The sequence below is a fragment of the Agromyces sp. Y575 genome (assembly GCF_059445445.1).
This window is the reverse complement of sequence record NZ_JCAIUI010000002.1, coordinates 1,131,614-1,186,374: the sequence shown is the minus strand read 5'-3', so window position 1 is coordinate 1,186,374 and position 54,761 is coordinate 1,131,614. Positions and strand designations below refer to the sequence as shown.

Here is a 54,761-nt window from a genome sequence, read left to right as displayed (position 1 = left end):
GCGGCCGTCTCCGACTGCCTGAACTTCGGCTCCCCCGAGAACCCCGAGGTCATGTGGCAGTTCTCCGAGACGGTCGAGGGCCTTTCAGACGGATGCCTCGAGCTCGGCATTCCCGTCACGGGCGGCAACGTCAGCTTCTACAACCAGACCGGCGATGTGCCGATCCACCCGACGCCCGTGATCGCCGTGCTCGGCGTGATCGACGACGTCGCGCGCCGCATCCCGTCGGGCTGGCAGGATGACGGGCACAACATCTACCTGTTGGGCGACACCGCGCTCGAGCTCGACGGCTCCGCGTGGGCCGGCGTCGTGCACGGCCACCTCGGCGGACGCCCGCCGGCCGTCGATCTCGCCGGTGAGAAGCGCCTCGCCGAGCTGCTCAACGCGGCTGCGATCGAGGGGCTCATCGATTCGGCCCACGACCTCTCCGATGGCGGCCTCGCGGTCGCCCTCGCCGAAGCGGTCGGTCGTTTCGGCCTCGGCGCCCGCGTGGTGCTCGACGAGGTCGCCGGCGACGCCGGCATCGACCTCGCGACCGCACTCTTCTCCGAGTCCTCCGGCCGGGTCATCGTGACGGTGCCCCGCGAAGACGACGTCAAGTTCCGTGGGCTCTGCGAGGGCCGCGACTACCCGGTGCGGCGCATCGGCGTGACGGATGCGACATCCGCCGCCCTCGAAGTGCAGGGTCTCTTCACCCTCTCCATCGACGAGCTGCGCGGTGTGAACCGCGCCCCGCTCGCCGAGGCGTTCGGGCCCATCGTCGGGTACTGACGCACGCCGGTCGAGTTGTTGGTCGTGTAGCGAAGCGTATCGAGACCCGATGACCGAGTCCGACGGAACCGTGTACACCGAGGCGTATGCCGCGTCGCACGGCAGATTCGCGGTCATCCCGGCCGCCTACGTCGTGCTGCGAAGGGGCGACGAAGTGCTGCTGCAACTGCGCCACGGCACGGGGTACTTCGACGAGCACTGGGCGTGCGGCGCGGCCGGTCATGTCGAGGCCGGAGAGTCGCTTCTCGCGGCCGCGGTTCGCGAGACCCGCGAAGAGCTCGGCGTCGATCTCGACGAGTCGGCGCTCACGGTGCTGACCGTCATGCACCGCACCGAGGGCACGCCGCATCGGGCGATCGACGAACGCATCGACGTGTTCTTCGCCGCCACCGAATGGCGTGGAGAGCCTCGCCCGATGGAAGACAAGGCGGCCGAGCTCGCCTGGTTCCCGCTCGACGGCCTGCCCGACCCGGTCGTGCCGCACGAGCTCGCCGTACTCGACGCGATGCGGCGTGGCACGCTCGCCCCGGTCACACCCTACGGGTTCTGACCGTGGCCTCCGAGTCGTGGCAGGCCACCCTCATCTGGGTGCCGACCGCGGTGTTCGCACTCGCGATCGTCATCGGCGTCGTCGTGCGTTGCATCCGCGCGCCAGCGACGGCCATCGCCACAGCCATGGCAGCGAGACCGGCGCCGGTGGCCGCGGAGTAGGTGGCCGCGGCCGCTGACTCCGCGCGCCCGCTCAGAAGACGAGGAGACCCGCGAGGAAGCTGAGCCCCATCGTCGCCACGCCGATGCCGATCGTGCGGCGCAGCGCCCGGGGCACGGAGGTACGCGCAGAGAGCGCGATGAGCACGCTCGTCACGGCGAGCGAGATGAGGGTCGCGACGGCGACCGCCCACTCCTCCCAGGCGGCCGGATAGGAGAGCAGCATGATCAGCGGAAGCAGCGAACCGGTGGCGAGTGCCGCCGCGTTCGCGAACGCGCCGAGCAACGGGCCCGAAGCCGGCATCGGTTCGTCGATGCCGTGCTCGGCCTCGAGCTGGGCACCGACGGCGTCATGCGCGTGCATCCGCTGGGCGACTTCGCGCGCCAGGTCGCGCGGCACACCGCGATCGACGAAGTGCGCGGCGAGGTCCTCGAGATCGTCGCTCGCGTCCTCGCTGATGTCGCGCTCCGTCTCGATGATCAGCGCCCGCTCGGTGTCGCGCTCGGCCGCGAGTTCCGCGTACTTCGCCCCGAAGCCCGCGACGGAGCCCGCCACGAGGGCCGAGAGCGAGGCGACGAGGAGCGTCGTGCTCGATGCGCCGGCGCCGGCGAAACCGAGCAGCACACCGGCGGTGGTGATGATGCCGTCGTTGGCGGCAACGGCGAAGTCGCGGGCCGCGTCGGTGCGGTACCACCTCATGCGCCCTCCCCATGCCGATGCACCCATTCTGGCGGTGAACGCCCGAATGCACCGGGCGTGAAGGTAGCCTGTCGGTGACGAGCACCTGCTGCGCTCGATTGCGACGAACGGATGAGACATTGGACGGATTCTTCGCCTGGAACCTCGTCGCACTCGTGCTGGCCGTCGGGTACCTCGCCGTCATCCTCTGGGTCGTGTCGCGCATCTTCCGCAGCGACGAGCTGAACGAGCTCGAACGGTGGGTCTGGGCGATCGCGGTGATCTGCTTCCCGCTCGTCGGCTCGATCGTGTGGTTCGCCGCCGGGCCCCATCCGTTCGGCATTCGCCTCACCCGCGACCTCCGCTAGCGCCGCGCGTCCGCGGCTCGCGCTGGGGTCCGCGGCGAGAACGGGTCTTCGTTCCGGTGCTCGTTCCGGTGCTCGATCGGACTTCCGTCCAGACGGCGGCCCAGTGCTGCCACGTGAGTCTCGTCGGCAGCACGTGGTCGGGGATCGCGAGTGTGCGCAGCAGCATCCGCGCTCGATCGGTGCTCAGCGGTCGCGACGTTCGCGTCAGAATCTGCGCGAGCCCCCGCCCGCGCCCGCGGTAGACCTCGGCGACGAATGCCTGGTACGCCGGGCGATCAACCATGTCGACGAGCGGCCGCCGACGCCGCTCCATGGTGAAGACCCCGCCGTCGACCGACGGCGACGGTCGGAACGCGCGCGCAGGCACGCGCCCGTGGAGCGTGAACTCGAACCACGGGTCCCATTGGGCCGTCAGGAGACTCGAGCTACCGACCCCGCAGCGTCGCCTCGCGACCTCCCATTGGGTGAGGAGAACCGCGTCGGTCCAGTGCGCGCGGGCGAGGAGCGATCGCATGATGGCCGTCGTGAGATGGAACGGCACGTTGCCGACGACCACGTGCGGCTCGACGGGGTACCGCCACGTGAGCGCGTCGGCCTGCACGACGGTCGCTGCACTGCCGAGATCACGACGCAGCGCGGCCGCTCGCCGAGGGTCGATCTCGAGCGCGGTGAGCGGCCTCCCGAGGTCGACGAGCGGGCGCGTGAGTGCACCGCTCCCGGCACCGAGCTCGACGATCGGGCCCGGTGTCCGGGCGGTCAACGTGACGATTCGTTCGACGACCCTCTGATCGACGAGGAAGTTCTGCCCGAGCTCGTGGCGGCCGCCGACGTCGGACGCAAATGGGTGGGCAGAGGTGGAAGAAGAAGTGTGTGTGCGCAATGAAAGCTCCGCTGGCGAGGATCGTCAGCCGGGCACGCCGAAGACGCACCGCGGCCAGGGTTATGGCCGAGGCGGAGGGACGCGAAAAGTGTTCGGTCGCCCCGCCTCAGGCGGTGCGGGGCCGAATGATCATTGCCGAGAAATTACAGGACACGATCGTCGACACTAGCAAATGCGCAAATCGCGCGCAGCCCGGAAGCAGCTCAGGCGCCCGACGGCGGGTTCACGAGCAGCTCGATGCGGTCGGCGAGATACCGGTCGAGGGCGGTGAGCGCGTCGGGCCCGGCCGGATTCCAGCGTACGAACACCGCATCGCCGACGACCACGAGGGGTCCGGATGCCCCGGCGCCAGCCAGTTCGACGAGGCTGACCGGTGCCGCGTCGAAGTTCACGGTCTCGCCCTCGCTGAAGCCACCCTTGATCGCGGCAGCCCGAAAGGCGCGCTGCTCGGCGATCGCCGCCGCCGGTGTGCTGCGACGGGCAGGAAGTTCGGCCCGCACCACCCTGCCCGTCGCGAGGAGGCCGCCGTCGGCAGCGAGGAGCAGCGCACCGAGCCGCCACACCCGGCCGAGCGAGCTCATCCTCGCAGCGCGCGGGATTCCCACGACTCGCCGTTCCGGCACGTACTCGGCGAGCGCTTCGTCGCGAGCTGCGCCGACACGGAGGGCGGCAACTGCCTGCGCGACCGCTTCCGTAACGCCCTGCGCGACGGTGAGCCCGCCGGCATCACCCATGCCGGCCGGCGCGTCGCCCGCGGCATCCGTCATCGCGACCGGCCGATGAGCTCGAGCAGGGCTCGGCCGTAGGCCTCCGAGACATCCGGATGCTCGAAGCGCCGCTGTTCGCCGGCGAGATCGACCTCGACCTCGAACGCGTCGTCGAGTCGCCGGAGCGCACGGAATGTCGATCGCAGCAGCTCCCGGAGCTGGTCTTCTCGGGGCAGCCACACGGCGTCGCCGATCGAGACCGAGTCGAGCGCCCACTCGGTGGTGCCGTTGAACCCGAGCATGGTGCCGGTCGGGAACCGGTGCGCCTCGATCGTCATCTCACTGACCGTGAACACGTCGGCCTCGACCTCGGTCTCGACCGAGTCGGGCAGGTCGAGCTGAAAGCGGTCACCAGATTCCGGATGCCACGTGAGCCCGGCCTCCCGTAACGCGAGCGCGAGCTCGCGGCTGATCACGGGATGCCTGCCGCGCCCGGAATGCTCGGCTCGTCTGCTTCGCTGACCGCGCCCGATTCGTACACCACGCTCACCGAACCCGCGGCACCCCCCGAACTCGCGGCACCCCCCGAACTCGCGGCACCCACCGAACCCACGGCCCCCGCGCCGCCCACCGAACCGGGCTCACTGTAGTTCGCATCCACGAGAATCGGCATGTGATCGGACGAGCCTCGCGCGAGCGTCTCGATGCCGACGATGTCGAGCCCGACCGAGGTCGCGAGGTCGAAGTGCCCGCGGAAGAACTTGTACCGCGTGTACGTGCGCTTGTCGCTGAGGGTCAGGTCGTACCCCGAGTCGCGCACCTTCTCGCCGAGGTTCTCCTTGAAGATCGGGTAGTTGTAGTCGCCCACCATGAGCGTCGGCAGACCGGGCCCGAGAAACTGCAGCTCGCCGAGCGCCGACTTGATCTGGTGCCGTCGCAACGAGTTGAGCGCGGTCAGCGGCGCCGCGTGGAACGACGCGACGATCACCTCGCGCTGCGCCTCCAGATCGAAGAGACGCACTCCGATGAGTCGCTCGTGAGCGGGTGCCAGCAACCGGTCGTGGAGCGACTTCTTGAGCACGAACGTCTGCACGCGCACCGCCCGGAACCGGTCGGCGCGATAGTACAGTGCGAGGCCGAGGCGATTGCTCTGCGTCGCGTCGACCAGTTCGAGGGAGTCGATCTGCTGGGGCAGGTCGTGCGTGTCGCATTCCTGCAGGCACAGGATGTCGGGCGAGTACCGTTCGACGATGCCGACGAGTTCGCCGCTCGCCCGGTGCTTCCGAAGGTTGTAACTGATCACGCGCATGATCGAATCAGCCTACGACTCCATGCTCCGGACTCGCCCGGAATCGCGACGGACCGAAACCACGGGTGCAGCTCACACGGGCCGGCGGCCCGGCGCCACCCCGACCCGCACATGCAGGCCGGTCGCGGCTTCGTCGATGGCGAGGTCGAGTTCGGTGAGCGGATGCGTCGCGCCCACGAGTTCGTCGAGGGGCAACTCCCGCCACGACCGCTCGAGGAACTCGACGGCGCGCACGAGCTGCGGGGCCGCGTAGTTGTGCACCCCGGTGATCGTCACGAGCCGGCGCACGAGCGACTCGGAATCGAGACTCACCTCCGACCCGGGCGAGACGCTGCCGACGAGCACGGCGACGCCGCCGACCCCGATGGTCTCGACGACGGTGCGCACCGCGGCGGCGGATCCGGAGGCCTCGATCGCCACGAGCACTTCGGGCATCCCGCGCGCCGCGAAGCGGTCCAACGCGGAGTGCAGCCGTTCGGGCGAAGCGCCGCGCGCTGCCGGGTCGACGGCGACGGCGCCGAGGCTGCGGGCGAACGCACGCCGCGCGGCATCCGGATCGGAGACGATGACCTCGGCATCCGCTTCGATCGCCATCGCTGCGACCGTGAGGCCGATCATTCCCGCCCCGGTCACGAGCATGAGTGCGCCGTTGAGATCGACCCGAGCGGATGCCGCGTCGAGCGCCGCCACGGCCGTCGCCGTCGCGCACGAAGCGGGCGCCGCCACCGAGGCGGGCAGCGTCTCGCTCACCCGCACCGTCGCCGTGCCGGCGCGCAGCTGCACGTGCGTGGCGAATCCGCCGGAGAGCTCCCATCCGCGGTGCACGCGTTCGTGCCCGTACTTGGCGAGCGAGCGGCACTTCTGCGTGAGGCCGCGGCGGCACCGATCGCAGTCCCCGCAGCTGACGGTGACCGACCAGACGACACGGTCGCCGAGTTCGAGCGGCACCCCGTCGGCGCTGATCGCGCCCTCGCCGACGGCGACGACGCGACCGACCTGCTCGTGCCCGAGCACGAGAGGGGCAGGCGCGGCGCGATGACCCCGCACCGTGTGCACGTCGGAGCCGCAGATCGTCGCGAGCTCGACCTCGACGAGGGCTTCGCCCTCAGCGAGCCGCACGCCGGGTGCGGCGAGCGCATCGTGCGGTCGCCCCGGCTCGTTCCAGACCATTGCGACCGGGGAGGGTTTCACGATCACGTCGAGTTCGCCGACCCGCACGACGGTGTGCATCGACACTCGCCTACTCCCCGCGCAGGCCGAGCAGCGCGGGCAGTTCGGCGATGCTGTCGATGATGGCGTCGGCACCGGCCGCGGCGAGCGCGTCGCGGTCGTGTGCGCCGGTCAGCACGCCGACGACGAGGCCCGCGCCGGCGTTCACGCCCGACTCGATGTCGCTCACGGTGTCGCCGACGACGACGATCGAGTCGACGGCCGACGCCCCGGTGCGCAGCAGCGCCGTGAGCGGCAGGTCGGGGTACGGCCGGCCGCGGCCCGCATCGGACGGTGACAGCACGAGGTCGGCGAGGCTGTGCCAGCCGAGCGAGTCGATGATCGCGTCACGGGTGGCGGCAGCGAAGCCGGTCGTGAGCGCAACGGATGCCCCAGCCTCGCGCAACTCCCTGATGACGTCGGCGGCGCCCTCGATCTCGGCGACTCCCTCGCTCGCGACGAGCTCGGCGTACGCACCCTCGAACGCCGTATTCGCCCGTTGCGCGGCATCTTCGTCGCCGTCGGTGAGCACGCGGAAGACCTCGATCTTCGACTGCCCCATGGTGTCGCGCACGTACTCGAGCGCCGTGTCGAACTCGTCGTCGGGCACGATGCCGGTGCGCTCGGCGGCGAGCACGAAGGCCCGCTCGACGATGCCGTCGTCGACGACGGTCGTGCCGGCCATGTCGAGCACGATGAGCTCGATGGCGTCGTCGTCGAACTCGTCGTCGAGGTCGTCGGCATCGAGGTCGTGCTCGAGCTCGCGCTCCAGGTCATCGGCTTCGAGATCGGCCGCCGCCTCGCCGAGTTCGGCCAGTTCGTCGAGCTCGGCGAGTTCGTCGTCGGACAGGCCGACGGGCGGGTTCGTGGTCATGATGCGCCTTTCTGCAGGGTGGTCGTGGCGGGTGCCGCGGTCGATGCCCGCTCACCCGTTGCCGGCGATTCGCCGGAGAATCTCTCGACGACGTGATCGGCGAGGCCGAGCCCCGTCGTCATGCCGATGCCGGTCGTCGCGGCGGCGAGGTGCACGCCGGGTTCGACCTCCTCGATGAGGAAGCCGTCGGGCCCGCTTGCGTAGACGCCCTGCCAGCGCTCGACGACACGCAGCGAGTCGATGCCGAAGAGTTCCCGGGTCACCTCGATGAGCGACTCGAACGCGAACTCGCTCTGGAACGGCGACGCGGTCGCGCCGCGAGCGTGCGTGTCGCCCACGATGAGGGTGCCGTCGGGCAGTTGCGTGTACATCTGGTTGAGGTCGAGCGCGGCCAGTGCGGGTTGTTCGGCGTGCAGTCTCTCGCGCAGTGCGGATGCCGCTGGCCCGGCCGAGAACGCGCCGTACCGAACGAGCGACCACCCGGTCAGGAGCGGTGCGGCCAGTGGCATCCGCAGCGGCGCCGAGACGCGCAGCATGTCGAGTGCGCAGCGCACGATGCCGTGCCGTTCGGCGACCTCGGGGTAGAGCAGGTCGATGTCGTGGTTGACCGCGACGATGACGCGGTCGGCGTCGATGCGGCCCCGACTCGTGTCGACCCGGCCGGGCCGCACACCACCGACCGCGGTGCGGCGACGGAACTCCACTCCCTCGCGTTCGAGGTGTGCGGAGAGCGCGGCGACGGCCTGACGCGGGTTCGCCTGCAGGTCGAGCGGGAGGAACGCGCCGCCGACGGCTGTGCCCGGGGCCAGCGGCATCCGCGCATCGGTGTCGGCTGCCGAGAGGAGTTCGACCTCGCCGGCGCCGCGCACGCCGGCGAACTCGCGCAGCACCGCGAGCTCGTCGTCACGACGCGCGGCGACGAACGTGCCCGACTCGCGCAGCCACACCCCCGCATCCCGCGAGAGGCCGAGCCACAGTTCGCGTGACGCGAGCGCGAACTCACGGGCGAGGCCGACCTGCGGTGTGAAGCACAAGTGACCGAAATTGCGCACGGATGCCCCGGATGCCTCGCTGCCCCGCTCGATCACGACGACCCGCTGCCCGCGCCGGTGCGCGGCGAGCGCTGCACCGAGGCCGATGATGCCCGAGCCGACGACGGCGACGTCGAAGCCTGCACTGTTCATCGGGCTCGTGTTCATCGGGCTCGTGTTCATCGGAACACCCGCCGCATCCACATGGCGATGCCCTCCACGATGAGCACCGTCACGAGGATCATCAGCACGATCGCCGTGACGACCGCGTAGTTCGAACCCTGGCCGGCGTTCAGCAGGTAGTAGCCGACGCCGCCACCACCCACGATGCCGAGGATCGTGGCCGCCCGGATGTTCGTGTCGAGCAGATAAAAGCTGTGCCCGATGAGCGCCCGGGTGCCCTGCGGCACGGTCGCCGACGCGTAGACCTGACCGCGGCTCGCACCGGTCGCTCGCAACGCACGCTCGGGGCCTGGCTTGACCTCTTCGAAGGAGTCGGCGATGAGCTTGCCGAGCAGTCCGATGCCACCGAAGGCGAGCGCGAGCGTGCCGGCTTGCGTACCGAGTCCGGTGATGACGATGAGCACGATCGCGAGAATCACCTCGGGGATGCCGCGGATCACCACGAGCAGCAACCGCATCGAGCCGCGCACGGTACCGTTCGGCGCGACGTTCCGCGCTGCGAGCGAGCCGATGAAGACCGACAGGACGAACGAGAGCAGGGTCGCGGCGAGCGCGATGCCGATCGTCTGCGCCATCGCGCCGAACATCGTGGCCGCGTCGTAGTTGCCGAAACTCGGCGGCCAGAACGCCGCGGCGATCGCCGGCACCTTCGCCCAGAACGTGATGAGGTCACCCCACTGGACGTTGCAGACGAGCACACTGCCCAGGACGACCGCGAGCGTGACCCAGCCCCAGGCGGTGTTGCGGATGCGCACAGCATCCCACGGGCGGCGAAGGGCGGCCGCAATCGTTGGTCGAGTAGCCGACGAAGGAGGCGTATCGAGACCTGCCGAGGCGGTCTCGATACGCTCGCTGGCGCTCGCTCCTCGACCAGCAGTTGCACGACCGGCGACTGCTCGACCAACCCCGCGCACGACCCGATCGCCGATGCCGCGCCCCGTCGGCACGCCGCCGAGCATCGCCTGGCGCACGACGCTCGAGACGATCTCCATCACGACGCACAGCGCGAACATGACGAGCGCGATGCCGAGGCCCTCTGAGTAGTTCAGCGACTTGAACGCGAACGACATCTCCATGCCGAGGCCGACGACGCCGACGTAGCCGAGCACGACCGAGCCGCGCAGGTTGATGTCATTGCGGTGCAGCACCGTCGCGACCCACGACGGCAGCACTTGCGGCAGGATTCCGCTCGTGAACTCCTGCAGTTTCGAGCCGCCCGCAGCACGGATCGCCAGGCGCGGCCCCTCGTCGATCTGCTCGATGGCGTCGGCGAAGAGCTTGGAGATCATGCCGATCGAGTGGATGCCGATCGCCAGGATGCCGGGCAGCGACCCGAGCGAGAACATGAGCACGAACACCATCGCGAGCACGACGTCGGGCACTGCCCGCGTGAAGACGCCGAGGAAGCGGCCGAAGGCCTGCCAGCCCCGACCCGGTGTCGTGTTCGAGGCCGCGAGGTAGGCGACGGGCACCGAGATGACGGCGGCGAACAGCGTGCCGCAGAGTACGAGCCCGACGGTGAGTGCGGTCAGGTAGAGGAGTTCCCCCGGCTCGGGGAACGTGAGGATGCCGACGCGGACGAAGAACCGCTCGGCGTTGCCCCAGCTCTCGACCATGCTCGGGATCGAGATGCCCGAGTCGGCGAGCGCGACGACGGATGCCACGACGATCGCGCCGAGCGTGAGCGTCGCCGCGATCCGCTCCGGCGAGACCCGGCGGCGCGGGGCCCGCTCGGTGATCGAGGTCTGCGTCGCCGCGGCGTGCGGCGGAGGTGGCGACTGCGGCGCTGCGAGCGTCGTCACGATCGCAGCGCGCCCTCGGCCAGGGCTGCGTCTTCGGCGACGGCGTCGGCGTCGGCCGCGGCATCCGCAAGCTCGGTCTCGATGGCCTCGAGCTCGGTCGTCGACGTCGCGACGCGACCGTAGATCTCCATGACCTCGGCCTTCGAGAGCCCCTCGGCGGGGGTGTCGAGCACGACCTCGCCGTGCCGGAGGCCCACGATGCGGTCGCCCCACGAGAGCGCGAGGTCGACCTGGTGCAGGCTGCAGACGACCGTCAGGCCCGCGTCCATCGCGATCTCGCGAATGAGAGACATGACCTGCCCGCTCGACTCTGGGTCGAGTGAGGCGACGGGCTCATCGGCGAGCAGGATCTCGGGGCCTTGCATGAGGGCGCGCGCGATCGCGACGCGCTGCTGCTGACCACCAGAGAGGGTATCGGCGCGCTGGTACGCGCGGTCGAGCAGGCCGACGCGGTCGAGATGACCGAGCGCCGCGAGCTTCAGGCGCCGCGGGTAGCTCCAGAGCCCGAGACGCGGCCCGCGCAGCTCGGCGAGCGCACCCGTGAGCACGTTCTCGAGCACCGTGAGCGAGGGCACGAGCTCGAACTGCTGGAAGACGAAGCCGATACGACTGCGCAGGGCCCGGAGGCGCCGCCCCGAGAGGCGCGGCACCTCCTGGCTGAGCACTCGCACGGAACCTGCGGTCGGCGTCTCGAGACCGTCGAGGTGCCGCAGCAACGTCGACTTGCCCGAACCGGACAGCCCGAGGAGCACCACGATCTCGCCTCTCGCGACCGTGAGCGACGCCCCCTGCAGCGCCACGGTGCGGCCGAACTCCTTCGTGAGTGCGGTCACGTCGATGACGACTCGATCCTCGTTGCCGACTGGCATGCTCATGCGGTGCTCCGTGTTCCGGTTCCGTGCAGTTCTTCGACCGTGGGTCAGGTGCCGGGCGTCAGCCCTGGCACTGCTCCGCGTTCGTCTGCTCGCAGATGTCGCGGATCGTGTCGTAGTACGCGTCGTCGACCGGCGACGTCGCGAAGAAGACGCTCCGGAACGCGTCGGTGTCGGCGCTCTCGATGCCCGCGGCGATGATGTCGTCGATCGTGACCTCGCTGAGGATCTCGGTGAGCTGGGTCTTCAGCTCTTCGGGAAGCGTGTTCGAGATGACGATCGGCGCACCGGGCACCATGGTCTCGGCGATGACCTCGACCTTGTCGCTCTTCTCGACTTCGCTGTCCTCCGCGAAGCCCGCCTCGCACTCGACACCCTCACCGGTCTTGGTGACCGAGACGTCGTGCTTGCCCGCGAACACGGGCGTGACGTCGGTCTCGGGGTCGATGCCCTCGTTCAACAGGTTGTAGCTCGGGAAGAGGTAGCCCGACGTCGACGACGGGTCGACGAAGCAGACCTTCTTGCCCTTGAAGCCGGCGAGGTCGGTGATGTCGCTGCCCACGGGCACGATCGCCTGCGAGAAGTATCCGGGCTCCTGGCCCTCATCCGTGATGATCGAGGAGATCGGGGTGAGGGTGGCGCCGTTGTTCGTCGCGGTCACGTAGGTGAAGCCCGAGAAGGAGGCGACGTCGATCTTGCCGGCGACCGCAGCCTCGATGAGCGCCGCGTAGTCGGTGGATTCGTGGTACTCGACCGTCTTGCCGGTCTCCTGCGCGATGTAGTCCATGAGCGGCTGGTAGTTCGTCTCGGTGTCGACCGAGTCGGGCACGACGCCGAACACGAGGGTGTTCTCGTCGACCGCGAAGCTCACGTCGCCCGAGGCATCCGCTGCGGTGTCATCGGCCGCGGAGGGCGAAGAACAGGCGGCGAGGCCGGCAGCGAGGAGGGCCGCCGCCGCGATCGCGGGCCAGGCCTTGGTGTTGAGTCTCATCGGAAACCTTTCGTGACCGCTGCGCCCGAGGCGGGCGCATGCTGTGTTCCGTTGGCCCACGGTAGGCAGCGGCCGCCAACGCCGGGAGACGACGTGGTTACCGGAAGGTGAACCCCGCGCGGCGCGTGAGCACCACTTCGAATGGATGCAATATCTGTTATTGCATGCAATAATTCTCGGCATGACGGTCTACAGCGAACTGCGGGAGCTCGTGCTCGCCGGCGCACTCGACAGCACGACGAGGTTCAGCGAGTCATCGCTGGCCGAACGGCTCGACGTGAGCAGAACCCCCGTGCGCGAGGCGTTGCAGCGGCTCGAAGCTGACGGACTCGTCGTCGCGCAGGGCCGCGGTGTTCGGGTGCACTTGCGCGACGCCGCGGAGCTCGCCGAGTTGTACGAGGCCCGTGCCCTGCTCGACGGCCACGCGGCATCCGCTCTCGCGACCCTCGTGCGCCGCGGCGAACTTGCGCCCGCCCGTCTCGCCGAACTCGAAGCCATCGCCGATGACACGGACGCGCTCACGCGCAGCGGCGACCTGCCTGCAGCGACCGAGCGCAATCGCCGCTTCCACCAGCACATCGCCGAGCTCGCCGGCAACACTGTCATCGTCGCGACGCTCGACCGCTACTGGGACCAGATCGTCGTCTCGACGCGCCACCGGCTTGGCGAACGCGAGCGTGTTGTGTCCGTTCACGACGAGCACCGCGGCATCCTCACGCTCATCGTCGCCGGCGATGCCGACGGCGCGCGGGCGGCCGCCGCAGCCCACGCCCTCACCACCAGCCGCATCGCCACCGAACGGAGCCCGGAATGACCACGACCCACCGCTACGAGATCGGCCTGCGCTGGACCGGCAACCTCGGCACCGGCACTTCGGCGCATCGCGCGTACGGTCGCAACCACGACGTCACAGCCGACGGCCTTCCGCCGATCGCAGGCTCCTCCGACCCGTCGTTCCGCGGCGACCCGGAACGCTGGAACCCCGAGCAGCTGCTCGTCGCCTCGCTCGCACAGTGCCACATGCTCTGGTATCTCGCCCTCGCCGCAGGCGCCGGCGTCGTCGTCAGTGACTACACGGATGCCCCGACCGGCACGATGCTCGAAGAACCGGGCGGCAGCGGACAGTTCAGTGAAGTCACCCTGCGTCCGCGGGTCACGATCGCTGCGGGCAGCGACCTGCAGCTCGCGAACGAACTGCACGAGCGCATCGGCGACTACTGCTTCATCGCGCGCTCGGTGAACTTCCCGGTGCTGCACGAAGCGACGACGCTGACCGCCTGAGTTGCGGCGTCAGCGACATCCCCGAGTTGGGTGAAATCAGCCTGACATCGTCGAAGATCAGCGCCGGATGCGCCCAGGGCCCATCGCCGCGCCGAGCCCCACCACGATGATGCCGGCGAAGAGAAACCCGTAGCGCCCGGCGATCACGCCGAACGCGGCGAGCAGGATGCCGACGACCACCGCGCTGCGCGAGAGCACTCTCCGCACCCGCGGCCGGGCGAAGAGGCCGGGCCGCGGCTTGTCGGGGCTCATCCCCCGACGGTGAACGTCATACGCGTGGCGTGTTCGGCGACGACCCAGAAGCGCGCGCCGATCGTGGCATCCGTCGACGTGCGGGTCGGCACCTGCAGGGTCGGCGGGCCCTTCGTCGCGAAGCGCGGACCCCAGAACTGGCCGCCCTCGACGTCAGGGGCGGTGAGGGCATGCAGCGTCGGCTCGGCACCGCGGTGCTTGCCCTGCGCCCACGGCACCGGCAGCGCGTCGGCGAACCGGTCGTCGGCCGTCGTCTCGTTGACCCCGGGCACGATCGGGGTGCGCACGCTGATCGAGTAACCGGGGTACGCGACGAGGCTCGACGCCGGCGCCGCTCGAGTGGGCACCGTCGCTGCCCTGAGCCGCCGGTCGAGCTCGAAGGCGAGCACCTGCATCGCGATCTTCGACTGCGCATACGCACGCCAGGGGTCGTAACCGCGGGTCAGCTGCAGGTCGTCGACCCGGAACGTCGAGACCCGGCTCCTCAGCGAACCGACCGCGACAATGCGCGCACCCTGGGCGAGGCGCGGCAACAGCCGGGCCAGCAGGGCGAAATGGCCGAGCACGTTCGTCGCGAGCACGAGCTCGTTGCCGTCGGGCGACTCGAGGCGCGCGCCGGGCGCGCGCACCATGCCCGCGTTGGTGACGACGCCGTCGAACGGCGGGTGCTGCACCAGCTGTGCTGCACCGTCGCCCACCGAATCGAGGGAGGCCATGTCGATGACGAGCGGTTCGACGGATGCCTCGGGGCGCGCGCCGTGGATCGCGGCCATGGCCGCCCCGAGCCGCTCGGGGTCGTGCCCGACGAGCACGACATGAGCGCCAGCACCCGCGAGCCGAGCCGCCGTGAAGAACCCGAGGTCTGCCGATGCACCGGTCACGAGGTACCGTTTGCCGGCCTGTGACGGGAGCCGAGTCGGGTACCAGCTCACAGTTCCTCAGCCGTGCCGGCCGCGCCCGCACCGTTCGCCAGCTCCTCATGATGCTGGATCACCTCGGCGACGACGAAGTTGAACCACTTTTCAGCGAACGCGGGGTCGAGGTGCGCGTCGATCGCGAGGCCGCGGAGCCGTGCGATCTGGCGCCGTTCCCGGTCGGGGTCGCTCGGCGGCAGCCCGTGCGTCGCCTTCAGACGGCCGACCTGCTGCGTGAACTTGAACCGTTCGGCGAGCAGGTGGATGAGGGCGGCGTCGATGTTGTCGATGCTCGAACGGATGCCGAGGAGCTCGCTCATCGCGGCATCACGTTCGTCGATGGACCCGTCAGTCATGCTTCGAGCGTAGCGGCGGTCGCGCTCCCGGGCATCCCGGTCTCGGCGGCTCGCGTCGCGCGCTCGTCACCCCGCGACGGCCGCCCTCTCGAGCATCGGCTTCGTCGCGAGCAGGCCCAGCCACACGACGCCGATGCCGGCGGCGAGCACGCCGGCGATGACCGCGAGCGACAACGGGGCGAGGATGATCGTGAGGCTCGTGAGCGGCAGCATCACGACGGCCGCGGTCACCGCGGAGCCGATCGCCGTGATTCGCAGCGGCGACATGACGGCGCGGCGGCGGGCCGCGTCCATCGTCTGCGTCGGCATGCCGAGCATCCCGAGCGAGCGGTACAGCTCGCCGCGATCGAGGATGCCGGCGGCCTGGTTCACGCCGACCGAGCACGCGACCATGAGGAACGAGCCGATGACGACGATGAAGATGCCCGTGCGGAGGTCGTCGATCAGGTGCATGAGCTCCACGTCACCGGTGTCGGCGCCCGCGCTGAACGAACTCAGCAGCGCGGTCCCGGTACCGGCGAACACGGCCATGAAACTCGTCATCGCGACCCCCGAGACCTGCCGCCACGCGGCCTTCGGCGATTCGAGCACGGTACGAGCCGCGAGCAGTCGTGCCGGGGCCTTCGCGCGTCGCATCTGGGACTGTGCGACGAGGCGGATCACCCAAGGTCCGATGAGGTTCAGCACCGCGACCGTGCCACCGAACGCGGCGCCGAGCATCGCGAGGATGAGCAACGCCGAGCCGGCCACCTGCAGCGCGGCCATCATGAGGAAGGCGATCGCGATGACCGCGACCCCGATCACGATGCGCAGCCAGTGCAGCTTCGGGGCGTCCTGCTTCGTGCGCACGCCGAGCGGTGAGATGACGACCTGGCGGAGGCCGAGCAAGGCGCTCACGATGGCGAGCAGGGCCACCCCGAGCACGACCCCTGCGATCATCAAGGGGGCAAGCAGCACGCCGTCGACCCCGAGCGCCTCACCGCGGAACGGGATGAGTGCGATCAACGGCACGAGCGCGAAGTAGAGCACTACGCCGGCGAGGGCGCCGGCGACGGCGAGCACGACCGACTCGATCACGGCGAGCGCCGACACCGTCGCGGGAGTCGCGCCGAGGAGCCGCAGCGTCGCGAGCCGGTCGTCCCGTCGGCGCGCCGAGAGCCGCGCGGCCGCCCCGCCGAGCGAGGCGAGCGGAACGACGAGCAGCACGAGGGCGACGACGGCGAGGGCCTGGTAGGTGACGTTCTCACCGGTGTCGGTCCAGAACGACTGGGCGCCGCCGAGCACGGTGAGCAGCAGTGCCGTCACGATCGCGAACGCGGTGATGGGCAGGAGGCTGGCGGCCGCACCGGCAGTGCCGGGCCGGGCGAGCAGCCACGCGACGCGGGCGATCATGCCGTCACCCCCGGCACCCGCTCGCCGACGATGCGACCGTCGCGCATGTCCACGATGCGGGCGTTCATGCGGGAACCCGCTCGCCAACGATGCGACCGTCGCGCATGTCCACGATGCGCGAGCAGCGGCCCGCGACATCCGCGTCGTGCGTGACGAGCACGAGGGTGCGGCCCTGGCCCGTGGTCGAGTCGAGCAGCGCCTGCATGACCTCGGCCGAGGTGGTCGAGTCGAGTGCGCCGGTCGGTTCGTCGGCGAAGACGACGGATGCCCCGGTGACCTGCGCCCGCGCGATGGCGACGCGCTGCGCCTGGCCGCCCGAGAGCTGGCCGATGCGGCGATCCTCCATGCCGGCGAGTCCGAGCGCCGCGAGCCACCCGCGGCCGTACTCCTCGGCGCGAGCGCGCGGCATGCCGTTCAGCATGAGTGCGAGCGCGACGTTCTCGACCGCCGTGAGCTCCGGGATGAGGAGCCCCTGCTGGAAGACGAACCCGTACGCCTCCCGGCGCAGTCGGGAACGCTCGCGCTCGCTGAGCGCCGTCACATCGACGCGCCCGGCGCCGGACTGGAAGCCGACCGTGCCGGCGTCGGGGCGGGTGATGCCCGCGAGGCAGTGCAGCAGCGTGGTCTTGCCCGACCCGGAGGCCCCCATGATGGCGAGCGCCTCCCCGGTGCGCACCTGAAGGTCGATGCCAGCGAGCGCGTGCGTCTGGCCGAATGACTTGCTGAGGCCGGATGCCTCGATCACGAAGGAACTCATACCCTCGAGCCTGCCGGGGTGGGCCGGGGCGGCGCGTCGGGCGGAAGTCGCATTCGACGACGAAGGGCGTCATCCTCCCGGATGACGCCCTGGCGGGTTGAGCCTGCCGAAACCAGCCGATCCCCCAGAGGTTTCGGCAGGCTCGACCCGCACTCGTGAACTCAGCGGGGTGTCGCCCGCCGGATCACGAGGTACCCGGTGACCGCGAACACCGCTGCGAGGCCGAGCAAGATGCTGAACACGCCGACGAGTCCGATGCTGACGAACCAGGCGACGACCGCCGGCCACGACTGGCTCAGGGTGATGGTCGCGATCGCGGCGAGCAACAGTACGATGGCGCTGAAGACGAGGATCAGCATGCCCTTCATGCGCCACCGCATGTACACGGTCGTGACGCTTGCTCCGACGAAGAGCACCATGAGCTGCAGAGAGAAGGCCGTGTAGAGGTCGACGAACCAGTTCTGCCCGTACCAGAGCGCATCGAACATGTGCGCGTTGAGGCCCCAGCCGCTCGTCGCGATCTCGATCTGCACGAGCGTCGCGATCGCGACGGCGAACATGACGGAGACGAGCACGAACATGACGCTCGTGCCGAGCCAGAAGTCGCGGCGGGTCACCCCGAAGCCGAGGGCGAACGAGAAGGTGAGCCCGATCGCCTGCACGCCGACGACGACGAGGTACCACTGCGGCGAGAGCACCGCCCAGCTGTAGCGCATACCCTCCATGTCCTCGGCGGTCACGTTGCCGCCCGAGGCTGCCCGGATGATGAGCGTGATGATGAGCGAGATCGCCCATGCAGTGCCAAGGATGATCCACGGCACCCCGAAGAAGACCGATGGGTTGACGGCGTGCAGGCGCACGATGCGCCAGATCTCGTGGGCCCGTGAGCGGGCCTCGGTGCGCACGACGGGTGCGGCGGTGACGGCGGTCATGCTGCGACCTCCTGATCGGTCGAATCGGCACTCAGGTCGGTGCCGGTCATGTGGATGATGAGCTGCTGGAGCGAGACGGGCGCGAGCTCGAGTCCGAGCTCGGCAGCCCTGATGCGCTCGCCCTGGTCGAGGCGACCGTCGATGGTGGCGGATGCAAGTCCGCCGATGCCCTCGCGACCGATGACGGGCCGGTCGGCCACGAACGATTCGACCGCGGCCCGCGGACCCGCGACGGTCGTGGCCGACCCTCGCAGCTCGTCGGCATCCCGATCGAAGAGGATCTTGCCCTGATCGATGAGGATGACGTGCTCGAGGAGGTTCGCGACCTCGTCGATCAGGTGGGTCGAGAGCACGATGGTGCGCGGGTGCTCGGCGTAGTCCGCGAGCAGGCGGTCGTAGAAGATGTGGCGTGCCACCGCGTCGAGGCCGAGGTACGGCTCGTCGAAGAAGGTGATCGGCGCCCGCGAGGCCAGGCCGACGATGACGCCGACCGCGGAGAGCTGGCCGCGCGAGAGCTTCTTGATGCGGCGCTTCACCGGGAGACGGAAGTCGGCGACGAGGCGCTCGGCGAACGCGGCATCCCAGTTCTCGAAGAACCACGGTGCCGCCTTGAAGACGTGCGCCGGGCTGAAGTCGTCTGGGTAGCGCTGCGACTCGGCGATGAAGCACATCTGGCGCAGCACGTCGGCGTGCTCGGCCGGCTCGCGACCGAAGACCTCGAGCCGACCCGCATTCGCGAACAGCTGACCGGTGAGCAGCTGCATGATCGTGGTCTTGCCTGCGCCGTTGCGGCCGAGCAGCCCGTAGATGCGGTTCTCCTCGAGCGAGAAGTCGGCCGCGTCGACGGCGGTGAACGAGCCGTAGCGTTTGGTCAGCCCGGTGGCGTGCACCACGGTGCGGGTCATGATTCGATCCTTTCTGCGCGGAGGAGGCCCGCGAGTTCGTTGATGTCGATGCCGAGCTTCTCGGCTTCGATGATGAGAGGTCTGATGTACTCGGTGGCGAAATCGGCCCGGCGACGCTCGACGAGCCGCGCTCGGGCTCCCTCGGTTACGAACATGCCGATACCCCTTCGCTTCTCCACGATTCCGTCGTCGACAAGGCGATTCACCCCTTTCAGTGCTGTGGCCGGGTTGACTCGCAGAAAGGCGGCGAACTCGTTCGTGGAGGGGATCTGGCTGCCTTCCGGCAGCGTCCCGTCGATGATGTCGTTCTCGACCTGTTCAGCGATCTGGATGAAGATCGGACGCGATTCGTCCATACCCGCCCGTCTGCTTTGCGTGTCGAACCTTGGTTGGTTCATTACTTGTGTAACTAACCAACCATGTCTACGAGCCGCTGTCAAGCCCTCGCATCGCTAGGCTCCCGGAATGACGTACCTCGACCACACAACCGAGGACGCGCCGCATGCGCCCCACCCGCATGCGAGCGAGCCCACTCCGTTCGAGCGCGGCAGGCGCGTCGCGATCCGCGGCGTCCACCAATACGGAAGTCACGGCACCATCGTCGGGTTCGCGGTCGCCGGCATCGTGGTCACGGACTCCGACGAGCTGACCGTCATCTGCACGCCGCCCGGTTCCGCGGTGCGCGCCAGGGCGGGCCGGGGAGCGGGGCCGAACCGCCGCCTCGTGTTGCCAGACGAGTGGAACGGCACGCACCTCGAGCGCAACTGGAACGGCGACGCGGTGGTGCGGGTGCACCGACACGGCGAGCCGTGGTCGGTGTGGCGCTGGCACGACGGCCGTGACTGGACCAGCGTCTGGTACGGCAACCTCGAGGAGCCGTGGCGCCGCTCCGCCGTCGGATTCGACACAGAGGACTGGACTCTCGACGTCGTCGGCGTGGGCGACCCGGTCGGCGGGCCCTGGGAGGTCGACTACAAGGACGAGGACGAACTGGCATGGCTCGTCGAGGTCGGCGCAATGGCGATCACCGACGCCGAACGCGCTCGCATGGCCGGCGAGGAGCTCACCTCGATCGCGCGCGGCGCAGCCTGGCCATTCGACGCCGACTGGACACCTTGGGCCCCCGACGAGGCATGGGGTGCGGTTCCGATGCCGGCGGACTGGCGCCGGCTGCACTGAGAGTCACCTGCGGCGTCAGCACGGAGCGAGAACGCGGCGTCGGCCGCAGACGACGCCCATGCCGAGGAACTGCGGCCACGTCGACAACCGACCGGTGCGCTTCGGGGCGAGTGCAGCTACGGTGGCGTGCTGGTCGGTGCTCACCGATCGAGCGTATGCTCGACCGCCGACGCCCCGACGCGACTGCCGGGGTGCTTGTCCGGAATCCGCCGAAGGACGGCCGCCGCGGCATCCGCTGGCCTCGATTCCCCCTCCCGCTCCGCGGTGCGGCGCGCATAGGCTGACGGAATGACCAGCCATTTCGATGTCGTCGTCCTCGGCGCGGGCCCGGGCGGCTACGTCGCCGCGATTCGCGCCGCCCAACTCGGTCTCAGCGTCGCCGTGATCGAAGAGAGATACTGGGGCGGTGTGTGCCTCAACATCGGCTGCATCCCCTCGAAGGCGCTGCTGCGCAACGCCGAGCTCGCGCACATCTTCCACGACCAGGCTGCGGCGTTCGGCATCTCGGGCGAGGCGCACTTCGATTACGGCGTCGCGTTCGACCGCAGCCGCCAGGTGTCAGAGAAGCACGTCAAGGGCGTGCACTTCCTCATGAAGAAGAACGGCATCACCGAGGTCGACGGGCGCGGAACGTTCACGGGCCCGAACGCGATCGACGTCGCGAGGGCCGACGGCCAGGCCGAGCAGCTCACCTTCGCGAACGCCATCATCGCGACCGGTTCACGCGTGCGGCTGCTGCCGGGCGTCGAACTGAGCGAGAACGTCGTCACCTACGAGTCGCAGATCCTCACCCGCGAACTGCCGCGCTCGATCGCGATCGTCGGCGCCGGCGCGATCGGCATGGAGTTCGCCTACGTGCTGCGCAACTACGGGGTCGAGGTCACGGTCATCGAGTTCCTCGACCGGGCGCTGCCGAATGAAGACGTCGAAGTCTCGAAGGAGATCACCCGCCAGTACCGCAATCTCGGAGTGCCGATCCTCACGTCGACGAAGGTGGAGTCGGTCGTCGACGACGGGGCATCCGTCACCGTCTCGTACACGGGCGCGAACGGCGACGCCGGAAGCCTGCAGGTCGACCGCGCGCTCATCTCGGTCGGGTTCGCGCCGAACGTCGAGGGCTTCGGCCTCGAGCAGGCGGGCGTAGCGCTCACCGAGCGCGGCGCCATCGCGATCGACGAGCGCATGCGCACGAACGTGCCGCACATCTACGCCATCGGCGACGTCACCGCGAAGCTCATGCTCGCCCACGTCGCCGAGGCGCAGGGCGTCGTCGCGGCCGAGACGATCGGCGACGCCGAGACCATGGAACTCGGCGACTACCGCATGATGCCGCGCGCCACGTTCTGCCAGCCGCAGATCGCGAGCTTCGGCCTCACCGAGCAGCAGGCCCGCGACGAGGGCTACGACGTGGTCGTCGCGAAGTTCCCGTTCAGCGCCAACGGTAAGGCGAACGGGCTCGGCGAGCCCGTCGGCTTCGTCAAGCTCGTCGCCGACGCGAAGTACCTCGAGTTGCTCGGCGGGCATCTCATCGGTCCGGATGTCTCGGAGCTGCTGCCAGAGCTGACCCTCGCGCAGAAGTGGGACCTCGGCGCCCTCGAGCTCGCCCGCAACGTGCACACGCACCCGACGCTCTCCGAGGCGCTGCAGGAGGCGTACCACGGCCTCGCCGGCCACATGATCAACATGTGACCTCACGCGACAACGGGGGCGGATGCCGCAACATCACGTTGCGACATCCGCCCCCGCCTGTTCGTTCGACACGGCATGGGCAGGCATTCCCGCCGGGTCGAAACGGTTCCCGGCGGCGGGTGGGACTTCCCGCCGCCGGGAGTGCTCAGTGCTGCGTCGCCTTCTCGGCGCCGACGCCGGTCAGCGAGCGCACCTCCATCTCGGACTGCTTCAGCGGGTCCTCCTTCTTCTTGTCGAGCACCGTGCCGAGCCAGCCGAGGAAGAAGGCCAGCGGGATCGAGACGATGCCCGGGTTCGAGAGCGGGAAGATCGCGAAGTTGATGTCCTCCGTCTTCAGCATCGACGTCACGGAGCCCGAGACGACCGGCGAGAAGATGATGAGGATGATCGCCGACGCGAGACCGCCGTACATGCTCCACAGGGCGCCCTGCGTGGTGAAGCGCTTCCAGAAGAGCGAGTACACGATCGTCGGCAGGTTCGCCGACGCCGCAACCGCGAACGCGAGCGCCACGAGGAAGGCGACGTTCTGGCCGTTCGCCCCGATGCCGCCGACGATCGCGACGACGCCGATGATCACGACGGTGCGACGAGCCACCTTGACCTCGGCACCCGGTGCAGGCTTGCCCTTCTTCACGACGCTCGCGTAGATGTCGTGGGCGAAGGAGGCCGCCGCCGTGATCGTGAGGCCGGCGACGACCGCGAGGATCGTCGCGAACGCGATCGCCGAGATGAGGCCGAGCAGCACCGGACCGCCGAGCTCGAACGCGAGCAGCGGTGCCGCCGAGTTCGGACCGCCCGGAGCCGCCGCGATGACGTCGGCGCCCACGAGGGCCGCCGCGCCGTAGCCGAGCACGAGCGTGAACACGTAGAAGATGCCGATGAGCCAGATCGCCCAGACGACGGACTTGCGTGCCTCCTTGGCGGTGGGCACCGTGTAGAAGCGCATGAGCACGTGCGGCAGCGCCGCAGTGCCGAGCACGAGGGCGAGGCCGAGCGAGAGGAAGTCGACCTTCGCGACCTCCGAGACGCCGTACTTGATGCCGGGGTTCAGGATCTCGGGGTTGCCCGCGACCGCGACCGCATTGTCGAGCAGCGTCGAGAAGTTGAAGCCGTTGATGGCGAGCACCCACACCGTCATCACGCCGGCGCCCGCGATGAGCAGGATCGCCTTGATGATCTGCACCCAGGTGGTGCCCTTCATGCCGCCGATGAGCACGTAGAGGATCATGAGCGCACCCACGACAGTGATGACGAGCGCCTGGCCGAGCTGGTCGCCCACGCCGAGCAGGAGCGAGACGAGACCGCCCGCGCCCGCCATCTGAGCCAGCAGGTAGAAGAAGCAGACGACGAGCGTCGTCGTCGCGGCCGCGATGCGCACGGGCTTCTGCTTCAGGCGGAACGAGAGTACGTCGGCCATCGTGAACTTGCCCGTGTTGCGCAGGAGCTCAGCGACGAGCAGCAGCGCGACGAGCCACGCCACGAGGAAGCCGATCGAGTAGAGGAACCCGTCGTAGCCCGTGATCGCGATCGCGCCGACGATGCCGAGGAACGACGCCGCCGAGAGGTAGTCGCCCGCGATCGCCGAGCCGTTCTGGCCGCCTGTGAACGAGCGGCCGGCGGCGTAGTAGTCGGCGGCGGTCTTGTTGTTGCGGCTCGCGCGGAACACGATGATCATCGTGATCGCGACGAATGCGCCGAAGATGGCGATGTTCAGCCAGGGCTCACCGACCTGGGTGGCGGGGGCGGCTTCGAAGTGCAGCATCAGCGGTTCACCTCGGTCTCGGCGAAGGATGCCCCGGACTCGATCTCCTCGCGCATGTGCGCGGCGATCGGGTCGAGCTCACGGTTGGCGTAGGTCACGTACCACGTGGTCACGGCGAACGTCGTGACGACCTGCGCGAGACCGAGCAGGATCGCGACGTTGACGCTGCCGAACACGGGCGTCGACATGAAGTCGTGCGCGTAGCCGGCCAGCAGCACGTAGGCGAGGTACCAGACGAGGCAAGCGCCGAGCACGGGGAAGACGAACTTCCGGTGCTTCGAACGCAGTCGCTGGAACTCTTCGGATTGTTGCACCGCGCGGTAGTCGACGGCCGGGGCCGCTTCTTTCTCCGCGCTCAGGGCTTCGTTGCCCATCGCGTCTCCTTCGGGGGGAGCGGCGAACGGATCGCACGCCGCATCGAATGTTCGGTCGGCCCACTCTCGCGCTCCCGACCGGCTGCGTGGGGCGCATGCCGTTCGTCGTCGACGAACGGCATCGTCGGTGCGACGAACGGCGGGCCCGACGCGACGAGCGATCGGCGCCGGGTCGAGCGGTTACGCTGGCGTGCATGTCCGAGTCGATGTTGCTCGCTGCCGCCCTCGGCGCGGCCGGCGGAGCGCTCGCGGTCGGGCTCATGCTGTTCCTGAGGCGCATCGTGCTTGCCTCGAAGGAGCTCGGCACCGACGCCGAGCAGGCGACCTATCAGACACTGCACCTGGCGTCACGGGCGGCCGAGCACTTGCGCGGCGGCATCGACGAACTCGACGCGATGCGTGCAGGCAAGCATCTGCGAACGCTCCTCGGCTGCGCGAGCCTCGCGATCGTCGACCGATCGGGCACGATCGCAATCGACGGCGACGATGCCGTGCGTCCGGTCGCCGAGCGGCTCGCCGCTGCGGCCCTCGCCAGCGGCAGGCAGCAGGTGCAACGCCGGATTCCGATCGGCGCGTGGGAGACGGATGCCGTCGTCGCCCCGATCCTCGGCGGCGCCGGTCCACTCGGGGCGATCGTGGCGTTCGCCTCCCCCGTGCGCGCGGGCCTCGTGCGGGCCACGGGTGAGGTCGCCGCCTGGGTCGCAGCCCAGGTCGAGCTCGGTGAACTCGACGCCTCGCGCGCCGCCCTCGCCGAAGCCGAGGTGCGGGCGCTCCGTGCGCAGATCAGCCCGCACTTCATCTACAACTCCCTGAACGCGATCGCCTCCTTCATCAACACCGACCCTGCGCAGGCGCGCGAACTCGTGCTCGAGTTCGCCGACTTCACCCGCTACTCGTTCCGCCGGCACGGCGACTTCACCACGGTCGCCGAAGAGCTCCGCTCGATCGACAGCTACCTGCGCCTCGAACGGGCCCGCTTCGGCGCGCGCCTGAAAGTCACGCTTCAGATCGCGCCCGAGGTGCTCTCGACGGTGGTGCCGTTCCTGTCGATCCAACCGCTCGTCGAGAACGCCGTTCGGCACGGCCTCGAGTCGAAGGAGGGCGGCGGGCGCATCACGATCACCGCAGCCGACTCCGGCGCGTTCGCCGACCTCAGCGTTGAAGACGACGGCGTCGGCATCGACCCCGAAGCGCTCACGACGGTGTTCGCGGGCGGCGCCGCCGGGGGCGAGCACGTGGGCCTGCGCAACGTCGATGCGCGTCTCCGGCAGGTCTACGGTGACGAGCACGGCCTCGTCGTCGAGACGAACGTCGGCGCAGGCACGCTCGTGCGCATGCGCGTGCCGAAGTCGGGCCCGAGACGCCCGCGAGCGCTCCCTGAGCCTGTCGAAGGGAACTCCCCCGGCAAGCGCGCTTCGACAAGCTCAGCGAGCGCCGATGGGAGACTGGAGCCATGATCTCCGTGGTCATCGCAGACGACGAGCAGCCCGCGATCGACGAGCTCGCCTTCCTTCTCGGGCAGGATCCTCGGGTCGGCGTGATCCATCAGGCCGCCTCGGGCGCCGAGGCGATCCGCCTGCTCACGCGGGAGCCGGTCGACGCGGCGTTCCTCGACATCCACATGCCAGGGCTCACCGGGTTCGACCTCGCTCGCGCACTCGCCCGGTTCGAGCATCGGCCGGTGCTCGTCTTCGTCACGGCCGATGAAGAAGGTGCGATCGAGGCGTTCGACCTCGCCGCGGTCGACTACCTGCTGAAGCCCGTGCGAACCGAACGACTGCACCGCTCGCTCGGCCGGATCGTCGAGGCGCTGAAGGTCGGCGCATCGAGCCAGGCGCACCCCGACGCATCCGCTGCGCCCGAGATGATCGCCGTCTCGCTCGGCGGCACGACCCGCATGATCCGCCGCGACGACGTGCGCTACGTGCAGGCGCAGGGCGACTACGCGCGGCTGCACACCGAGGAGGCGAGCTACCTCGTGCGCGTGCCGATGAGTGACCTCGAGCGGCAATGGGCCGACGCCGGGTTCGTACGCGTGCACCGCTCGTATCTCGTGTCGCTGTCGCACGTCAGCCGCATCCGGCTGGGCTCCGACCATCCGAGCGTCACCGTCGGCCAGGCCGAGCTGCCCGTCAGCCGACGGCTGCTGCCGGCGCTGCGCGACCGGCTCGACCAGGCGATGATCCGGCCGAGGCAATGAGCGACGAGCCGGAGCCCCACGCGTTGAGGAGCGACGAAGGAGCCACCGAAACCGGCGATGCCCGAAGAACAGGGTTTCGAGACGGCGCCGACGCGCCTCCTCAACCCACGAGCGCACCCCCGCCGCGGGTGCGTGTCACCGCTCCGCGACCGGGCCTCGCCGGGGCCCCTTCGGCACGCTCAGGGAACGCCGCTCGCCTGCTGCCGCTGCATGGCTCGGGGGCGCCGACGAGCGACATCGCCGGCGTGTACGTGCGCTCGCTCATCCGCTCGCAGTTGCGGCTCGCGATCGTCTTCGCGGTCGGCTTCGCCGTCGCCACGGCCCTCTTCGTGCTCGCGATCGCGCTCGTGCCCGAGCTCGACGGGGTGTTCGTGTTCGGGGTGCCCGCGTCCTGGCTGCTGCTCGGCGTCGGCGTCTACCCGCTCACGATCACGGTCGGCGGGCTCTACGTGCGTGCCGCCACGCGCAACGAGGCGCGCTACCGATCGCTCACCGAGTCGGAATGAATCCCGTCATCGGCTACGCCGCGATCGCGGCCGTCGCCCTCGCCTCGGCGCTCATCGGCTTCTACGGGTTGCGGGTCTCGCGCACGACGAGTGACTTCTACGTCGCCTCCCGCACGGTGCGACCGTGGTGGAACGCCTCGGCGATCGGGGGCGAGTACCTCTCGGCGGCTTCCTTCCTCGGCATCGCCGGGCTCATCCTGCTGCAGGGCTCTGGCGCACTGTGGTTCCCGATCGGCTATACGGCCGGATACCTCATGCTCCTGCTCTTCGTCGCTGCGCCGCTGCGCCGCTCGGGCGCGTACACGATCCCCGACTTCACCGAGGCACGCCTCGAATCGAAGTGGGCGCGTCGGGTGACCTCGACGCTCGTGATCGTCGTCGGCTGGTTCTACATCGTGCCGCAGTTGCAGGGCGCGGCCCTCACCGTGCGCATCACGACGGGGCTGCCCTCGTGGGTCGGCTCGCTCGCCGTCGCCGTCATCGTCGCCGTCATCGTCGCCGCCGGCGGCATGCGCTCGATCACCTTCGTGCAGGCGTTCCAGTTCTGGCTGAAGCTCACGGCGCTCGCGGTGCCGGTCGTCGCGCTGCTGCTCATCCTCGGCGGCGGTGAGCCGGCGTCGCAGCTCACGCCCGCCGAGGCGTTCCCGCCCGCGGCGGGTCCGGCCGACCTCGACGTCTACCGCACGGTCTCGCTCATGGTGGCGCTGCTCCTCGGCACCCTCGGGTTGCCGCACGTGCTCGTGCGTTTCTACACGAACCCCGACGGCGTCGCCGCCCGTCGCACCACGGTCATCGTGCTCGTGCTGCTCTCGGTGTTCTATCTCTTCCCCACCGCGTTCGGCCTCCTTGGCCGCGCGTTCGCGCCCGATCTCGCCGCCTCCGGTGAGGCCGACGCGCTCATCCTGCTGCTGCCCGGCCGGCTCGTGCCGGGAGTCGGCGGCGAGCTGCTCACGGCCCTCGTGATCGCGGGCGCGTTCGGCGCGTTCCTCTCCACCTCGTCGGGTCTCGTCGTCTCGCTCGCCGGCGTCATCAGCCAAGACCTGCTCGGCGGCAGTGTGCGCGGGTTCCGCATCGCGGCGGTCGTCTCCTCGTTCATCCCGCTCCTCGTCGCACTCACGACCGAGTCTGCCGGTCTCGCCGGCAGCGTCGGGCTCGTCTTCGCGTTCACGGCATCGACGCTCTGCCCCATGCTGATCCTCGGCATCTGGTGGCGCGGCCTCACCGCACGCGGGGCGATCGCCGGCATGCTCACGGGTGCCGTGCTGTCGGGCGTGGCGATCCTCGGCGGCCCGCTCCTCACGGCCGCCGCCCCCTCGTTGCGGCCGTTCCTCGAGCAGCCCGCAGCGTGGACGGTGCCGATCGCGGTCACCGTGACGGTGCTCGTCTCCCGTGCCGACCGCCGGGGCATCCCACGCGGCACCGACGCGTTCCTCACCCGGCTGCACGTGCCGGAAGCCGGACCGAAGGCCGTTCCGGCAGCGGGGCCGGTAACCGGGCCGACGCGTGCGTTGGGCGGCCCCGACGGTAGCCGTCGATAGACTGCACCGGTGCTCCTGCCCGTCGCCGTCTCGGTACTCGTCGGCGCGTTGGCCCAGCGCATCACCGGCATGGGCTTCGCGCTCATCGCCGCACCGGCGCTCGTCATCCTGCTCGGGCCGTTCGACGGCGTCATCGTCGTGAATCTCTGCGCGGTGCTCTCTTCGCTCCTGATATTGCCGAGGGTGTGGCGTCATGTCGATTGGCGGCGGTTCGGCTGGCTCGTCGTTCCGGCGATCGCCGGCACCGTCGGCGGGGCGCTCGTCGCGGCGCACCTGCCGGGCCCCGTGCTGCAACTGGGGGTCGGCGTGCTCGTGATCGTCGCGCTCACGGTCTCGCTCGCGATGACCCGCACCGAGCACGTCGCGACCGGTCGCACTCCGGCCATCGTCGCCGGCGCGGCATCCGGATTCATGAACGCCTCGGCCGGGGTCGGCGGGCCCGCACTCAGCGTCTACGCCGTCTCGACGCGCTGGCCGCAGGCGGCCTTCGCAGCCACGGCCCAGCCGTACTTCGTGGTGATCGGCGTCGCATCACTCGTGGGAAAGCTCGGCGCGACCGGGTGGGCGGTGCCCGAGCTCGAGCCGGGTGCCTGGCCATTCGTCATCGGCGCGCTGCTCATCGGCCTCGCGCTCGGCGAACTCCTGCACCGTCGCATCCCGCATCACGCAGCACGCATCGCGGTGATCGTGATCGCCTACGTCGGCGGAGCTGCCGCCATCGTCGACGGTGCCTCGAAACTCTGGGGTTAGCGCCGGTGGAGATTAGCGCCGCTCAGTTCGAGTGAACGTTGAGCGTGGGTCGCGGCACTCGCCCTCGCCCACAATCACCCGAGCGGTCGCGTCGAGCCGAGCGACGATGATCGACGAGTAACAACTCGACTCTCGAATGCGCGAGTCGCGGCGTCAGCGTCGCGGCTGCCCCTGGCGCACCTCTACCGGCCGATCACCCCATGCCGCGAGTCGCCCCTCGAGACCGGCTCGCACCGCGGGCCACTCGTCGATGATCACCGAGTACACCGCGCTGTCACGCCAGCTGCCGTCGGCGCGGCGCTTGTGGCGGCGCATGACACCGTCGAGGCGCGCACCGAGCTTCTCGATCGCCCCGCGGGATCGCGCGTTGTTCGCGTCGGCCTGGATCTTCACCCGGCCGAACCCGTTCCGGAAGGCGAGGTCGAGCAGCAGCAGCTTCGTCTCGGGGTTCACCGCGCTGCCCCAGACGCCCGGGTCGTAGGCGGTCCACCCGATGTGCGTCGACTCGTTCGGCAGGTCGAAATCGCCGAGCTTGGTCGCACCCACCACGCGGCCGTCGTCGGGACCGCCACGCAAGCGCACCGCCCACGGCATCACGGACTCGTCGCCCGAGTAGTACGACCGCGCGAACACCTCGAACCCGGCAAGGTCGGCCGGCAATCCAGCGGGGCCGCCGCCGTACCCGCCTGCGAAGACCTCGGGCCGGCAGAGGGCCTGGAACAGCTCGGGCACGTCGGCCTCGGCGAACGGGCTGAGTCGGATGAAACGGCCGACGAGTTCATCGTCGACAGGGTGCGTCGCGGTCACTGTTCGAGTCTGCCACGACGCACGTGAAGCGCACATGACGGGCGAGCGACGAGGAGGGTCCCCACGTGTCGCCGGCCTTCCCCTCGGCGAGCCCCCGCCCTACGATGACGAGAGCACGACGACTTCGAAACGAAAGGTGGGGGCCATGGGCGCTCTTGACGATCTGACCAACAAGGCCAAGGATTTCATCGAGGACAACAAGGAGAAGATCTCCGAAGTCCTGAACAGCGAACAGGCTGAAGACATCAGCGACAAGGTGCTCGACGGCGCTGCCGAGGCTGCCAAGAAGGTCGCCGGCGACCACGCCGACAAGATCGACGCGGTTCGCGACAACATCGACGGGGCCATCGGCACCGAGAAGTAGTCGAACCGACGAGAAGGGGGCGGATGTCACGGACATCCACCCCCTTCTCGTTCGTCGGCGCCCGGTCGGCTCTACTCGAGCAGGTCGTGCAGCGTGACGATCTCGTCGCGGCCGGGGCCGACGCCGATCGCGGAGATGCGCGAGCCGCTCATGCCCTCGAGTTCGCGCACATACGCCTGCGCGTTCGCGGGCAGGTCGGACAACTCGCGCGCACCCGTGATGTCTTCGGTCCAGCCGGGGAACTCCTCGTAGATCGGCTTCGCGTGGTGGAAGTCGGACTGGGAGACCGGCACCTCGTCGAAGCGTTCGCCGTCGACGTCGTACGCGACCGCGACGGGGATGCGCTCGATGCCGGTGAGCACGTCGAGTTTCGTGAGCACGAAGTCGGTGACGCCGTTGATGCGGGCGGCGTAGCGGGCGATGGGCGCGTCGTACCAGCCGGTGCGGCGCCGGCGGCCCGTGGTGGTGCCGAACTCGTGGCCCTGCTCGGTGAGGAAGTCGCCCCACTCGTCGAACAACTCGGTCGGGAACGGGCCTGCTCCGACGCGGGTGGTGTACGCCTTCACCACGGCGATGACCCGGTCGATTCGGTTCGGCGCGATGCCCGAGCCGGTGACGGCGCCGCCACTCGTCGCGTTCGACGAGGTGACGAAGGGGTAGGTGCCGTGGTCGACGTCGAGCATCGTGGCCTGGCCGCCTTCGAAGAGCACGGTCTCGCCGGCGTCGAGCGCCCGGTGCAGCAGCAACGCGGTGTCGGTGACCATCGGGCGCAGGCGGTCGACGTAGCCGAGCAGCTCGTCGACGACCTCGTCGACGCCGATCGCGCGACGGTTGTAGACCTTGACGAGCAGGTGGTTCTTCTGGTCGAGGGCGCCCTCGACCTTCTGCCGCAGGATGTTCTCGTCGAACAGGTCTTGCATGCGGATGCCGACCCGGTTGATCTTGTCGGCGTAGGCCGGGCCGATGCCGCGGCCCGTCGTGCCGATCTGCCGCTTGCCGAGGAACCGTTCGGTGACCTTGTCGAGGGTGCGGTGGTACTGCGTGATGAGGTGCGCGTTGGCGGAGACGCGCAGCTTCGAGACATCCACCCCTCGGCTTTCGAGTCCTTCGAGTTCTTCGAAGAGCACCTCGATGTCGACGACGACGCCGTTGGCGATCACCGGCGTGACGCCGGGCGTCAGGATGCCGGAGGGCAGCAGGTGCAGGGCGTACTTCTCGTCGCCGACGACGACGGTGTGCCCGGCGTTGTTGCCGCCGTTGAACTTGACGACGTAGTCGAGGCGCGAGCCGAGCAGGTCGGTCGCCTTGCCCTTGCCCTCATCGCCCCACTGTGCACCGATCAGTACGGCTGCGGGCATGTCAGTCCTCTCCTGCTCCTGCCGCGTCGGACACGGCGGGTTCGGCGATCGGGTCGCCGGTGTGTGCCTCGACGGATGTCGCAGGCGTGAAAGGTGGGCGCGCGGCGACGACGGGCATCAGCTGCGTCGGGGTGTACTCCGATGCGATGCGCGCCGGTGCTTCGGCGTCGGCGGTCGCGAGTTCATCGGCAAGACGCGTCGCGCGGTCGACGAGGCCGAGGCTCTCGGCGGCGCGACGCTGCGTGTCGAGGGCGCGCAAGTAGGCGCGGTTGGGCTCATCGGCCCACGCGACGAGGTCGCCCGGCTGCCAGCCGCCGGCGGCGAGCTGCTCCCGGGCGAGGTCGACCGCGACGGAGGCGAACGCGAAGGACTCGATGGCGCGGCCCTCTGAATCGGCGAGGTCGGCGAGTTCGGTCCAGGCGAGCGGCGACGACGGATGCCCCGCGACGACCGCCGAGACCGACGCGCGGTCGCCCTCGGCGAGCGCCTGCCGCACCTCGGGTTCGTCGGCGAGCGACGCCTCTGGCTCCGGTGCTGATTGATCTGCAGTCACACTCAACCTTATCGCGGGGGTCGCTCCGCGGGTTGAGGAGGAGCGACGCGACAACCGAAACCCGCAGCGCAAGTAGGCTGGAGGGCATGTCGAAAGTCCTGACCAGCCTCCCCGTCGGCGAACGCGTCGGCATCGCCTTCTCCGGAGGTCTCGACACCTCCGTCGCGGTCGCCTGGATGCGCGAGAAAGGCGCGGTGCCCTGCACCTACACCGCCGACCTCGGCCAGCCCGACGAGCCCGACGTCGAGGCCGTTCCCGACCGCGCGAAAGAGTACGGCGCCGAGATCGCCCGTCTCGTCGACTGCCGTTCTGCGCTCGTCGAAGAGGGGCTCGTGGCCCTCGCCACCGGTGCGTTCCACATCCGCTCGGGCGGCAAGACCTACTTCAACACGACCCCGCTCGGCCGCGCGGTCACCGGCACCCTGCTCGTGCGTGCGATGCGCGACGACGACGTCGAGATCTGGGGCGACGGCTCGACGTACAAGGGCAACGACATCGAGCGGTTCTACCGCTACGGCCTGCTCGCGAACCCGCGCCTGCGCATCTACAAGCCATGGCTCGACGAGGCGTTCGTCACCGAGCTCGGCGGCCGCACCGAGATGAGCGAGTGGATGATCGCGCGCGGCTTCCCGTACCGCGCCTCGGCCGAGAAGGCCTACTCCACCGACGCGAACATCTGGGGTGCGACGCACGAAGCGAAGACCCTCGAGCACCTCGACACCGGGGTCGAGATCGTCGAACCCATCATGGGCGTGCCCTCGTGGCGCGACGACGTCGAAATCGCCCCAGAGGTCGTCACGATCGGCTTCGAGGCGGGCCGACCCGTCACGATCAACGGTGCGGAGTTCGCCGACGCCGTCGCCCTCGTGCTCGAGGCGAACACGATCGGCGGCCGGCACGGCCTCGGCGTCTCCGACCAGATCGAGAACCGCATCATCGAGGCGAAGAGCCGCGGCATCTATGAGGCGCCCGGCATGGCGCTGCTGCACATCGCCTACGAGCGGCTGCTCAACGCGATCCACAACGAAGACACCGTGGCGAGCTACCACCAAGAGGGCCGCCGTCTCGGCCGGCTCATGTACGAGGGCCGCTGGCTCGACCCGCAGTCGCTCATGCTGCGCGAGTCGCTGCAGAAGTGGGTCGGCTCGGCCGTCACGGGCGAGGTCACCCTGCGCCTGCGCCGCGGCGACGACTACACGATCCTCGACACGCGCGGCCCCGCACTCAGCTACCACCCCGACAAGCTCTCCATGGAGCGCGTGGGCGACGCAGCATTCGGCCCGCTCGACCGCATCGGCCAGCTGACCATGCGCAACCTCGACATCGCCGACTCGCGCGCCCGCCTCGAGCAGTACGCGAAGCAGGGCATCGTCGGCGGCGAGACCGCGAAGCTCGTGGGCGACCTCACTCAGGGCGAAGCGGCCGAGATCACCGCCGGCGAGACCGAGACCGACCTCGAAGCGGCGACGGATGCCGCGATCGAGGCCGCGGCGTTCGACCTCGGCACCGACTGACTGAACCACCCGGCTGAGCCACCGGACCGAACCACCCGGCTGAGCCGGCCGGCTGGCCCACCCGGTCGGCGCTCGCCGGGTCAGGCGTGCGTCTGCTGGTGCGCCGCGACGTGCCACGCGCCGTCGTCGTAGAGGTACGTCGTCGACATGCGCAGGTTCACGGTGTCGTCGCCGCGCGTGGCCACGGCGCGGTACACGACGATGCCGGCACGGTCGCCGAGACGGATGACGGCGGGCTCGTGCAGTTCGTAGGTCTCCCACGGCGGAGTCTTGCGGAAGGCCGCCAGAATCTCGTCACGGCCGAGCATCGCCCCCTCGACGACCATGAGCGCATCGCGGGTCATCGCCCGCACGTAATGCTCCCCGCCCCGCCCCTCGACGATCGCCCGCCAGCCGGCGTGCTCCTCGTGCATGAGTCGAGCGGGCAGATCGTCGGTGATCTCGGTCATGCCCCAACGCTAACCGCGATCGCAGGCCACCGGAAGGGCAGCAGCTTTTGTACACTGCAGAGATACGGCGATGCCAGCGGGGAGGCAGCCATGAGGATCGAACTGCGCGGGGTGGCGAAAGGTCGGAACGGGCAAGCATTGCCGAACACGAATCTCTCGTACGAATCCGGGCGGGCGACGCTCGCTCGCGCCGAGACCGAACAGCGACCGACCGTGCTCGGCCTGATCGCGTCGGGGCGGATGCACCCCGACACCGGCACGGTGGAACTCGACGGCCGCCAGGATGCCGCGTCCATCCGCCGGCGGGTCGCACTCGTCGATGCACCCGACGTCTCCGACCCGGCTCCGCGCGTGACGGTCGCCGGCGTCGTCGCCGAAGAGCTCATGTTCGCGGGGCGGGCCTCCAACCCGATCGCAGTGAAGCGCTGGCTCCGCGAGATGGGCCTCGATGTGCTCGCCCGAGTGCCCATCGCCGACGTCGCCCCCCGCGAACGCCTGCAGCTGATGACCGAGCTCGCGATCCTCCGCACGGGCGTCGAAGGGCTCGTGGTCGTCGCGCCCGACCGGCATGGCGGCGATCCGGTGGTCTGGTGGGAGCAGGCGAAAGACCTCGCCGAACGCGGTTTCGCCGTGCTCATGATCGCCGGTGACGCCTCGGCCACCGCGATCGGCGCCGCCGCGATGATCTCGCGGATGCGAGGGGGCGACGAGGATGAACAGGCCCTCGCGGCTGGAGGCCTCGCATGAAGGGTCCGCAGGTGAAGCTGCCGCGCATGAAGGTGCCGCAGATGATCGCAGCCGAACTGCGGCGACTCATGTCCACCACGATGTCGCGCCTCGCCCTCCTCGCGCTCATCGCGGTGCCGATCCTCTACGGAGGTCTGTATCTCTGGGCGAACCAGGACCCGTACGCGAAGCTGCCGGAAATTCCTGTCGCCCTCGTGGTCGAAGACACCGGCGTGCCTGCCGACGGCGACACGCCGGCCCGCAACGTCGGCGACGAGGTCGCCGACGAGCTGCTGAAGGGCGATGCTTTCGACTGGCATCGAGTCTCGGCCAAAGAGGCGAAAGAGGGCCTCGCCCGCGATGAGTTCGACTTCGCGATCACGATTCCCGCGGACTTCTCCGAGGCGCTCACCTCAGTGTCGGGCGATGACCCGCGCCAGGCCGAGCTCGTGCTCCAGACGTATGACGCGAACAGCTATCTTGCGAGCACGATCGGCTCGCAGGCCATCGAGAAGATTCGCACGACGGTTGCCCAGGAGGTCGGCCGGGAAGCGGCGACGACGCTGCTCGATTCGATCCAGACGATCCGCGGGAAGATCGTCGAGGCAGGCAACGGGGCCGCACAACTCGCCGACGGCGCCGCCGAGCTCGCTTCGGGCACCGCCGAACTCCTCGCGGGCACGGGGAGCGCCGTCGACGGTGCCGCCCAGCTCGGAGCGGGGGCCACGACCCTCGCCGACGGTGCAGCTCGCGTCGCCAACGGCAACGCCGAGCTCGCAACCGCCGCCGATCGCGTCGGTGCGGCCGTCGCCGACGTGACCGCCGCCCTGCCGCAGGCTCGCGCCGACCTCGCAGCCGACCTCGCAGCGGCCGGTCTCGATCAGGCGACGATCGATGCCGTGCTCGCACGGCTCGACCCGATCGGCGCCGATCTGGAGGCGGGCGACCAGCGGGTGCAGGAGGTCGTCGGGCAGATCGACGAACTCGCCTCCGGCAGTGCGGAGCTCGCCGACGGCGCCGTCACGCTCCGCGACGGCATCGGCACACTGGGCACCGGGCTCGGCACGCTCAACAGCGGGGCAGGCACACTGAATTCCGGCGCCGGCACGCTCTCGAGTGGCGCCGCAGAGCTGCGCGACGCGCTGACGAGCGGTGCCGCGGAGATCCCCGACTCGAGCGAGCAGACCCGCAACGCGCAGGCCGCGACGATCGCCGATCCGGTTGCGCTCGAGACGAGCGCCGTCGCCGCCGCCGCCAACTACGGCGCCGGCCTCGCACCGTTCTTCGCGGCACTGGCCGGCTGGATCGGCATCTACGCCCTCTTCCTCATCGTGAAGCCGATCTCGCGTCGGGCGGTCACCGCGTTGCACTCGCCGTTCCGCGTCACGCTCGCCGGCTGGATGACACCCGGACTGCTCGGCGTGCTGCAGATGGGCCTGCTCTACCTCGTGCTCGCCTTCGCACTCGACTTCACCATGGTGCATCCACTCGGCACGCTCGGCACCATGATGTTCGCCTCGGTCACCTATGCCGCGATCATCCTCGCGCTGAACGTCTGGCTCGGCGAGGTCGGCCAGTTCCTCGGGCTCGTGCTCATGGTGCTGCAGCTCGTGACGGCAGGCGGCACGTTCCCGTGGCAGACCCTGCCCGGGCCGCTCGCGGCCCTGCACCATGTGCTGCCGATGAGCTACGTCGTCGATGCGATGCGGCAGTTCATGTACGGCGGTGACCTCTCGCGCACGGTGACGGATGCCACGGTGCTCGCCTGTTGGCTCGTCGGAGGACTCGTCATCGCCGCGATCGGGGTCACCCGCATGACGCACTTCCGCACGCTGCGCGACCTCGAACCGAGCATCCTCGGGTGAGGCGGACGGCTCGCTCAGAGCCAGTTGCGACTCTTGAAAACGCCGTAGAGGAGGCAGCCGAGCAGCACCATGAGGAGCACGGCGAACGGGTAGCCCCACGGCCAGTCGAGCTCGGGCATGTACCTGAAGTTCATGCCGTAGATCGTGCCGACGAGGGTCGGCGCGAAGAGAATGGCCGCCCAACTCGAAATCTTCTTCGTCTGCTCGCTCTGGGCGAGGCTCGTCTCGGTGAGGCGCTTCATCTCGTCGTTCTGGCGCTGGCCGACGAGGGTGGCGTGCACGGTCAGCGCGTTCTGCAGGAGCTGGCGGAACGACTCGCCGCGCTCGACCGCACGGATGACATGGTCGAGCACGTCGCGCAGGTAGCGCTGCAGCTCGAGGTCGACGCCGTACTTCTCGAACCCCCGCTCGAGCGCCTGGAACATGTCGACGAGCGGCCGAGTCGCCCGCTGGAACTCCATGACCTCGCTCGAGAGATCGTAGATGCGGCGGGTGACCATCGGGTCGCCGTCGAAGAGCTGCTCCTCGATCTCGTCGATGTCGTTCTCGAGGCCGGCGAGCACGGGGAGATACTCGTCGACGACCTCGTCGAGGATCGCGTAGAGCACGGCTTCAGGGCCCTTTGCGAGCAGTTCGGGTGAACTCTCGAGTCGTTTGCGAACCTTCGCGAGGTCGGGCGACTCGGCCCGGCGCACGCTGATCGCGTAGTCCTTGCCGACGAAGAGGTGGAGCTCGCCGAACTCGACCTCCTCTTCAGCATCGAGGTAGCGGGCTGGGCGCAGCACCACGAAGAGCGAGTCGCCGTACCGTTCGAGTTTCGCGCGCTGGTGGCCCTTGCGGGCGTCTTCGACGGCGAGATCATGCAGGCCGAACTCCTGTGCGACCGCGTCGAGCTCCTCGTCAGTCGGGCGGTAGAGGCCGATCCAGGCGAACCCGCCGTGCTCGGCTCGCGTCTCGAAGGTCTCGTCGAGGCTCGCAGGCGTGGCGACGCGCGCGCCGTCGCGATAGATCGCGTTGTCGATGACTGTCATCGGTGCCAGTGTGGCAGACCTCTGCAGGTTGAGCCTGTCGAAACCGACCCGAGGAGCGGTTTCGGCAAGCTCAACCCGCATCGGTGCCAGTGTCGCAGACCTCTGCAGGTTGAGCCTGTCGAAACCGACCCGAGGAGCGGTTTCGGCAAGCTCAACCCGCAGAGCCGGATGGGTTCACTCCGCAGGTGCGGGCGGTACGGCGTGGGTGAGCACCCAGGAGTGCATCGCGATCGCGGCCGCGGCACTCGCGTTGAGCGAGCGGGTCGAGCCGTACTGCGTGATCTCGACGATGGCATCGGCGGCCTCGGTCGCCTCGGGCGAGAGACCGGGCCCCTCCTGCCCGAAGAGCAGCACGCAGCGCTCGGGCCACGCGAACGCCTCGATCGGCACGGCGCCCTCGACGTTGTCGACGGCGATGACGGGCACGGATGCCTTGTGCGCCCACTCGGCGAACGCCGCGACATCCGGGTGGTACTCGACGTGCTGGTAGCGGTCGGTGACCATCGCGCCGCGCTTGTTCCAGCGCCGGCGGCCGATGATGTGCACGGTGTCGGCGGCGAACGCGTTGGCGCTCCTCACGATCGAGCCGATGTTCATGTCGTGCTGCCAGTTCTCGATGGCGACGTGGAACGGGTGCCGGTGCTCGTCGATGTCGGCGACGATCGCGTCCATGCGCCAATACCGGTAGCGGTCGATGACGTTGCGGGTGTCGCCGTGCTCGAGCAGCTCGGGGTCGAACTGCGGGTCGCTCGGCCAGTCGCCTTCGCCGCCCGGCCAGGGGCCGACGCCGTGCGTCAGCGAGGGCTCGGGGACATCCGCTTCGCTCGGCTCTTCGTTCACCTGTGCAACGCTACCCATTCTCGTGTCGCCGACGCCGATCGGGGGTTTTCGGGGAGCCTAAATATTGCTAGGTTTTCGGTATGCCGAAAGCTCCCGACCATGAGCTCGACGATCAGATTCGCTCGACGGATGCCCCGGGCGAACCCGAGGCCGCCGGCAACGCGAAGCGCGCGACATCCGTGCCCCGCACCGCCTGGCTGATCGGCCCGGCTCTCGTGGCGGGCGTCGCCTACCTCGACCCCGGCAACGTCGCGAGCAACATGACCGCCGGTGCGCAGTACGGCTACCTGCTCGTCTGGGTCGTCGTGCTCGGCAACGTCATGGCGTGGCTCATCCAGTACCTCTCGGCGAAGCTCGGCATCGTCACCGGGCGCAGCCTTCCCGAAGTGCTCGGCGGCCGCATCCGCAACCGATGGGGTCGCCGCGCCTACTGGCTGCAGGCCGAGCTCGTCGCCATGGCGACCGACCTCGCCGAGGTGATCGGCGGCGCGGTCGCGCTCAACCTGCTCTTCGGCGTGCCGCTCCTCTGGGGCGGGCTGATCACGGGCACGGTGTCGATCGTGCTGCTCGTGCTCCAGTCGCGGCGTGGCCCGCGCACCTTCGAATTCGTCATCATGGGCCTGCTCGCGATCATCGCGATCGGCTTCACCGTCGGCGTCTTCGTCGCACCGCCCGACCCCGCCGGCCTCCTCGCCGGGCTCGTGCCGCGCTTCGCCGACGCCAACTCGGTGCTGCTCGCCGCATCGATTCTCGGCGCGACGATCATGCCGCACGCGATCTACGCGCACTCGGCGCTCGCTCGCGATCGCTTCGCGACGCGGCGGGCCCGAACCGTGGCCGCGAACAAGGTCGCGTGGCACGGCTTCGGCATCCGGGGCGGCACGGCTGCGCCGGAGCTGGCGCCCGGCACGGCGACCGAGGTGCCGACCGGCGTGCTCGTGCGCGCGACCCGGTGGGATGTCTCGATCGCGATGGCGATCGCCGGCACGGTGAACCTCTGCATCCTGCTGCTCGCCGCAGTGAACCTTTCGGGCGTCGAGGGCACCGACAGCCTCGAAGGCGCGTACGCTGCGCTCGGAGTCGCGCTCGGTCCGGTCATCGCGACCCTCTTCGCGGTCGGCCTGCTCGCCTCGGGCCTCGCCTCGACCTCGGTCGGCGCTTACGCCGGCGCCGAGATCATGCACGGACTGCTGCACGTGCGGGTGCCGCTGATCTTCCGCCGACTCGTGACCCTGATCCCGGCGCTCGTCATCCTCTGGCTCGGCTTCGACCCGACCCTCTCACTCGTGCTCAGCCAGGTCGTGCTCTCGTTCGGCATCCCGTTCGCCCTCATCCCGCTCGTCGTGCTCACCGCGAAGGCCGGCGTGCTCGGCCGGTGGAAGAACCACTGGGCGACGACTGCGGCGGGAGTCGCGTCATCCGTCTTCTTGATCGCGCTCAACGGTGTGCTGCTCTGGCTCGTGTTCACCGGGGCGTGACTGGCGGCCATGACGGCTGATGGGCGCCCGATAGTCTGAGGCCGATGCCCAGCACCCAGAGTCCCGCGATCGAGGACTACCTGAAAACGGTGTATGCACACACCGAATGGCAGCCCGACCCCATCACCCCGTCGGTGCTCGCCGGGCGCCTCGGTGTCGCCCCGTCGTCGGTCACCGAGATGGTCAAGAAGATGGCCGCGGCCGGCCTCGTCTCGCATGTGCCCTACGGCGCCGTGCGCCTGACCGATCTCGGCCTCGCCCGCGCCCTCGCCGTCGTGCGTCGGCACCGCCTCATCGAGACCTGGCTCGTTCAGGAGATGGGCTACAGCTGGGACGAGGTGCACGACGAGGCCGAGATCCTCGAACACGCCATCTCCGACCGCCTGCTCGAAGCCATCGACGTGCGCCTCGAGCGCCCGCGGCACGACCCGCACGGCGACCCGATCCCCGCCGCCGACGGCACGCTCGTGCGCGAGCCGGCCGTACTCCTCGCCGACGCTCCGAGCGGCCACCGCGGCACGGTGCTACGCATCAGCGACCGCGACCCCGCCGTGCTGCGAGAACTCGAGCGCGGCGGCATCCGCCCGGGTGTCGAGATCAGGGTCGCGGATGTCGCAGCCGGCCGGGTTCGCCTGCGGGTGCTCGGCGCGGCCGACGCAGACGCAGACCTGCCCGCCGAGGTCGCCGCCGCGATCTGGGTGACGGCCTGATCCGAAACCCGCCCTCCCGCGAATCGCGTTCATCATGCACGATGGAGTCATGGGAGCCTCAGGAACCCGAACCATCCCCGAACCGACCGATGCCCAGTGGCAACGAATGTTGCGCTACGGCGCGGCGACACCGACGCAGACCGGCGACGTGCTCTTCTCGGCGGGCGACCGCTGGTACGACCTCGTGCTCGTCGAATCGGGCACCGTCGACATCGTCCGCGAACCGCTCAAGTGGGTCGAGGAGACGCGCATCGCAACGCTCGGCCCGCGGACCTTCGTGGGCGAGCTCGGGCTGCTCAACGGGCAGCGCGCGTTTCTCACGGCGCGCGTCGTCGAAGCCGGCCGCGTGCACCGCATCGACCACGAGTCGCTGCAACGCATGATGGCCGAAGACGACGAGCTCTGCGACCTCATGCTGCGCACCCTCTGGGCGAGGCGCGAGCAACTGCGGCGCGGACCTGCCGCGTGGACGCTCAAGATCATCGGCTCCGGACGCTCGCGCGAGGCCGTGACGCTGCGACGGTACGCCGAGCGACTCGACCTCGTGCACACGTGGGCCGACATCGACGACCCCGAGACGGCGGCCGCGTTCGCGCACCACGGAGTCTCGACCGACGACCTGCCCGTCGCGGTCGTGCAGGGCGAGAGCCTGCCGAACGCCACCCCCGGACAGCTCGCGGAGGTGCTCGGCCTGGCGTACGCCGCCGAAGACGACGCCACCGTCGACCTGGCCGTGGTCGGTGCCGGGCCGGCCGGGCTCGCCGCCGCGATCTACGGCGCCTCAGAGGGGCTGCGCACCGTGCTGCTCGATGCTGTCGCGCCGGGCGGCCAGTCCTCGGCGACCTCCCGCATCGAGAACTACCTGGGATTCCCCTTCGGCGTCAGCGGCGACGATCTCACCGCACAGGCGTCGCTGCAGGCGATCAAGTTCGGCGTGCACGTGATCGCGCCGTGCGAGGCGGTACGGCTCGAGACCGATTCCGACGCCCTTCACCTGACGCTGGATGACGGAGCGGTCGTGCGCGCCCGGGCCCTCGTCGTCACGACGGGCGTGACCTACCGGTCGCTGGACCTCGATCGGTGGAACGAGTTCGAGGGCTCCGGCATCCACTACGCGGCATCGATGCTCGAGCTGCGCCAGGTCGCTGGCGCCGAGGTCGTGGTGGTCGGCGGTGCGAACTCCGCAGGTCAGGCCGCACTCGCCCTCGCTGCGAGCGGATGCCTCGTGCGCCTCGTCGTGCGCGCCGACGACCTCGGGCGGCAGATGTCGAGCTACCTGGTCGACCGCATCATCGACGACGTGCGAATCGATGTGCACACGGGCACGCGCGTGGTCGGCCTCGACGGCGACAACGGCCTCGAGCGGGTCACGCTCGCCGGCGAGGTCGAGCAGACCGTCGAGTGCCGCGGCTTGTTCTGCTTCATCGGTGCCGAGCCGGCGACCGAGTGGTTGGGCGGTCTCGAGCGCGACGCCGACGGCTACCTGCACACCGGTGCCGACGTCGTCGGCCTCGGCGACTCGTGGCGCGACCTCGGTCGCATGCCGTTGCCGTTCGAGACCTCGATGCCGAGGGTGTTCGCCGCCGGTGACGTGCGGCGGGGCTCGATGAAGCGCGTGGCCGCCGCCGTCGGCGAGGGATCGAGCGCGGTCGCCTCGGTGCATCAGGCACTCGCGGCCGCGGAGGTGTTCGCGTGAGCGAGTTCGCGCCGCCGCCCAGCGGTTCCGGATGCGCCGACTGCATCGAGGGAGGCGGCTGGTGGTTCCATCTGCGCCGCTGCGTCGACTGCGGCCAGATCGGATGCTGCGACTCCTCGCCTTCGCAGCACACCCGCCAGCATGCGGAGGAGTCCGGTCACCGCGTGGCGACGTCGTTCGAGCCCGGCGAGCACTGGTTCTGGGATTACGTCACCGAGGCATCGGCCAAGTCGACTCCGCTCAGTCCCCCGTTCGCCCACCCCGACGACCAGCCGGTGCCCGGTCCCGAAGGCCGCGTACCCGCGGACTGGCGCGCACTCCTGCACTGAACACGCATGCCGTGGCCTGCGAACGCCGCTCCGCGACATCCACTCGCCGCTCGAACATCATCCGCCCGTGACCTCCGCGGCATAGTCTGGAGCACATGTCACGACGTGAAGAAGTCGAGTGCTGGCTGACCGATATGGACGGCGTGCTCGTGCACGAGAACCACGCCCTGCCAGGCGCTGGCGCGTTGCTGCAGCAGTGGGAGGACGCCGGCACGCCCTACCTCGTGCTCACGAACAACTCCATCTTCACGGCGCGCGACCTGTCGGCGCGGCTGCGGGGGTCGGGCCTCAACGTGCCCGAAGACCGCCTCTGGACTTCGGCGCTCGCCACGGCCGACTTCCTGAAGCAGCAGGTGCCGGGCGGCACCGCCTTCGTCATCGGCGAGGCCGGCATCCTCACCGCGCTGCACGACGCGGGGTTCGTGATGACTGAGACCGCGCCCGACTTCGTCGTCGTCGGCGAGACCCGCAACTACTCGTTCGAGGCGATCACGAAGGCGATCCGCCTGATCGGCAAGGGTGCGCGGTTCATCGTCACGAACCCCGACGCCACCGGGCCGAGCGCCGACGGGCCACTGCCCGCGACCGGGGCGATCGCCGCGCTCATCACGAAGGCGACGGGCAAGGAGCCCTACGTCGTCGGCAAGCCGAACCCGATGATGTTCCGTTCGGCGCTCAACAAGATCGGCGCGCACTCCGAGAACACGGCGATGATCGGCGACCGCATGGACACCGACATCGTCGCCGGCATCGAGGCGGGCCTCCACACGATCCTCGTGATGACCGGCATCAGCGACCAGGCCGAGATCGAGAAGTACCCGTTCCGCCCCGACGAGATCCTCTCGGGCGTCGCCGAGCTCGTGCACGAGGCGCCGGCCGAGACCGAGCTGTAGCGACGCGGTCGAGCACCTCGGGGTCGAGATCGAGCTCGGCCGCGCGTCTCAGTGCCTTCCCTGAGCCCCCGCCCGGGCCGACCCCGACGCCGAGCACTCGTCCGGCCCGTAACGTCGCACGGGTTGCGTCCGGTTCTCCACCGAGTGGCCGGTTCCCCGGCACAGCGAGCACCGCCCGGCGACCCCGGGTCCGTTGACCTTACTCGACGATTTCCGGCTCGATCCATGCAACCGACTCATCCATCCTTCCGTCGCGCCCTGCTCGGCTGCGGCGTGCTCCTCATCGCCTCCACGGCCGTGCAGTTGTCAGCCGTCATCTCGCACGGCATGTTCGACCGCCTCGGGCCGCTCGGCGTGAGTGGCCTGCGATTCGCGATCGCCGCGGCGCTCGCCGCCGTGATCATCCGCCCGCGACTGGCCGGGCGGTGCCGCGCCGAGTGGCTCGCGCTCCTCGCCTACGGCACCTCGATCGCGGCGATGAACGTCTGCTTCCACGTGGCGCTCGAGTTCGTGCCGCTCGGCGTCGCGATCACGATCGAGTTCATGGGCCCGTTCCTCGTGGCGGCGCTCGCGGTGCGGCGGCCGCTCATGGTCGTGTTCCCGCTACTCGGGCTCGGCGGTGTCGCGCTCATCACGAGACCCACGCCCGACGTGAATCCGATCGGCCTGATCGCCGCAGGCGTCGCAGGAGCTTCACTCGCCGCGTACACGCTGCTCGCCGAGCGGATCGGCCGCACGACGCGCTCGTCTGATCAGCCTCGAGCGAATGCGCTGCACGACCTGACGCTCGCCGTGATCGTCGCCGCCGTGCTCACGGCGCCGCTCGGCATCGGTGCGCTGCCGGCCGTCACGCCCGCCGACCTCGCGCCGCTCGGCGTCGCCGCGGTGCTCGGGGTGCTGATCGCCTTCGGCTGCGACATGCTCGCGGTGCGCCTGACCTCGGCCCGCACCGTCGCCGTGCTGTTCTCCGTCGATCCGGCTCTCGCGGCGATCATCGGCACACTCCTGCTCGGCCAGGTGCTCGACGTGCTCACCCTCGCGGGCATCTTCCTGGTCTGCGTCGCGGGCGGCGCGACGATCCTCCTCGCCGGCTCAGCGCGCCAGGTGCCCGCGGGTGCAGCGGCGAGGGCTTCGGCCAGAATTCAGAAGCCCGACCAATAGCTGCCCTGCTCCTTGCCGCGCTCGGCCTCGAGCATCGCGTCGGCGGCTTCAGGGTCGGCTCCGCGAGTCTTCTCGGAGTGCCGCCGCAGCGAACTGGAGATCGTCGATGGTTGCGGCCACGGAATCCCGCTGCAACGGCCCGAGTGGTTGAACGCACGCGTCGCCCGATTGGCTCTCCATGCCGTGATCGAGAGTGCGAACCGTCCGGTCCGACCGGCGCGACCAGCGACCGCCTCAGGCCAGTCGGGCCACGGATGCCTCGACGCCCGCCCAGAACCGGTCCACGTCGATCTCGGTCGCGACCCACGCGTTCGGCTCGCGCCCGAGCATGCCGTCGAGGTCGACGCTCGTCGCGCCAACCGTCTCGGTGCCGGTCAGCTCGATGTCGAGCCGGGTGCGGCGCAGCACGACGCTCGCGGGGTCGGCGAGCACGGCGACCGCGACCGGGTCGTGCAGCGGCCCATCGGGCATGCCGAACACCTCGGCGTTCGTTCGGCAGAAGAAGTCGAACAGTTCCTCACCGAAGGCCGAGGTGCGATTGCCGATCGCGGCGAGGCGTTCACGCACCGCCGCCGTGACGAGCGCCCGATGGGTCACATTCAATCCCACCATCGTGAACCGCACTCCGCTGCGCACGACGAGGTCGAGTGCCTCCGGGTCGACCCAGGCGTTGAACTCGGCGTAGGGCGTGACGTTGCCGCGTTCGGTGGAGCCGCCCATCCAAACGACCTCGCGGATGCGCCCGGCGAGCTCGGGCCGGTCGCGCAGCAGCACGGCGATGTTCGTGAGCGGCCCGGTCGCGATGATCGCGACGGGGGCGGCCTCGACCGAGGCCGCGAGCGTTTCGGCGATGAGCTCGGTCGCGCTGCGCGTGTCGAGCAGCACGGTCGGTTCGGGCAGCTCGGGGCCGCCGAGTCCGTTCTCACCGTGGATCCACTCGGCCGTCTGCAACGCACGCACGAGCGGACCGGCGGCGCCTGCCGAGACCGGCACGTCGACGATACCGGCGACGGACAGGGCGATTCGGGCATTGCGGCTCGTGTGCTCGAGCGGCACGTTGCCGCCCACCGTCGTGACAGCGAGCAACTCGAGCGACGGATGCCCCGCCGCGAGCCACAGCGCGAACACGTCGTCGTGCCCGGGGTCGCAGTCGACGATCACGGGGATGCTCACTCGGCGACGCTCCTCATGGGCCGGTGATCACAGCGGCAGCAGCAGCAGCGGCAGCGGCAGCAGCAGCAGCGAGGACAGCCGACCGTGGTGCGTACGAGTCGACGGTGCCGCGCGCCTGCACGGCGAGCGCGCCGGCCGCGCCGGCGATGCGCAGCGCCTCGGGCAGCGTGCGCCCCTCGGCGAGGAACGCCGCGAGCGTGCCGGTGAACCCGTCGCCGGCGCCGGTCGTGTCGACCGCGGTCACGCGGGGGGCGACGACGGCCCACGACCCGCTCGCGTCGGCCGCGACCGCGCCCGCCGCACCGAGGGTCACGACGACCGAGCGGGCGATGCCGCCGGCCGCGGATGCCGCGAAACCGCGCCACTCGTCGAGGGTCGCGCCCGCCGGGGCATCCGTGCCGATGCCGACCGCTCGCGCCTCATGCTCGTTCAGCACGAGCGGGTCGGCTGTACGCAGGGTCTCGGCGGAGACCTGGGCCGGCGGTGCGAGGTTCAGCACGAACCGCACTCCGAGGGCTGCCGCGACGGCGCCGATGCGTTCGATCGTGGGCACCGGCAGCTCGCCCTGCGTGAGCACGAGCGCCGCAGCAGCGAGGCGTTCGCGTTCCGCGTCGACGAGCGCGGGCGTGAGCGCGAGGTTCGCGCCACCGGTGACGATCACGGTGTTCTCACCCGAGTCGGCGACGGTGATCTGGGCGACGCCGGTCGGGGCATCCGCGGCCTGTCGCACCGCCGACATCGGCAGGCCCAGGCGCTCGAGCGTCGCGCGGGCGAACGCGCCGCTCGCATCTTCGCCGATGCACGCCACGAACGCGACCTCGAGACCTGCGACGTGCGCAGCGACGGCCTGGTTCGCCCCCTTGCCGCCGAGCGCCACTCGGAAGTCGCGGGCGAGGATCGTCTCGCCGGGCGCGGGGAACGCCTCGACGTAACTCGTCGAATCGACGTTCAGCGAGCCGAACACGACGACTGGGCCGCGCGGCAGTGCAGGCTCCTCGGGCGCGTTCGCGCTCATGTCGCTCAGACCGCCGGGCCGGGTCCGTTGATCGGCCCAGTCAGCGCCTCTCCGCCCGCGCGATTCGCGAAGCAGTAGTAGCTGCGCTGACCCGCTGCCCACTGCTCCTCGGTCACCGGGAAGCTACCCGTCACCTGCAGATCGGGGATGCCTGCGACCAAACCCCGATCGATGATGCCGGCAGCAGTGCAGAGCCCTGCCATCTGTGCGCCGAGCTCGGCCTCACCCGGGAACGGCGCCGCGGCGTCACCGGGCAGGGTGCCGCGATAGACGAGCTGGGCCGCGTGCGGCGCCGCGCAGTCGACGACGGTGAACTCCTCAGCCCAGACGCCGACGAACGGGTCGATGCACTCGCCGCCGAAGAGGGTGTCCCACGGGTGCACTCCGGCGGGCTGTGCAGCGGTCGGAGCAGCCGAAGCTGTCTCCGACGGCGTCTCCGAGGCGCTGCCCGACGGCTGCTCACCGCCGTCGTCGCCGCTCGCGAGTTGTGTGCCGAGGAAGTACAGCCCGACGATCACGAGCAGCACGACGAGACCGCCGGCCACCCAGGTGAGGGTGCGCATCGTGCGATTGCCGCCCTTCGGGGTGCCCGGGGAGCTGCCCCCGTTCGCGCCGCCCCCGCCGCCGCCATTGCCGCCGCCGCCATTGCCGCCGCCGCGTCCGCCGCGGTCGCTACCCACGCTGCCGGTGCGCTGCGGGCCGATGCCGTCTCCGGCGGCACGCGTGCCCGGTGCGGGTACCCGCCCGGCTGCTGCGGGATACCCGCCCGTCGCGGCTGCGGCGAACGGGTCGTTCGGGCCCGATGCGCCGGCGGCAGCGGCAGCGCCGAAGAGTGAAGAGAGCGAGTCGGCCTCGGATGCCCCGTGCTGCTGGTTCGCCGGCGATTGCATGCCGACCATGGGGAACGCGACCGTCGCGGCATCCGGAGCGAAGCGACCGTCGTCGGTGAAAGGCTCGGGGTCGCGGCCGGAGGACCACTCGGGCTCCGCCGTGGGTTCGAAGGCCGGTTCGGGCCCGAATGCGAACTCGGGCTCGGGCTCGGTGCGGGGGAGGAACGAGGTCGCCACCGCCTCGGGGCTCGACTTCGGGTCTTCGGCCGTCGGATCGGGCGTCAGGTTCCAGAGGTAGCCGGGTTCGTCCGTGTCGCGAGCGATCGGCGAATCGTCGAATTCGGGCTCAGGGTCGTCGCCACGGCCACGGCCACGTCCGAAGAATCGGCCACGGATGCCGGAAGCCGGTTCGTCATCGTAGTCATCGTGCTGCAGTTCGCCGATGTCTCCATCGTCGTCGTCATTGAAATTGAGCCCGAGTGCGTCGAGGCCCATCGGCCCGGTCGCCGGGTTCTGCGGGTTCTGCGGGTTCTGCGGGTTCGCCGCACCGTACGGGTCGCGCGCGGGCGGAACCGCCTCGCGACCTCGCGGTGCGCCGCTTCCGAGGGAGGCGAGCAGGTCGTCGACGGGTGCCGGCGGCTGCCGGGAGGGGTCGTCGCCACCTGCGCCGGCCGACGCGAACGCGGGGAACGGCGTCGTGTTGAACGCATCCGCCTCGCGCGCACGCGCGCCGACCTGCGCGTTCTCCTGATCGCGGCCCGCACCGTTCACCTCGATGAAGGGGAAGCCCGCGTGCGACTCGGGCACGGGCGCCGGGGCGGGCGCCGCGGCAGCCGGATACTGCGGCTCTGCGGGCCGCCATTGCACAGCCGGCGGGGCGAACGGAGCTGCGGCTTGCGGGATGACCGGCGGACGCGGTGCTGCGGCCGGCGGAAGGGGTGCCGCAGCGGGCGGAAACGGCGCTGCAGCCGGCGGAAGGGGTGCCGCAGCCGGAGCTCGATACTCGGGCGAGGGCTCCGGCGGCGGCGATGCGGGCTGCACCGGCACGGCCGTCGCGGCGGTGAGCGCCGCGAACGGGTCGGTGGTCTCGGCCGCGAACGCGCCGAAGCGGCCATGGTCCGTTCGAGCCGGGGCGGCCTGCTGCGCGGGCGGTGCGGCCTGCTGCGCGGGCGGTGCGGCCCGGGCGGCCTGCTGCGCGGGCGGTGCGGCCTGCTGCGCAGGCGGGGCGGGCGGAGTCGGTGCCTGGTCGGGCTCGTTCAGCGCGGCCCACAGCTCGTGGTCGTAGCGGGCGGTCGACGACGGAGTCTGGGGCGAACGCGCATCCAGGTCGTCGTAACGCGCAGTCGGTGACGGGGTGCGCGGGGACCGCGCGTCCCATCCGGCCGGGGCCGACGCCGGTGCGGTCGGGTGGACCGGCGTGGGGGTCGCCGGTGCCGCCTGCTCTGCGACCGGCTGCACCGGGGCGAACGACTGCCGGGCGACGGGCGGCTGCGGCGCGAAGCCGGCGAACGGAGGCTCCACTCCGCCGGCCGCCGGGGCGATCGGTGCAGTCGGCGCGACCGGCGGAACCGGAGCGGCCGGCGGTACCGCTGCGGCGGGAGCGACGGATGCCGCGGCCGGTGCGACATCGGAAGGAGCGGCCGGCGTGCCGGAGAGACCGCGGAACGCTGCTCGAATCGCGTCTTCGGACTCGAGGTCGTTCGATCCCCACGTCAGCGCGAAGGGCGCCGTGGGAGTGACCGGTCCGGGCGGAGTCGCCGGGGCGAAGGGTGCGGTCGCGGCGGGCGCCACCGGCGCTGCAGGAGGCACGGGCGGGCCGACGGGCGCGACCGGCGGCCATGGCGCAGCCGTAGGGGGAATCGGGGCCGGGCCTGCGGCCGAAGGCGCCCCGACCGGGGGCTCGACCTGCGTCAGGTACACCGGGGTCGGGGCAGGAGTCTGCTGCTGACCGACGGCGAACGGCGGAGTCCACGATGGGAAGGCGGAGGGCTCGGCCGGCGCCGGCGCTACCGCCGGCGTCTGCTGGGGGGCCGGCGTACCGACGACGGGAAGTGCGCGGGTCGCGGCATCCGTCGGCTGCGCGGGGGCTTCGGAGAACCAGTCGAGCACTTCTTCACGGCGCGGCGCCGGCGTGGCAGGCGATGCCGGCCGAACCTGCTGCACCGGTTGGGCGGGCGGGGCGACGGGAGGTTGCGGAAGCGGGGGAACGTCACGGCGCGGCGCATCGCCGTTCGCCAACTGGGCGAGCAGCCAATCCGCGCCGTCGCCCCCCATGCCCTGCCCGTCGCCGCTCATCAGGCCAACCCCAGGTCTTCCAGCCCGATGGCGTAGAGGTAGGGCACCCCCGCAGCCTCGATGACCTCACGGGCACCGGTCGCCCGATCAACGACCACCGCGACTGCCACGACTTCGGCGCCGACCTTCTTCAGCGCCTCGATCGCCTGCAACGGTGTGCCGCCCGTCGTCGAGGTGTCTTCGAGCACGATGACCCGCTTGCCGTCGAGGTCGGGACCTTCGACCTGCTTGCCGCGCCCGTGGTCTTTCGGCTCCTTGCGCACGACGAACGCGTCGTACTCGAGGCCCTGCGCGGCACCCTGATGCAGGATCGCTGCGGCGATCGGGTCGGCGCCCATGGTCATGCCGCCGACGGCGAAGACATCGGGCACCTCTTTGATGACGTCGATCATGACCTGGCCGATGAGCGGCGCGACCCGATGGTCGAGGCTCACCTTGCGGAGGTCGACGTAGTAGGTGGCCTTCTTGCCGCTCGTCAGGGTGAAGTCCCCGTGGAACACGGCGTCGGCCGCGATGAAGTCGATCAACTGGGCGCGCGCAGCGTCGATGGGCTGAGGGTCGAGGAGGGTCACCCGAATACTCTACGACCCGGTTGCCTGAGAGGAAGGGGAAGATGTCCCCTCGTCCGGGGGTGTCGACGAGGCATCCGTTCGATCGCGGACCGCAGGTCGCCGGTGCCGACGCCCCCAGAACGAGCGCGGCGTACCAGGCACGAGGCGCGCCCAGAACGGCGGCATCTCCGCTTCGGTGAGCGCGGCCGGCGCATCGATGTGGAAGTCGGCGAGCTCTTCGGCACCCTGATGCACGACCCGGTAGAGGGCGGTGCCGATGAGCACGCCCAGCGCGATCGACATGATCGAGATGACCGCTTGGGCGAAGTCCGCGTATCCGCGGCTCGCTCCGATCGCCTCGGTGAGGCCCACGAGGCCCGCCGCCCCCGGCACGAGCAACCAGAAGGCAGGAAGGAAGGTCAGTTGCGACGGAGCACCACGTCGCAGGGTCGCGATCCACAGCACGACCGGCGTCATCGCCAGCGCGCCGATGAACCCGCTCACGACCGACCCGATGAGCGCCCCGCCGATCAATTGGCCGGTGTAGGCGACGAGCAGCACGAGCAGCACCCAGCCGAAGGTCCGCGGCGGAGCCGAGAAGTGCAGGTAGTTGCCCATCGCGAAGAGCAGCACACCGATGGCCGCCATCCACCATGGAGCGTCCGCATCGGTCGCGAGCGGTACATAGTCCGAGTTCCCCACGCCGACGAGCGTGCCCGCGGCGAGGATGCCGAAAGCGAGAAGCGCGAGTTGCACGAACCCGAAGACGAGCCTCGAGGCGCCGGCGATCATCTGCCCTGCCGCGAGCTCGACGACGGCCGTGGTCAGAACTCCGCCCGGCAGGAACGTCGCGAGCGGTGCGATGAGCAGGCGGATCGGGTCGCCGATCGCGAAGTGCGGTGCGAGGAGGAACACTGCGAGCGCGCAGAGGAATGCCGCGAAGACCGGAAAGACGATCTGCAGCGTCGGCGAGCGCACGAGCTTGGCGACGCCGATGGCTGCGCCGAGCACGAACGCGACGAGCGCCCCCTGCCACGACGGCGCGAGCAGCAGGGCGAGCCCGGTGGTCAGGAGCGCGTGCCCGAACGTGCGCACGAACCATCCGTAGGTCGGCTTCATCGCGCCGATCGCGTTCAACCGGTTGATGCCCTCGCCCGGGTCGATCTCCGCGCGCTTCGCGTGGTCGATCAGGCGGTAGAGCGCGGCGATCTGATCGAAGCGGAACGAGGCGTTCACCGTGGACCGGATCGCGACACGGCCTTGCTCCCCCTCACCCGTCTGGATGATGATCACGGTCGGCAACACGGTGAGCTCGATGTCATCGTGGCCATACGCCTGCGACACCTCCACGAGCGTGTCGCCGATCCGGTCGACGGAGTCGGCGGCCGCGTTCATGCCCTTCGCGAGCCCGAGTAGGAACTCGCGGAGCAGGGTCCGGTCGGCCGGCTCGACCATCACACGATGACGAAGGAGAGCGCGACACCGATGATGATCGCGACGACGATGTAGATGAGGTTCGGCAGCTGGAACGCCGAAGATCCGGAGACGAGCGCCCCGAGGCCGTCGACGATGAGCTTGGTGTTCGCGGCCACGAAGGTGTTCGCGAGCCACGCGATGCCGAAGAGCGCGATCGCACCCACGATGCCGGCCGGGAACGTCGACTGCTTCGGGACATCCGACGCCTTGACCTTGCAGGTCACGAAGATGAGCGCCGCGATGACGCCCATGACGACCTCGATGATGACGGTGATGCTGACCCGCACCGGGTCGCCGTCGTCAGCGGTGCCGACGATCGGGCGAATGCCCTCGAAGAGGCCGAACAGCACGATCACGCCGACGCCCGCGAGGAACAGCGACGCCGAGAGCACCGACGTGCGCGGCAGCTTCTTGTCGACGTCGACGTGGACGGCCGGTTGCACCAGGTGCGCAGCCAGGCGACGCTGGAACTCGGGGTCGTCCTCGAGGTCCTTTCCTTTGCGCACCATCACGATGGAGGCCATGGCGAGTCCGGCGATCGACGCCGGACGTCGAGCATGTTGGCGGTGTTGCCGCCACCGACGTGGATGACATCGAAGCCCCTCACGAAGCAGGCGAGGTCGTCGACGGCGCGATGGAAGAGCGGCAAGTGGTGCGGTGCGCACCGGTCGGAATCGTACGTCGTATAGAAACTCACGATGTACGCGGAATCATCGCCGGTCGCCGTGCCGACGAAGAGCACCCGCGGGCGCTCCTTGCCGGTGAGTTTCAGGATGTACTCGTGCGTCGGGTCGGCCCGCCGCTCCATCATCGCCTTGCCTGCGCCGTTCGCGACCACGTGCGCCATCGTTCCCCCAAACGTTGTGCCCTTGGGTAAACGCTAGCCCCAGACGGTCAGCCGTGTCGAGGATCCCTCGCTGGTGGAGGATCGGTGCCCGTCACTGGTCGAGGAGCGCCCGACGCGGGAGACCCCTCGCTGGTCGAGGAGCGCCCGACGCAGAAGAACCCTCGCTGGTCGAGGAGCGCCCGACGCAGGAGAACCCTCGCTGGTCGAGGAGCGCCCGACGCGGGAGGACGCGTATCGAAACCCCACGCATCGGGATCCCCCCAGTACATCCCGATGCGCATCGCGCGTCGCAGGCGAACATGACGAGGGCCGCCCCGCGGGGTGTCCCTCCCCCGCGCAGCGGCCCTGCAGAGGGCCGCACTCACAGGTGGAGAAGTCCCTCCCCCGCGCAGCGGCCCTGCATTCCCGGGAACGGACCCCCGGGCTTCGCGGCAACGTCTAGACGGTGCGCGCGAACGTCTCTCGCGGCTGACGACGGTAGCCGTCACGAGCGGTGACGACGATCGAGCCGATGACAGCGACGGCGGAGACGCCGCCGAGAAGCACGATGATGCTGAGCATGGTGGTTCCTTTCGAAGAACGAGCGAGGAGCTGATCGAGCGATCGATGCGCCGTTGCACGTGTTCGATTCCCCTATTGAACCGCGGAAGACCATTCAGGACAAGCTCACAATTCTACAATAACGATGTAGTTTGACTACATGGATGTGCGCCGGCTCGACCTATTGAGAGAACTCGCCGAACGCGGAAGCGTCACCGCCGTGGCCGAGGCCACCGGCCGAACCCCGTCGGCCGTGTCACAACAGCTCAAGGTGCTCGAGCGCGAGGCCGGCATGCCCCTCACCGAACGCAGCGGGCGCGGCGTCGTGCTCACGAGCGCCGGGCATGCACTCGCCCGCAGCGCCGCAGATGTCGCGATCGCGCTGGAGCACGCGACCGCTCTCTGGGACGAGTTCCGCAACCACCCGAGCGGCGAGGTCTCGCTCCTCACCTTTCCCACGATCGGCGCCGCTCTGCTGCCGGCCGTGCTGACCGATCTTGCTCAGGTCGCCGGCCTCGTCGTGCGCGCCACCGACCTCGACCCCGAGCTCGCCGAGTTCGCCGACCTCACCTCCGACTTCGACATCGTGCTCGCGCACACCATGCCGGGCGTGCTGCCCTGGGGCGGCCGCGGCCTGAGAGCAGTGCCATTGCTCACCGAACCGCTCGACATCGGCCTGCCCGCCGACCACCGGCTCGCGGCCCGCGCCCACCTGACCCCAGCCGACCTCGTCGACGAGACCTGGCTCGGGGTGCCGCCCGGCTTTCCGTTCGAACGCATCCTGCACGCCATCGAGCAGCAGTCCGGCCAGCGCGCCACCGTCAGCCAGAGATTCAGCGACATGCGCATCATCGAGGCCTTCATCGAGGCGGGCCTCGGCATCGCCTTCGTGCCACGATTCACATCGGGCGCGGTGCCCGAATCGATCGTGTTGAAGCCGCTGCGCGGCGTGGCATCCGCTCGGCAGATCGTGGCCCTGGTGCGGCCGGATGTCGCAGAGCGCCTCGCCGTGCGCACGGTGCTCGACGTACTCGTGGCGCGCGCGTCGCGGCTCGAGCAGGCGCACGCCCCCGCTTGACCCCACGCCCC

58 protein-coding genes and 3 pseudogenes (1 of these 61 cut by a window edge) are annotated in these 54,761 nt (G+C 69.9%); 25 read left to right on the top strand and 36 right to left on the bottom strand.

The features are described from left to right. The 3 genes in view from purL to AC1C2U_RS11705 are tightly spaced (at most 49 nt apart) and all read left to right on the top strand, a layout consistent with a single transcriptional unit that may run on beyond the window. Positions 1-771: the end of a phosphoribosylformylglycinamidine synthase subunit PurL gene (purL, locus tag AC1C2U_RS11715; RefSeq protein ID WP_495361989.1), read on the top strand. The gene continues 1,491 nt to the left of window position 1, outside the view; 771 of the gene's 2,262 nt are visible here — the last part of the coding sequence; its start codon lies beyond the left edge, outside the window; the stop codon is at positions 769-771. Between the two features lie 49 nt (positions 772-820). Further along, positions 821-1,321, top strand: coding sequence for an NUDIX hydrolase (locus AC1C2U_RS11710; protein ID WP_495361904.1), 501 nt, complete (start codon positions 821-823; stop codon positions 1,319-1,321). A 2-nt stretch (positions 1,322-1,323) separates the two neighbouring features. Then, complete coding sequence (locus AC1C2U_RS11705; protein ID WP_495361903.1) at positions 1,324-1,482, top strand: hypothetical protein; 159 nt, start codon at positions 1,324-1,326, stop codon at positions 1,480-1,482. A 31-nt stretch (positions 1,483-1,513) separates the two neighbouring features. Here AC1C2U_RS11705 and AC1C2U_RS11700 read toward each other — a convergent pair whose 3' ends face one another. After that, complete coding sequence (locus AC1C2U_RS11700; RefSeq protein ID WP_495361902.1) at positions 1,514-2,179, bottom strand: VIT1/CCC1 transporter family protein; 666 nt, start codon at positions 2,177-2,179, stop codon at positions 1,514-1,516. 119 nt (positions 2,180-2,298) lie between these two features. Between AC1C2U_RS11700 and AC1C2U_RS11695 the strand changes: the two genes are divergently transcribed. After that, positions 2,299-2,526, top strand: a complete 228-nt coding sequence (locus tag AC1C2U_RS11695) for a PLDc N-terminal domain-containing protein (RefSeq protein ID WP_495361901.1) — start codon at positions 2,299-2,301, stop codon at positions 2,524-2,526. A gap of 91 nt (positions 2,527-2,617) precedes the next feature. Here AC1C2U_RS11695 and erm read toward each other — a convergent pair. The 10 genes and pseudogenes from erm to AC1C2U_RS11645 all read right to left on the bottom strand — a co-directional run. Continuing rightward, positions 2,618-3,406 (bottom strand): annotated as a pseudogene (gene erm, locus AC1C2U_RS11690) (23S ribosomal RNA methyltransferase Erm); the annotation flags it as partial. Positions 3,407-3,609: 203 nt separating this feature from the next. Next, positions 3,610-4,173 carry a hypothetical protein gene (locus tag AC1C2U_RS11685; protein ID WP_495361900.1) on the bottom strand — a complete coding sequence of 188 codons (564 nt, stop codon included), beginning with the start codon at positions 4,171-4,173 and terminating at the stop codon, positions 3,610-3,612. Then, on the bottom strand, positions 4,170-4,589 hold the full coding sequence (locus AC1C2U_RS11680) for a pilus assembly protein CpaE (protein ID WP_495361899.1): 420 nt from the start codon (positions 4,587-4,589) through the stop codon (positions 4,170-4,172). Before AC1C2U_RS11680 ends, AC1C2U_RS11685 begins: the two co-directional genes overlap by 4 nt. A gap of 170 nt (positions 4,590-4,759) precedes the next feature. Next, positions 4,760-5,422 (bottom strand): annotated as a pseudogene (locus tag AC1C2U_RS11675) (endonuclease/exonuclease/phosphatase family protein); the annotation flags it as partial. 72 nt (positions 5,423-5,494) lie between these two features. Beyond that, entirely contained in the window at positions 5,495-6,652 is a 1,158-nt protein-coding gene (locus tag AC1C2U_RS11670; RefSeq protein ID WP_495361898.1) for an alcohol dehydrogenase catalytic domain-containing protein, read from the bottom strand. 10 nt (positions 6,653-6,662) lie between these two features. After that, a complete protein-coding gene (locus AC1C2U_RS11665; protein ID WP_495361897.1) occupies positions 6,663-7,505 on the bottom strand; it encodes a phosphonatase-like hydrolase in 843 nt (280 codons plus the stop codon). Then, positions 7,502-8,719: a TIGR03364 family FAD-dependent oxidoreductase gene (locus AC1C2U_RS11660; protein WP_495361896.1), complete on the bottom strand. Its 1,218-nt coding sequence runs from the start codon at positions 8,717-8,719 to the stop codon at positions 7,502-7,504. Before AC1C2U_RS11660 ends, AC1C2U_RS11665 begins: the two co-directional genes overlap by 4 nt. After that, positions 8,716-10,521, bottom strand: a complete 1,806-nt coding sequence (locus tag AC1C2U_RS11655; RefSeq protein ID WP_495361895.1) for an ABC transporter permease subunit — start codon at positions 10,519-10,521, stop codon at positions 8,716-8,718. The genes AC1C2U_RS11660 and AC1C2U_RS11655 overlap by 4 nt, the downstream gene beginning before the upstream one ends. Further along, complete coding sequence (phnC, locus tag AC1C2U_RS11650; protein ID WP_495361988.1) at positions 10,518-11,390, bottom strand: phosphonate ABC transporter ATP-binding protein; 873 nt, start codon at positions 11,388-11,390, stop codon at positions 10,518-10,520. The genes AC1C2U_RS11655 and phnC overlap by 4 nt, the downstream gene beginning before the upstream one ends. Before the next feature lie 64 nt (positions 11,391-11,454). Beyond that, positions 11,455-12,384 (bottom strand): phosphate/phosphite/phosphonate ABC transporter substrate-binding protein, encoded by a 930-nt coding sequence (locus AC1C2U_RS11645; protein WP_495361894.1) that lies wholly within the window; start codon positions 12,382-12,384, stop codon positions 11,455-11,457. 181 nt (positions 12,385-12,565) lie between these two features. On the opposite strand from AC1C2U_RS11645, the gene AC1C2U_RS11640 reads away from it, so the two are divergent. Both AC1C2U_RS11640 and AC1C2U_RS11635 read left to right on the top strand, forming a co-directional pair. After that, positions 12,566-13,198 carry a GntR family transcriptional regulator gene (locus AC1C2U_RS11640; RefSeq protein ID WP_495361893.1) on the top strand — a complete coding sequence of 211 codons (633 nt, stop codon included), beginning with the start codon at positions 12,566-12,568 and terminating at the stop codon, positions 13,196-13,198. Further along, on the top strand, positions 13,195-13,665 hold the full coding sequence (locus tag AC1C2U_RS11635) for an OsmC family protein (protein WP_495361892.1): 471 nt from the start codon (positions 13,195-13,197) through the stop codon (positions 13,663-13,665). Before AC1C2U_RS11640 ends, AC1C2U_RS11635 begins: the two co-directional genes overlap by 4 nt. Positions 13,666-13,722: 57 nt before the next feature. On the opposite strand, the gene AC1C2U_RS11630 is transcribed toward AC1C2U_RS11635, so the two are convergent. The 8 genes from AC1C2U_RS11630 to AC1C2U_RS11595 all read right to left on the bottom strand — a co-directional run bounded on the left by AC1C2U_RS11630 (position 13,723) and on the right by AC1C2U_RS11595 (position 19,529). Then, positions 13,723-13,917 (bottom strand): hypothetical protein, encoded by a 195-nt coding sequence (locus AC1C2U_RS11630; RefSeq protein ID WP_495361891.1) that lies wholly within the window; start codon positions 13,915-13,917, stop codon positions 13,723-13,725. Further along, entirely contained in the window at positions 13,914-14,798 is an 885-nt protein-coding gene (locus AC1C2U_RS11625) for an SDR family NAD(P)-dependent oxidoreductase (protein WP_495361890.1), read from the bottom strand. The genes AC1C2U_RS11630 and AC1C2U_RS11625 overlap by 4 nt, the downstream gene beginning before the upstream one ends. 47 nt (positions 14,799-14,845) lie before the next feature. Then, positions 14,846-15,187: a chorismate mutase gene (locus tag AC1C2U_RS11620; protein WP_495361889.1), complete on the bottom strand. Its 342-nt coding sequence runs from the start codon at positions 15,185-15,187 to the stop codon at positions 14,846-14,848. A gap of 66 nt (positions 15,188-15,253) precedes the next feature. Continuing rightward, positions 15,254-16,579 (bottom strand): FtsX-like permease family protein, encoded by a 1,326-nt coding sequence (locus AC1C2U_RS11615; protein ID WP_495361888.1) that lies wholly within the window; start codon positions 16,577-16,579, stop codon positions 15,254-15,256. Positions 16,580-16,643: 64 nt separating this feature from the next. After that, positions 16,644-17,336 (bottom strand): ABC transporter ATP-binding protein, encoded by a 693-nt coding sequence (locus AC1C2U_RS11610; protein ID WP_495361887.1) that lies wholly within the window; start codon positions 17,334-17,336, stop codon positions 16,644-16,646. A 161-nt stretch (positions 17,337-17,497) separates the two neighbouring features. Then, positions 17,498-18,268, bottom strand: coding sequence for a hypothetical protein (locus AC1C2U_RS11605; RefSeq protein ID WP_495361886.1), 771 nt, complete (start codon positions 18,266-18,268; stop codon positions 17,498-17,500). Beyond that, a complete protein-coding gene (locus tag AC1C2U_RS11600) occupies positions 18,265-19,173 on the bottom strand; it encodes an ABC transporter ATP-binding protein (protein WP_495361885.1) in 909 nt (302 codons plus the stop codon). The genes AC1C2U_RS11605 and AC1C2U_RS11600 overlap by 4 nt, the downstream gene beginning before the upstream one ends. After that, positions 19,170-19,529 (bottom strand): GntR family transcriptional regulator, encoded by a 360-nt coding sequence (locus AC1C2U_RS11595; protein ID WP_495353233.1) that lies wholly within the window; start codon positions 19,527-19,529, stop codon positions 19,170-19,172. Before AC1C2U_RS11595 ends, AC1C2U_RS11600 begins: the two co-directional genes overlap by 4 nt. Positions 19,530-19,638: 109 nt before the next feature. Between AC1C2U_RS11595 and AC1C2U_RS11590 the strand changes: the two genes are divergently transcribed. Next, a complete protein-coding gene (locus AC1C2U_RS11590; RefSeq protein WP_495361884.1) occupies positions 19,639-20,352 on the top strand; it encodes a DUF402 domain-containing protein in 714 nt (237 codons plus the stop codon). 15 nt (positions 20,353-20,367) lie between these two features. Here AC1C2U_RS11590 and AC1C2U_RS11585 read toward each other — a convergent pair whose 3' ends face one another. After that, on the bottom strand, positions 20,368-20,496 hold the full coding sequence (locus AC1C2U_RS11585; RefSeq protein WP_495361883.1) for a hypothetical protein: 129 nt from the start codon (positions 20,494-20,496) through the stop codon (positions 20,368-20,370). A 144-nt stretch (positions 20,497-20,640) separates the two neighbouring features. Between AC1C2U_RS11585 and lpdA the strand changes: the two genes are divergently transcribed. Further along, positions 20,641-22,041 carry a dihydrolipoyl dehydrogenase gene (gene lpdA / locus AC1C2U_RS11580; protein ID WP_495361882.1) on the top strand — a complete coding sequence of 467 codons (1,401 nt, stop codon included), beginning with the start codon at positions 20,641-20,643 and terminating at the stop codon, positions 22,039-22,041. Between the two features lie 145 nt (positions 22,042-22,186). On the opposite strand, the gene AC1C2U_RS11575 is transcribed toward lpdA, so the two are convergent. Together AC1C2U_RS11575 and AC1C2U_RS11570 are read right to left on the bottom strand one after the other, a co-directional pair. Beyond that, positions 22,187-23,803, bottom strand: coding sequence for a monocarboxylic acid transporter (locus AC1C2U_RS11575; protein ID WP_495361881.1), 1,617 nt, complete (start codon positions 23,801-23,803; stop codon positions 22,187-22,189). Then, positions 23,803-24,177 carry a DUF485 domain-containing protein gene (locus AC1C2U_RS11570; RefSeq protein ID WP_495361880.1) on the bottom strand — a complete coding sequence of 125 codons (375 nt, stop codon included), beginning with the start codon at positions 24,175-24,177 and terminating at the stop codon, positions 23,803-23,805. The genes AC1C2U_RS11575 and AC1C2U_RS11570 overlap by 1 nt, the downstream gene beginning before the upstream one ends. Positions 24,178-24,371: 194 nt before the next feature. Between AC1C2U_RS11570 and AC1C2U_RS11565 the strand changes: the two genes are divergently transcribed. The 6 genes and pseudogenes from AC1C2U_RS11565 to AC1C2U_RS11540 all read left to right on the top strand — a co-directional run. Then, positions 24,372-25,634: a sensor histidine kinase gene (locus tag AC1C2U_RS11565; protein ID WP_495361879.1), complete on the top strand. Its 1,263-nt coding sequence runs from the start codon at positions 24,372-24,374 to the stop codon at positions 25,632-25,634. After that, positions 25,631-26,377: a LytR/AlgR family response regulator transcription factor gene (locus AC1C2U_RS11560; RefSeq protein WP_495361878.1), complete on the top strand. Its 747-nt coding sequence runs from the start codon at positions 25,631-25,633 to the stop codon at positions 26,375-26,377. Before AC1C2U_RS11565 ends, AC1C2U_RS11560 begins: the two co-directional genes overlap by 4 nt. Before the next feature lie 128 nt (positions 26,378-26,505). Beyond that, positions 26,506-26,883 carry a DUF485 domain-containing protein gene (locus AC1C2U_RS11555; protein WP_495361877.1) on the top strand — a complete coding sequence of 126 codons (378 nt, stop codon included), beginning with the start codon at positions 26,506-26,508 and terminating at the stop codon, positions 26,881-26,883. Continuing rightward, positions 26,880-28,421 carry a sodium/solute symporter gene (locus AC1C2U_RS11550; RefSeq protein WP_495361876.1) on the top strand — a complete coding sequence of 514 codons (1,542 nt, stop codon included), beginning with the start codon at positions 26,880-26,882 and terminating at the stop codon, positions 28,419-28,421. Before AC1C2U_RS11555 ends, AC1C2U_RS11550 begins: the two co-directional genes overlap by 4 nt. Before the next feature lie 9 nt (positions 28,422-28,430). Further along, positions 28,431-29,171 carry a sulfite exporter TauE/SafE family protein gene (locus AC1C2U_RS11545; protein WP_495361875.1) on the top strand — a complete coding sequence of 247 codons (741 nt, stop codon included), beginning with the start codon at positions 28,431-28,433 and terminating at the stop codon, positions 29,169-29,171. Positions 29,172-29,234: 63 nt separating this feature from the next. Beyond that, positions 29,235-29,300, top strand: a pseudogene (locus tag AC1C2U_RS11540) (JAB domain-containing protein); the annotation flags it as partial. A 24-nt stretch (positions 29,301-29,324) separates the two neighbouring features. Here the strand turns inward: AC1C2U_RS11540 and AC1C2U_RS11535 are convergent. Further along, a complete protein-coding gene (locus tag AC1C2U_RS11535; protein WP_495361874.1) occupies positions 29,325-29,978 on the bottom strand; it encodes a GNAT family N-acetyltransferase in 654 nt (217 codons plus the stop codon). A gap of 145 nt (positions 29,979-30,123) precedes the next feature. Between AC1C2U_RS11535 and AC1C2U_RS11530 the strand changes: the two genes are divergently transcribed. Further along, a complete protein-coding gene (locus tag AC1C2U_RS11530; RefSeq protein ID WP_495361873.1) occupies positions 30,124-30,342 on the top strand; it encodes a hypothetical protein in 219 nt (72 codons plus the stop codon). A 71-nt stretch (positions 30,343-30,413) separates the two neighbouring features. Here the strand turns inward: AC1C2U_RS11530 and AC1C2U_RS11525 are convergent, their stop codons facing one another. After that, positions 30,414-31,700, bottom strand: coding sequence for an adenylosuccinate synthase (locus AC1C2U_RS11525; RefSeq protein WP_495361872.1), 1,287 nt, complete (start codon positions 31,698-31,700; stop codon positions 30,414-30,416). 1 nt (position 31,701) lies between these two features. Continuing rightward, positions 31,702-32,253, bottom strand: coding sequence for a DUF3151 family protein (locus AC1C2U_RS11520; RefSeq protein ID WP_495361871.1), 552 nt, complete (start codon positions 32,251-32,253; stop codon positions 31,702-31,704). 86 nt (positions 32,254-32,339) lie between these two features. On the opposite strand from AC1C2U_RS11520, the gene argG reads away from it, so the two are divergent. Beyond that, positions 32,340-33,767 (top strand): argininosuccinate synthase, encoded by a 1,428-nt coding sequence (gene argG, locus AC1C2U_RS11515; protein WP_495361870.1) that lies wholly within the window; start codon positions 32,340-32,342, stop codon positions 33,765-33,767. A gap of 80 nt (positions 33,768-33,847) precedes the next feature. On the opposite strand, the gene AC1C2U_RS11510 is transcribed toward argG, so the two are convergent. Then, on the bottom strand, positions 33,848-34,216 hold the full coding sequence (locus tag AC1C2U_RS11510; protein ID WP_495361869.1) for a nuclear transport factor 2 family protein: 369 nt from the start codon (positions 34,214-34,216) through the stop codon (positions 33,848-33,850). Between the two features lie 90 nt (positions 34,217-34,306). Between AC1C2U_RS11510 and AC1C2U_RS11505 the strand changes: the two genes are divergently transcribed. After that, positions 34,307-34,963, top strand: coding sequence for a hypothetical protein (locus AC1C2U_RS11505; protein WP_495361868.1), 657 nt, complete (start codon positions 34,307-34,309; stop codon positions 34,961-34,963). Positions 34,964-34,989: 26 nt separating this feature from the next. Beyond that, positions 34,990-36,807, top strand: coding sequence for a YhgE/Pip family protein (locus AC1C2U_RS11500; RefSeq protein WP_495361987.1), 1,818 nt, complete (start codon positions 34,990-34,992; stop codon positions 36,805-36,807). A 14-nt stretch (positions 36,808-36,821) separates the two neighbouring features. Here AC1C2U_RS11500 and corA read toward each other — a convergent pair whose 3' ends face one another. Both corA and AC1C2U_RS11490 read right to left on the bottom strand, forming a co-directional pair. Continuing rightward, a complete protein-coding gene (corA, locus tag AC1C2U_RS11495; protein ID WP_495361867.1) occupies positions 36,822-37,838 on the bottom strand; it encodes a magnesium/cobalt transporter CorA in 1,017 nt (338 codons plus the stop codon). 174 nt (positions 37,839-38,012) lie between these two features. Beyond that, positions 38,013-38,696: a TrmH family RNA methyltransferase gene (locus tag AC1C2U_RS11490; protein WP_495361866.1), complete on the bottom strand. Its 684-nt coding sequence runs from the start codon at positions 38,694-38,696 to the stop codon at positions 38,013-38,015. Between the two features lie 62 nt (positions 38,697-38,758). Here AC1C2U_RS11490 and AC1C2U_RS11485 point away from each other — a divergent pair, with 62 nt between their 5' ends. The 6 genes from AC1C2U_RS11485 (at position 38,759) to AC1C2U_RS11460 (ending at position 44,945) form a co-directional block, all read left to right on the top strand. Continuing rightward, on the top strand, positions 38,759-40,156 hold the full coding sequence (locus AC1C2U_RS11485) for an Nramp family divalent metal transporter (protein WP_495361865.1): 1,398 nt from the start codon (positions 38,759-38,761) through the stop codon (positions 40,154-40,156). Between the two features lie 44 nt (positions 40,157-40,200). Continuing rightward, positions 40,201-40,866: a metal-dependent transcriptional regulator gene (locus AC1C2U_RS11480; RefSeq protein WP_495361864.1), complete on the top strand. Its 666-nt coding sequence runs from the start codon at positions 40,201-40,203 to the stop codon at positions 40,864-40,866. Positions 40,867-40,915: 49 nt separating this feature from the next. Continuing rightward, the gene (locus AC1C2U_RS11475; RefSeq protein WP_495361863.1) at positions 40,916-42,562 is read left to right on the top strand and encodes an FAD-dependent oxidoreductase; all 1,647 of its coding nucleotides are present in this window, start codon (positions 40,916-40,918) and stop codon (positions 42,560-42,562) included. Continuing rightward, positions 42,559-42,891, top strand: coding sequence for a UBP-type zinc finger domain-containing protein (locus tag AC1C2U_RS11470; protein WP_495361862.1), 333 nt, complete (start codon positions 42,559-42,561; stop codon positions 42,889-42,891). Before AC1C2U_RS11475 ends, AC1C2U_RS11470 begins: the two co-directional genes overlap by 4 nt. A gap of 95 nt (positions 42,892-42,986) precedes the next feature. Beyond that, positions 42,987-43,784, top strand: coding sequence for an HAD-IIA family hydrolase (locus AC1C2U_RS11465; RefSeq protein WP_495361861.1), 798 nt, complete (start codon positions 42,987-42,989; stop codon positions 43,782-43,784). Positions 43,785-44,009: 225 nt separating this feature from the next. Continuing rightward, positions 44,010-44,945, top strand: a complete 936-nt coding sequence (locus tag AC1C2U_RS11460) for an EamA family transporter (RefSeq protein ID WP_495361860.1) — start codon at positions 44,010-44,012, stop codon at positions 44,943-44,945. Between the two features lie 234 nt (positions 44,946-45,179). Here the strand turns inward: AC1C2U_RS11460 and AC1C2U_RS11455 are convergent, their stop codons facing one another. The 8 genes from AC1C2U_RS11455 to AC1C2U_RS11420 all read right to left on the bottom strand — a co-directional run bounded on the left by AC1C2U_RS11455 (position 45,180) and on the right by AC1C2U_RS11420 (position 53,693). Beyond that, positions 45,180-46,118 (bottom strand): nucleoside hydrolase, encoded by a 939-nt coding sequence (locus AC1C2U_RS11455; protein ID WP_495361859.1) that lies wholly within the window; start codon positions 46,116-46,118, stop codon positions 45,180-45,182. Positions 46,119-46,131: 13 nt separating this feature from the next. Next, complete coding sequence (locus AC1C2U_RS11450; protein WP_495361858.1) at positions 46,132-47,133, bottom strand: ribokinase; 1,002 nt, start codon at positions 47,131-47,133, stop codon at positions 46,132-46,134. Positions 47,134-47,138: 5 nt separating this feature from the next. Next, a complete protein-coding gene (locus tag AC1C2U_RS11445) occupies positions 47,139-50,258 on the bottom strand; it encodes a hypothetical protein (protein WP_495361857.1) in 3,120 nt (1,039 codons plus the stop codon). After that, positions 50,258-50,806, bottom strand: coding sequence for an orotate phosphoribosyltransferase (gene pyrE / locus AC1C2U_RS11440; protein WP_495361986.1), 549 nt, complete (start codon positions 50,804-50,806; stop codon positions 50,258-50,260). The genes AC1C2U_RS11445 and pyrE overlap by 1 nt, the downstream gene beginning before the upstream one ends. 33 nt (positions 50,807-50,839) lie before the next feature. After that, a complete protein-coding gene (locus AC1C2U_RS11435) occupies positions 50,840-52,264 on the bottom strand; it encodes a threonine/serine exporter family protein (protein ID WP_495361856.1) in 1,425 nt (474 codons plus the stop codon). Then, positions 52,264-52,809 (bottom strand): anaerobic C4-dicarboxylate transporter family protein, encoded by a 546-nt coding sequence (locus tag AC1C2U_RS11430; RefSeq protein ID WP_495361855.1) that lies wholly within the window; start codon positions 52,807-52,809, stop codon positions 52,264-52,266. Before AC1C2U_RS11430 ends, AC1C2U_RS11435 begins: the two co-directional genes overlap by 1 nt. Further along, positions 52,794-53,132, bottom strand: a complete 339-nt coding sequence (locus AC1C2U_RS11425) for a Type 1 glutamine amidotransferase-like domain-containing protein (protein WP_495361854.1) — start codon at positions 53,130-53,132, stop codon at positions 52,794-52,796. The genes AC1C2U_RS11430 and AC1C2U_RS11425 overlap by 16 nt, the downstream gene beginning before the upstream one ends. Before the next feature lie 438 nt (positions 53,133-53,570). Continuing rightward, positions 53,571-53,693, bottom strand: a complete 123-nt coding sequence (locus tag AC1C2U_RS11420) for a hypothetical protein (RefSeq protein WP_495361853.1) — start codon at positions 53,691-53,693, stop codon at positions 53,571-53,573. Positions 53,694-53,832: 139 nt separating this feature from the next. On the opposite strand from AC1C2U_RS11420, the gene AC1C2U_RS11415 reads away from it, so the two are divergent. Continuing rightward, the gene (locus AC1C2U_RS11415; protein ID WP_495361852.1) at positions 53,833-54,750 is read left to right on the top strand and encodes a LysR family transcriptional regulator; all 918 of its coding nucleotides are present in this window, start codon (positions 53,833-53,835) and stop codon (positions 54,748-54,750) included. Positions 54,751-54,761 lie beyond the last annotated feature (11 nt).

Excerpts from the sequence above, each read along its gene's own strand:
- AC1C2U_RS11565 (WP_495361879.1), top strand. The coding sequence starts at position 24,372 with ATGTCCGAGTCGATGTTGCTCGCTGCCGCCCTCGGCGCGGCCGGCGGA.
- AC1C2U_RS11430 (WP_495361855.1), bottom strand. The coding sequence starts at position 52,809 with ATGGCCTCCATCGTGATGGTGCGCAAAGGAAAGGACCTCGAGGACGAC.
- AC1C2U_RS11605 (WP_495361886.1), bottom strand. The coding sequence starts at position 18,268 with ATGACCGCCGTCACCGCCGCACCCGTCGTGCGCACCGAGGCCCGCTCA.
- AC1C2U_RS11465 (WP_495361861.1), top strand. The coding sequence starts at position 42,987 with ATGTCACGACGTGAAGAAGTCGAGTGCTGGCTGACCGATATGGACGGC.
- AC1C2U_RS11590 (WP_495361884.1), top strand. The coding sequence starts at position 19,639 with ATGACGTACCTCGACCACACAACCGAGGACGCGCCGCATGCGCCCCAC.
- AC1C2U_RS11500 (WP_495361987.1), top strand. The coding sequence starts at position 34,990 with ATGAAGGTGCCGCAGATGATCGCAGCCGAACTGCGGCGACTCATGTCC.
- AC1C2U_RS11415 (WP_495361852.1), top strand. The coding sequence starts at position 53,833 with ATGGATGTGCGCCGGCTCGACCTATTGAGAGAACTCGCCGAACGCGGA.
- corA (WP_495361867.1), bottom strand. The coding sequence starts at position 37,838 with ATGACAGTCATCGACAACGCGATCTATCGCGACGGCGCGCGCGTCGCC.
- AC1C2U_RS11595 (WP_495353233.1), bottom strand. The coding sequence starts at position 19,529 with ATGGACGAATCGCGTCCGATCTTCATCCAGATCGCTGAACAGGTCGAG.
- argG (WP_495361870.1), top strand. The coding sequence starts at position 32,340 with ATGTCGAAAGTCCTGACCAGCCTCCCCGTCGGCGAACGCGTCGGCATC.
- AC1C2U_RS11645 (WP_495361894.1), bottom strand. The coding sequence starts at position 12,384 with ATGAGACTCAACACCAAGGCCTGGCCCGCGATCGCGGCGGCGGCCCTC.
- AC1C2U_RS11700 (WP_495361902.1), bottom strand. The coding sequence starts at position 2,179 with ATGAGGTGGTACCGCACCGACGCGGCCCGCGACTTCGCCGTTGCCGCC.
- AC1C2U_RS11630 (WP_495361891.1), bottom strand. The coding sequence starts at position 13,917 with ATGAGCCCCGACAAGCCGCGGCCCGGCCTCTTCGCCCGGCCGCGGGTG.
- AC1C2U_RS11480 (WP_495361864.1), top strand. The coding sequence starts at position 40,201 with ATGCCCAGCACCCAGAGTCCCGCGATCGAGGACTACCTGAAAACGGTG.
- AC1C2U_RS11505 (WP_495361868.1), top strand. The coding sequence starts at position 34,307 with ATGAGGATCGAACTGCGCGGGGTGGCGAAAGGTCGGAACGGGCAAGCA.
- AC1C2U_RS11420 (WP_495361853.1), bottom strand. The coding sequence starts at position 53,693 with ATGCTCAGCATCATCGTGCTTCTCGGCGGCGTCTCCGCCGTCGCTGTC.
- AC1C2U_RS11610 (WP_495361887.1), bottom strand. The coding sequence starts at position 17,336 with ATGAGTTCCTTCGTGATCGAGGCATCCGGCCTCAGCAAGTCATTCGGC.
- lpdA (WP_495361882.1), top strand. The coding sequence starts at position 20,641 with ATGACCAGCCATTTCGATGTCGTCGTCCTCGGCGCGGGCCCGGGCGGC.
- AC1C2U_RS11445 (WP_495361857.1), bottom strand. The coding sequence starts at position 50,258 with ATGAGCGGCGACGGGCAGGGCATGGGGGGCGACGGCGCGGATTGGCTG.
- AC1C2U_RS11450 (WP_495361858.1), bottom strand. The coding sequence starts at position 47,133 with ATGAGCGCGAACGCGCCCGAGGAGCCTGCACTGCCGCGCGGCCCAGTC.
- AC1C2U_RS11640 (WP_495361893.1), top strand. The coding sequence starts at position 12,566 with ATGACGGTCTACAGCGAACTGCGGGAGCTCGTGCTCGCCGGCGCACTC.
- AC1C2U_RS11510 (WP_495361869.1), bottom strand. The coding sequence starts at position 34,216 with ATGACCGAGATCACCGACGATCTGCCCGCTCGACTCATGCACGAGGAG.
- AC1C2U_RS11435 (WP_495361856.1), bottom strand. The coding sequence starts at position 52,264 with ATGGTCGAGCCGGCCGACCGGACCCTGCTCCGCGAGTTCCTACTCGGG.
- AC1C2U_RS11685 (WP_495361900.1), bottom strand. The coding sequence starts at position 4,173 with ATGACGGATGCCGCGGGCGACGCGCCGGCCGGCATGGGTGATGCCGGC.
- AC1C2U_RS11560 (WP_495361878.1), top strand. The coding sequence starts at position 25,631 with ATGATCTCCGTGGTCATCGCAGACGACGAGCAGCCCGCGATCGACGAG.
- AC1C2U_RS11525 (WP_495361872.1), bottom strand. The coding sequence starts at position 31,700 with ATGCCCGCAGCCGTACTGATCGGTGCACAGTGGGGCGATGAGGGCAAG.
- AC1C2U_RS11660 (WP_495361896.1), bottom strand. The coding sequence starts at position 8,719 with ATGAACACGAGCCCGATGAACACGAGCCCGATGAACAGTGCAGGCTTC.
- AC1C2U_RS11490 (WP_495361866.1), bottom strand. The coding sequence starts at position 38,696 with ATGGGTAGCGTTGCACAGGTGAACGAAGAGCCGAGCGAAGCGGATGTC.
- AC1C2U_RS11710 (WP_495361904.1), top strand. The coding sequence starts at position 821 with ATGACCGAGTCCGACGGAACCGTGTACACCGAGGCGTATGCCGCGTCG.
- AC1C2U_RS11635 (WP_495361892.1), top strand. The coding sequence starts at position 13,195 with ATGACCACGACCCACCGCTACGAGATCGGCCTGCGCTGGACCGGCAAC.
- AC1C2U_RS11600 (WP_495361885.1), bottom strand. The coding sequence starts at position 19,173 with ATGACCCGCACCGTGGTGCACGCCACCGGGCTGACCAAACGCTACGGC.
- AC1C2U_RS11550 (WP_495361876.1), top strand. The coding sequence starts at position 26,880 with ATGAATCCCGTCATCGGCTACGCCGCGATCGCGGCCGTCGCCCTCGCC.
- AC1C2U_RS11665 (WP_495361897.1), bottom strand. The coding sequence starts at position 7,505 with ATGACCACGAACCCGCCCGTCGGCCTGTCCGACGACGAACTCGCCGAG.
- AC1C2U_RS11485 (WP_495361865.1), top strand. The coding sequence starts at position 38,759 with ATGCCGAAAGCTCCCGACCATGAGCTCGACGATCAGATTCGCTCGACG.
- AC1C2U_RS11475 (WP_495361863.1), top strand. The coding sequence starts at position 40,916 with ATGGGAGCCTCAGGAACCCGAACCATCCCCGAACCGACCGATGCCCAG.
- AC1C2U_RS11670 (WP_495361898.1), bottom strand. The coding sequence starts at position 6,652 with ATGCACACCGTCGTGCGGGTCGGCGAACTCGACGTGATCGTGAAACCC.
- AC1C2U_RS11620 (WP_495361889.1), bottom strand. The coding sequence starts at position 15,187 with ATGACTGACGGGTCCATCGACGAACGTGATGCCGCGATGAGCGAGCTC.
- AC1C2U_RS11615 (WP_495361888.1), bottom strand. The coding sequence starts at position 16,579 with ATGATCGCCCGCGTCGCGTGGCTGCTCGCCCGGCCCGGCACTGCCGGT.
- AC1C2U_RS11575 (WP_495361881.1), bottom strand. The coding sequence starts at position 23,803 with ATGCTGCACTTCGAAGCCGCCCCCGCCACCCAGGTCGGTGAGCCCTGG.
- AC1C2U_RS11425 (WP_495361854.1), bottom strand. The coding sequence starts at position 53,132 with ATGGCGCACGTGGTCGCGAACGGCGCAGGCAAGGCGATGATGGAGCGG.
- AC1C2U_RS11460 (WP_495361860.1), top strand. The coding sequence starts at position 44,010 with ATGCAACCGACTCATCCATCCTTCCGTCGCGCCCTGCTCGGCTGCGGC.
- AC1C2U_RS11570 (WP_495361880.1), bottom strand. The coding sequence starts at position 24,177 with ATGGGCAACGAAGCCCTGAGCGCGGAGAAAGAAGCGGCCCCGGCCGTC.
- AC1C2U_RS11530 (WP_495361873.1), top strand. The coding sequence starts at position 30,124 with ATGGGCGCTCTTGACGATCTGACCAACAAGGCCAAGGATTTCATCGAG.
- phnC (WP_495361988.1), bottom strand. The coding sequence starts at position 11,390 with ATGCCAGTCGGCAACGAGGATCGAGTCGTCATCGACGTGACCGCACTC.